Source organism: Ruegeria sp. CDSA246 (genome assembly GCF_059611225.1).
This window is the reverse complement of the sequence record NZ_JBXWPD010000006.1, coordinates 1-57,671: the sequence shown is the minus strand read 5'-3', so window position 1 is coordinate 57,671 and position 57,671 is coordinate 1. Positions and strand designations below refer to the sequence as shown.

The following is a 57,671-nucleotide window of genomic DNA, read 5'->3' as shown; positions in this document are numbered from 1 at the left end:
ATCTGAGGGAGACAGAGCCATGCTTGATGCAAGCCCAACCAAGACCGTCACCTTCAACCTGAACGGCGATGACGTCACCGTGCCCGAGGGCTGGACCATCTGGGAGGCGGCCAAGGGGCAGGGATTTACCATTCCGCACCTCTGCCACAAGCCGCAACCGGGCTATAAACCCGACGGCAATTGCCGCGCCTGTATGGTCGAGGTGGAAGGCGAGCGCACTCTGGTCGCCTCGTGCATCCGTCCGGCTGCGGACGGAATGGTGGTAAAAACCGATAGCGACAGGGCCGAGAAATCGCGCGCAATGGTCATGGAATTGCTGGTCGCCGACCAACCCGAAGAGGCGCACGATAAATCCAGCCACTTCTGGGATATGGCCAAGCTGAACGATGTCAGCGACAGTCGCTTCCCGGCGAAAGAAGCCGAGAAAATCCCTCTGCTGGATGACAGCCACGTTGCAATGCGCGTCAATCTGGACGCCTGCATCAACTGCAACCTCTGTGTCCGTGCTTGTCGCGACGTGCAGGTCAACGACGTGATTGGCATGGCTGGACGCGGGCATACCGCGCAGGTGGTGTTTGACCAGAACGACCCGATGGGGGATTCGACCTGTGTCGCCTGTGGTGAATGTGTTCAGGCCTGCCCGACAGGTGCGTTGATGCCAGCCACTGTGCTGGACGATCAGCAGCAGGGGGACAGCAAGGATTACGATAGCGAAACCGAAAGCGTCTGTCCGTTCTGCGGCGTCGGCTGTAAGGTTTCGCTGAAGGTCAAGGACGGCAAGGTCAAGTATGTCGAAGGCATTAACGGCCCAGCAAACGAAGGCCGCTTGTGTGTCAAAGGTCGCTTTGGCTTTGACTATATCCACCACCCACACCGCCTGACCAAACCTCTGATCCGGCGTGAGGATGCGCCTGCAAAGGGGTTGAATGTCGATCCGGGCAATCTGGGCACTCATTTCCGCGAGGCGACCTGGGAAGAAGCAATGGATCTGGCGGCCACCAAGCTGAAAGCGCTGCGTGATGAAGATCCGCGCAACGTCGCTGGCTTTGGTTCGGCCAAATGCACCAACGAAGAAGCCTATCTGTTCCAGAAATTCATTCGTCAGGGCTTCAAGCACAACAACGTCGACCACTGCACCCGTCTGTGCCATGCCTCGTCCGTGGCGGCGCTGATCGAGAACGTGGGCTCGGGCGCGGTGACGGCCACCTTTAACGAGGTCGAGAACTCGGATGTGGTTATCATCATCGGGGCCAACCCAATCGAAAACCACCCCGTGGCGGCAACCTACTTCAAGCAGTTCACCAAGCGCGGTGGCAAGCTGATCGTGATGGACCCGCGCGGCGTCGGTATGCGCAAGTTCGCAGACGAAATGCTGCAGTTCCGTCCGGGGGCGGATGTCTCGATGCTCAACGCGATCATGAACGTGATCGTCGAAGAGGAACTGTACGACAGCCAGTACATCCACCGCTGGACCGAGAACTGGGAAGCCGAAAAAGAGCATCTGCGCGCCTTCACACCCGAGGCGATGGCGCCGATCTGCGGCATTGAACCGGATCAACTGCGCCGTGTCGCGCGTACCTTCGCGCAGGCCAAGGCTGGTCTGATCTTCTGGGGTATGGGCGTCAGCCAGCACATTCACGGCACCGATAATTCCCGCTGCCTGATCTCGCTGGCATTGATGACCGGCAATGTTGGTAAACCCGGCGCGGGTCTGCACCCGCTGCGTGGCCAGAACAACGTGCAAGGCGCGTCTGACGCGGGTCTGATCCCGATGTTCCTGCCGGATTATCAGTCGGTTATGGATGACGGCATTCGGGCCAAGTTCAACAATGTCTGGGACTCGGACGACTTCTCTAACGAGAAGGGCCTGACCGTCACCGAGATCATCGATCAGGCCTATGCGGGCAACATCAAGGGCATGTATATTCAGGGCGAAAACCCGGCCATGTCCGACCCGGATGTTGGTCACGCACGGGAAGCATTGGCCAAGCTGGAGCTGATGATCGTGCAGGATATCTTCCTGACCGAAACGGCCAACTATGCCGACATCATCCTGCCCGCCTCGGCGCTGTATGAAAAGAACGGCACCGTGTCGAACACCAACCGTCAGGTTCAGCGTGTGCGTCCGGCTGTGGCACCTCCGGGCGAGGCGCGTGAGGACTGGAAAATCACCGTCGAGCTTGCGCAGCGCATCGGGCTGAACTGGGACTACACGGATGTGTCTCAGGTCTTTGCCGAGATGAAGCTGACCATGGCGTCACTCGACAACATCACCTGGGAGCGGCTTGAGACCGAGACGATCACCTATCCATCGCTCAGTGAGACCGATCCGGGTCAGGCGATCGTGTTCGGTGACGGCTTCCCGCGGACAGACGGACGGGCCAAGTTCACCCCGGCCAGTGTCATCCCGCCGGATGAAGCGCCGGATGAGGAATACCCGATGATTGCCACAACCGGCCGTCAGCTGGAACACTGGCACACCGGGTCGATGACTCGCCGGTCCAACGTTCTGGATGCTGTGGAACCGGAAGCAAACTGTTCGATGAACCCTCGTCAGCTGAAACTGATGGGGATCGAGCCGGGCGAAATGATCCGTCTCACCACCCGTCGTGGCTCGATCGAGATCATGGTTCGAGCCGACCGGGCGATCGCCGAAGATATGGTGTTCATTCCGTTCGCCTATGTCGAGGCGGCGGCGAACATTCTGACCAACTCGGCCATCGACCCGTACGGCAAGATCCCCGAGTTCAAGTTCTCGGCCATTCGCGTCGAAAAGATCGAAGACGCCATCGCGGCGGAGTAAATCCGTCAAATACAGTATTGGAAGGGCGGCCCATTGGGTCGCCTTTTACTTTCCTTGACAGCAGCTTACCTGCGGCCAACCCTGTCACCGTTCTTGGTGGAGGAGTTTTACATGGCACGCCGTTTCGTCGATTTATCCGTTCCGTTGGAAACCGGGATTGTGTCCGATCCGCCGATCATGCTGCCGGAAATCGAATATCTGGCCCATGACCAGACCGCCGAACAAGTCATGTCCTTCTTTCCGGGCCTGCAGAAAGATGATCTGCCCGGCGGCGAGGGCTGGGCCATCGAACGCCTTCAGATCGCCACGCACAATGGCACCCATCTGGACGCGCCTTACCATCACCATTCGACCATGAACAATGGTGAGAGGGCGATCACCATCGACGAGGTGCCGCTGGAATGGTGCATGAACCCCGGCGTGAAACTGGATTTTCGCCATTTCGACGATGGTTATGTGGCGACCGCCGCCGACGTCGAAGCCGAGTTGAAACGGATTGGTCACGAATTGCAGCCGTTGGATATCGTGGTCGTGAATACCTCTGCTGGCACGCGGTATGGGCATCCGGACTATCTGGCCAAAGGGTGCGGCATGGGGCGCGAGGCAACGCTGTATCTGACCAAACGCGGGGTGCGCGTAACAGGAACTGACGCCTGGAGCTGGGACGCACCGTTTCCATTGACCGCGCAGGAATATGCTGAAACGCAAGATGCATCGATTATTTGGGAAGGGCACCGGGCCTCGATGGAGGTTGGCTATTGTCACATGGAAAAACTGACGAACCTTGAAACCTTGCCGCCAACTGGGTTCGAGATTTCCTGTTTCCCCTTCAAGATAAAAGGGGCCTCAGCCGGATTTATCCGCGCGGTCGCAATCTTTGAGACCCAAGAAGGAGCACTTGATGCAACTGACGCCTGAAACGCTGGCCGGGCATGACGGACCTTATGATGCCCCGCTTGAATTCCGTGGGTTCAAGGCGCGCCCCGAGTGGATTGACTATAACGGTCACATGAACGTGGGCTATTACGGCGTCGCCTTCGACAATGCGCTGGAGCTGTTGATGGTGGATCATCTTGGGCTGGGTGAGTCGCAGGTAAATGCGATGGGGCAGGGACCTTACATTTTGCAATCCCACATGAATTTCCTACGCGAAATACTGGAAGGTGAGGCCTTCAGCATCCGATTTCGACTATTGGACGCAGATCACAAACGCGGCCACTTTTTTGCGCAGATGGTGTCGGAAAAGGACGGCGTTGTTTGTGCCACGCAGGAAGCGCTCTTCATGAATGTCAGCCATACGACCGGCAGGTCGGTTGCCTATCCGGATTGGGCAGTCACACGCTTACAGCGCATGGTAAAGGATCATGCGGCGATCGACCTGGCCCCAGAGGTCGGACACCCGATCGGCATCCGCAGAAAGTGAACTGTGACCTGCTTAGTAGTCGCGCGAAAAGAAGACCCCAACACCAGTCTCACCCCGTCCATCTACAGTGCCTTTCACAGTGAAACTGTCGGTAACGTCCAGGTTCAGGTTCACCTCGGTGTCGCCTTCTGTGTTGACGGTGAAATCGGTGTAGAGGTTGTCGCTCAGATACGCTCCGGCGCCGAGCCGGCCCGCGCCACCGTCGGACACGCCGATGTCCACGGTGTCGACGCCCGTAGACTCGCGCAGGCCTTTGGTCGCGTCTCCGCCAGCGCCGCTGAGTTGTGCCAGCGAGGCCGCCATCTGAGCGATTACGAACGGTGACAACTCTGAGAAGCGATTACCGAACAGCAGCATGGCCAAAGCTTCCTCGGCTGGGCGCTCCGGGTCGGAAAAGACGTTGACCTCGGGCGAGTCCAGTGGTCCGGCGATCTCGATCGTTGCCGTGCCATCAGAGGTGCTGGTCGAGGATTCGAACTCGATATAGGGCGTCAGGTCCCCCTGCAGCGTAACAATGCCTTTGGTCAGTGCCAGTCTGCGGCCAAGAATGTCAAAATTACCACGGATCAGCTCGATCTGACCGGATGGAATGACCGAGGTAGTGGTGCCGCCGATGTGGATTTTTCCTCCCAGCTCTGCGTTGACACCACGCCCGCGGACAAACACGGCCTTGGGCGCCAAAAGACTGACGTCCAGCGCGATACGTGAAGCGCTTTTGCCTGCGCCTTCTTTTTCGACCAGACCAGCGCGCTCACGGGTGACATAGCCCGCCTGACTTTCGTTTACGTGCACGATGTCCGGAATGGGTGCCGCCCCCACGGCACCTGATGCAGCCGCGAGGTTGATATTGGTTTCGCCAAACGTGATCTGTCCAGCGATCGAGCTGTTACCCGCCAGCGCCCCGGTCATAGCAATTTGTCCGTTCAGCGTGGTTTCATACAGCAACTGATCGGTCAGTACGAGGCTGTTAAGGGCGGTCGTGATATTGGCATTGAATGGTGGTGAAAGGTCTACAGGCCCGCTGACGGTAAAATTGCCGCCTGCCCGTGGTCCGCCACTTAGGGAAATCGTGGCGCGGCTATTCGCAAGTTGGACCGATCCGCTGATGCCAGTGATCGTCTGTCCTGCGCCGGGAATTGCCAGCGACGTACCGGAAGTGGTGATCGAACCGGACAGGGATTCCAGTGCCGGTTTGCCAGACAGGGTAAGGTCATAGCGAGCGCTGCCGTCGATCTTGTTGGGCGTGATAAAGATATTGGCAATGCCAAGATTGACGCCGCCAACGGCTTTCATGTCCGCTTCTCCGGTGCTTTCGTCGAAGGTACCAGAGACTTTGCCGCTAATCTCCGCAGGCCCGTCGGCTTGGGCGTCGATTGTCCAGACACCCTTGTTGCGCTTAGCGCTGCCATTGGCGGCCACTGTACCCGGAAACTCAGGTACAAAACGCTCGATCCGGTTGAACTTGGCGTCAAAGTCCAGATCCGCCGACCCATCGCTGTCCACCGTCCCGGCAAGCTTGGCGTATGAACTGTCGGGGCCATTCAGGTTGACCGTGCCTTCCACGCCCTTGGATGTCGGGGCAACGTTTCCATCCAACGTCAGTGGACCGGACATCGTGTTCAACACCCGCGCCAGATCGTCCAATTTGACCGAGAAATCCAGCCCGCCCGCTTGACGGTCCAGCTTGCCCGAAGCCGTCGCGGTTATGGCCGTTCCGTTCAGGCGGAACGTTTGAATGCTAAGGCCATCTTCCCCATTCTGTGCATCTACGGACAGGGTCGTCTGGCCCTGAATCAGCTTGTCCACGGCCTCGATGCCGGTCTGAATGTCGTTGGCATCGAGATTACCTTGAACATCGAAGGCTCGGGTAGACAGGGTACCGTTGCCTTGCACGTTTGCCGCGATCGAACCCGCCAGATCACGCCCGGCCAAACCGGAAAACAGGGACAGGTTCGGCACGCTCAATTGCGCTTGCCCATCTGCCGACAGATCTCCGGTAGGGTCGTCGACGGTTGCCTGAACCTGTGCGCTAAGGGCGCGGCCATTCACCGAAGCGCTGCGGATGTCGATACTGTCTGCGGTTCTGGCACCGTCCCATTCGATCTCGGTTCTGCCGGTCAGTAGCGGGTCAATATCGGCCATGCCGGTCTTGACGTTCTGACCTGTCACGCTGGCCGTGCCGTCAAATTCCAGCGATTGTACCGTGCCTGTACCGTTCACGGTCGCCTGTAGGGAACCGCCAAGGTCGCGTTTTGCCAAGCCAGAGAAGACCGACAAGTCCGATGCGTTGACCCGGGCCTGCCCATCAATGGTCAGGTTGCCGTCGGGCGTCGTCACAACACCGCTGGCCACGGCTTTGGCGGCCTCACTGTCCAGATCGAATTCACGGATAGTTATGCCGTTTGTGCCGCGGCTTGCGTCCAGAGTGATCGTGGTCTCTCCGGTGATAACCGGGTCGATATCGTCACGGCCAGTAGACAAGTCGCGGCCCTGAACCATGACTTTGCCGTCAAAGCTGCGTTCCAGCGGTGAACCTTTTCCGGTCACGCTGGCCGAGACCTGCCCACCAAGGTCCAGCTTGGCAAGGTCCGAAAAGCGCGACAGGTCAGTTGCGTCCAGCTTGGCTGTTCCGTCGACGCTCAAGCCGCTGGTCAGCCCGGAAATCAGCGCGTCCAGCGCCAGCGTGTAGTCAGAGCCCACAAGCTCGAACCCAGAAAGGTTCAGTGACTGGTCGCTGCTATAGTCGAACTGGCCATCAAGCGTGATGCGATCGCCCAAAGCCGTGGTCAGCGCGTCATCGGCCATGTCTATTCCGCCGACCGCTATTTGAACGTCGCCGTCGACAGTCAGAACCTCGCCCTGATCCAGGGTGCCTTGTGCGGTGATCCGGGCATCACCCAGCCTGGCCTGCGGGGACGCGAATTCGTTGGCCGTCAGGCTCAGATCCCAAAGGTTTCCGTTCTGGCGGTCAAACAGTGCCGACACCTGCGCCGCCTTGATAGAGGTATCGCCCCCCGCGACCGGAAGAACGACGGCTTCGCCATCCGGCGGAGTGATGCGCCCTTGCAGGGCCGCCAGTTGCAATTCACCACCTTCGGCCAATTGAAGCTCACCCTTCAGATCCAGTGCCTGCGTGGTGAGTTCCAAATCCGAGATGTCCAGCGCGCCCTCGGGCTTGGTCTGGCCATCGACATAAAGCCGTGATTTTGGGCCGAAGAACGGATCAATGTCCTCCCCCAGAAAGGGTGTCAGATCGCCGTTCAGATCAGCGGTGAACGCAATACTGTCCGCTGCGCCACCCTCGGCCGCCTGCAGCTGAACCTGCCCGGTAACGCGCATCTGGTTGTCGCTGCTCAGCCCGATATCGGCAGTGAAATCCGACAGCGGGCCCGCGCCCTTGGCTGTCAGGCCGATCGGTGGGCTGTCAGGGATCTTCAGCGCGGTTGAAATCAGACCGCCGGAGGCTTCGTTCACTTGCAAATCCAGATTGATCTCACTTGTTGAGTTCTGGAAACCAGCCGCCAGCTTGATCTCATCCCCTGCGCGGTCCAGTCGGATCACGTCCAGATTGGTGTCCAGCGCCCCATCTGCCAGCGACAGGTTGCCTGTCACGCTCAGATCAGCAGCGACACCGATCAGCGGCTCACCAAGAGACAGCTCATCCACCCGGATTTCACCGATTTCGACGGAAACTGGCAGTTCGGGCAGTTGAAACGGTTGCGTTTCCGCCGAAGCAGGTGGTTCTTCCTTGGTCGTTGTGCCCGGTGCACGGGCAATATCGATTTCCTGCGCGGTCAGAGAGTTGACCGAAAACCGGCCGCGGATCAGTGCCAAACGGTTCCAGTCAAGTTCGGCGTCCTTGATGGTCAGCCAAACACCTTCATCATCGGCAACTGTGATCTCTTCAATCGTCGCGCGCGCGCTCAACGCGCCTTGCAGGCCCTTAACGGTCACGTTTTGGTCGTCGCCGGAGAGCGTATCCTGCAGGAAGTTTTCCAGCATGCTGCCGCCTTCTTCCTGCGCGGCAAGTGGCAGAGGGGCAGACAGCATCAGCCCCGAAAACAATAACGGATATGCGCGACGTCCAATCAAAATGCCTGTCCGATCCCGATATAAAACTGCAAACCGTCGCCGGTGTCGCCCTGCACTGGAACGGCCAGATCCAGCCGCAAAGGACCAAAACCGCCCAGATCATACCGAACCCCAAGTCCGGCACCCGCGTGATATTCTGCGCCGCTGCCGATGAATGAGGATGTGTCAACGGTACCGTAGTCATAAAACCCGACCAGAGATATGGCTTCGGTGACTTTGCCGCGCACCTCCGCGGAAAGACCAAGGAAAGATTTGCCGCCTGCGATCCCAGTGCCGACAGGGATGCCAAGACTCTCGTAGGGTTGGCCCCGAACCGTTCCGGCACCGCCCGAGAAAAACAGGAAGTCTGGTGTTACACCGTCCGGCGACGGCCCGAGCACCGATCCCAGCTGTACGCGACCGGCCAGAACCAGCCGTCCGCCGGTGCCGAGGCTGGTATAGCCGCGTCCATCAAAAAACATGCGTATGCCGCTTTCGGTTTCGGACAGACCAGCAAAGGGCGTGATCTGCGCGTCCAGATAAAAGCCGCGCGTTGCGCTGACCTTACTGTCGCGCTCGTCCCATTCCGAACGCAAGGGAAGGATGAAATATCGGAACCTGCGGTCATCGCCATAGGCGTCGTCCGCGCTGGACCACTGAAACCCGGCTGAGGCTTCGGCATATAGGCGATCAGAGAACGTGCGCCGGGCACCGTAGGCCAGCGACGCAACGGTGACGTTGTAGTTTTCTGTGTTGCGCCGTTCCAGAAGCGCGTTCCAGAAAGTGTTGTCATCGGGACCAAGCCGGTCGGGCTGATCCAGACGCAAGCCGATCCGGCCGTCGATATCCTCGGCACCGCCGATATTACGGACTGCCGCCTCGAACCGCAGACGTTCGGCACGCCGGAATACGTTGCGGTGCGTCCAGGTCGCGGTCACGTCTACCCCGTCGCGCGAAGCGATCTCGGCGCCAAAGGTCAGTCGGCGCTTGGGTAAATCTTCAAACGTTGCGTCGAAATCCAATGTGCCGTCCGGGTTCGGAGTGTCCCTCTCTTCAATCGAAACAACGTTGAAGGTCCCGGTCCGCCGCAACCGTGTGCCGACCTTCTGGATTTTCTCGGGCGAATAGACTTCGCCTGCCGGAAACCCGGCGATCTTTTCTATTGACCGGTGGCGCACATCGGTGTCGCCCTTGATGATCATTTTGCCAAATCTCAGGCGCGGGCCGGGGGTAAGGTCGATCTCGGCATCCAGCTTGGCCTCGGCATGGCGGGCAATGACTTTCTGGCCTTCGACTTCGGCCTTGGCATGACCCGCGTTGCGCCAACCCTGCACGCCAGCTGACGCGGCTTGTTGGATCGCGCCGGTGGTCGCGAGTTTGCCGACCGCAAACTCCTCGGGCAGAACTGTTTCGGGCGTTATCGGTTGTACGATGGCTTCGCCAAAGGTGAACTTGGGGCCGGTGTTGACCGTGATTACCGCGCTATTGATCTGCGCTGGTACGCTGAGCGAGCTGATCTCAGCTGCTTCTTTTCCGTCCAGTTTGATGCTTACGACTGGGCTGAAATACCCTTCGTCATAAAGAATTTGGACTAGAGTGCGATAATCCGAAAGCGCCGCCGACAAGATCTCAAGCGGCGTGTCCAGCCCGCGAGATTCGGCCGTCGTAACCGAGGAGGTTTCCTCCATCCGCTCGACAAGCTCTTTTGAAGCACCCGGAGCTGTTAAGGTGGTTTCCAGCGCGGCCAATGCGGTCGGCAGGGTCATTGCAATCGCGCCGAGAAGGCATCTCTTCAAAAAGGCGCGCGGCCTGCTCCCCGGCATCTGATAGCTCCAACTGCCCCAACTCGAAATCACATTTGCCGTTTTTTGCAAAGCAACGGCTGATTACATTCATGTTAGAGCATCAGAGTCCTTGCAGGAAAAGACTAAATCCAGCGTCGCCTGAATTTTGCGACCTGTGTGATTGATCGGTCTCGGGATCAGGAACCTGCGTTGCGAAACCAGCGGATGATTGCCTCTCGGTCCTCGGGCTCCATGTAGGTGACGTTTGCGGGGGGCATCGCGTGGCTGACCCCCGCCTGCAGATAGATTTGCTGGGCGTTGCGGGCAATGTCGCCTTCAGTTTCCAGCAATACGCCCTTTGGCGCCCACAAAATGCCCTCCCACACCGGTTCGCGCGCGTGGCACATCGAACAGCGTCCAAGAACAACGTCATGGGCCTCTTCAAAGCCATCGGCGGCAGCATATTTCTGTTCAAACGGTGTCAGTGGCTGTGCTTCGGCCTCTTCCAGAGGTTTGTACATAGGGGCAGTAGACAACCACATGATTGCGATGAACAACAGTGCCGTGACCAACCACGTCCAGGTCGGATCGCCTGCCCGTGCGTGGCGCGTGTTGAAGTAGTGTCGGATGGTCACGCCCATCAGGAAGACCAGAGCCGCGATGATCCAGTTGTATTCTGTCGCAAAGGCCAGCGGGTAGTGGTTCGACAACATAAGGAACACCACCGGCAATGTCAGGTAGTTGTTATGCGTCGAGCGCAGCTTGGCGATTTTGCCGTACTTTGGGTCAGGTGTACGGCCGTTCTTCAGATCGTCTACCACGATGCGTTGGTTCGGCATGATGATGAAAAACACGTTGGCTGTCATGATCGTGGCCGTGAATGCCCCCAGATGCAGCATCATCGCACGACCGGTAAATACCTGATTATAGCCCCATCCCATAACAACCAGCAGCACAAACAACAGCACCATCAGCAGGGTAGGACGTTCACCCAAACCCGATTTGCATAGGAAATCATAGATCAGCCAACCGACAGTCAGCGAGGCGGCCGAAATCAGAATGCCTTGCCACAGCGCCAGATCGGCTTTTTGTGCGTCGATCAGATAAAGCTCTCCGCCCACCCAGTACACGATCATCAGCAACCCGGCCCCGCTGAGCCAGGTCGCGTAGCTTTCCCATTTGAACCAAACCAGGTGTTCCGGCATCCGTTCGGGCGCAACTAGGTATTTCTGAATGTGGTAAAAGCCGCCGCCATGTACTTGCCATTCCTCGCCATCCGCCGGGCCGGGGATGTCGCGGTTCAGACCAAGGTCCAGTGCGATGAAATAAAATGAGGATCCGATCCAGGCAATGGCGGTAATAACGTGCAGCCAGCGCACGGCAAAAGCCATCCAGTCCCAGAACACGGCGAAGTCGTACATGAGAAAGCTCTCCGATTGGTTGCCGTCACACTAGGCAAAGGGCACTTTCTTCGGTATTCCCTGATATTGTCAAACTGTATCAAAAAAAACGAAAAGATGTCCTATCTAGACAACATCCGTACCTTTGTCAGGGTTTATGACCTTGGCAGCATGTCCGCTGCTGGGCGAGACCTGCGAATCTCGCCTGCGGTGACGTCGGCGCGGATATCTCAGCTTGAAGATCATCTGGGCGTGCGCCTGTTTCAAAGAACGACGCGCAACCTCAGCCCGACAGAGCAGGGGCGGGCATTCTATCCCGGTGCTGTGGCCGTTCTGGATGCGGTGGACGATGCCGAAGCGCAGGTCGTCCATCTGACCGAGGCCCCGCGGGGATCGTTGTTTGTGGCTGCTCCACTAGGGGTGGGGCGCAGGGTTTTGGCACCGCATGTGCCCGATTTTCTTGCGGAATATCCCGAGATCGACGTGCGCCTGCGGTTGACCGACAGATCCGTTGATCTGACGACCGAAGGTTTGGATCTAGCCTTTTTCATCGGCCAACCTGAAGACAGTACCCTGCGTATTCGAAAGATCGCTGACTGCCAGCGCGTGCTTTGTGCCGCTCCGGCCTATGTTGAACGCAGGGGCATGCCAGCAACGGGCGCGGACCTGGTGTCGCAGCGCCATGAATGCCTGAACCTGAGGTTTCCCGGCGCGACCGAGTTTCAGTGGCAATTGGAAACGCCTGACGGTCCCCAGCGGTTCGCAGTCTCTGGCCGGTTCGAATGTGACGACGGTGACGTGCTGACTGACTGGGCGCTGTCGGGGCAGGGGATCGCGATGAAACCGGTTTTTGAAGTGGCCGAACACCTCAGTTCGGGGCGTCTGGTCCCCGTAGCGGTCGAAACGCCGCCGGTATCTGTTCAAATGGCCTGCCTGTACACACATCGCCGCCATCAGGACCCCAAGGCGCGTTTGTTCATGGATTTCATGATTGCGCGGATCGGCAAGGTCGTGCGTGGGTCGGAAACTGCTGACGCCTAAAGCTGCCGCTTAGCGGCAGCCCTGTCCCGCGGTTCAACTGCCCCGGTAGGTCGAATAGCCGTAAGGGGAAAGCAGCAGAGGCACGTGATAATGTGCGTCGGCATCAGACATGCCAAACCGGATCGGCACCTGATCCAGAAACAGTGGGTCATCGTCAGCTTGACCTGAGGCGCGCAGATAGTCTCCTGCGAAAAAAATCAGCTCGTAAGTGCCAGTTTTGAACGAGCCTTGTGGCAAGATCGGGCTGTCTGTGCGCCCATCCGAATTGGTCTCCATCTCGGCGATTTTGCGATGGGAGTTCCCTGACACCCGATAGAGTGCGATTTTCAACCCTTCAGCCGGGCAGCCGCGTGCAGTGTCCAGAACATGGGTCGTCAGATAGCCAGCCACAGGTCTCTCCTTTGATTTGTCTTTTGCTTTGTCACAGTGTGGCGCAAAGTTCGAAACAGTGGAAATGCCGAAAGAACCGGAAACAGCGTTCGGATTGATTTGATAATCATCGGCGTGTTTCTGAGGTAAGGCTATTCAAAAGTTCAAGAATGGAAGATGCCATGCAGCCCCCTCGCTATCCTCGTGACATGATTGGCTACGGTGCCAACCCGCCAGACGCCCAATGGCCAGGCGGTGCAAAGCTGGCCGTTCAGATCGTGCTGAACTACGAAGAAGGCGGGGAGAACTGTGTTCTGCACGGCGATGCAGCGTCCGAGGCGTTTCTGTCCGAAATCGTGGGGGCCGCGCAATGGCCTGGCCAGCGCCATTGGAACATGGAATCGATCTATGAATACGGCTCGCGCGCCGGGTTCTGGAGGTTGCACCGCTTGATGCAGGATCTGCCGATCACGGTCTACGGTGTTGCGACTGCTCTGGCCCGCTCGCCCGATCAGGTGGCCGCTATGAAGGCTGCGGGCTGGGAGATTGCCAGCCATGGCCTGAAATGGGTCGAACACAAAGACATGCCTGAAGATGAAGAGCGCGCACAGATCGCCGAGGCGATCCGCCTACATACCGAAGTCGTCGGCGAACGTCCGCGCGGTTGGTACACGGGGCGCTGTTCGGATAACACCGCTCGTCTGGTGGCAGAAGAGGGTGGCTTTGCCTATGTGGCCGACACATATGCGGACGACTTGCCGTACTGGATGCAGACCGGTGGGCGGGATCAGTTGATCGTGCCCTATACGCTGGACTGCAACGACATGCGCTTTGCCACGCCGCAAGGCTTCAACGCGGGTGACCAGTTCTATTCCTACCTCAAAGACAGCTTTGATGCGCTTTACGCCGAGGGCGAGGCCGGAGCGCCCAAGATGCTGTCGATTGGCTTGCACTGCCGCCTGATCGGACGACCTGGCCGGGTGATGGCTTTGAAACGGTTTCTGGAATACGCGCGCGGCTTTTCCGATGTCTGGTTTGCAACACGGTTGCAGATCGCCGAACACTGGGTGGAACACCATCCGGCGGTGCCGAATCCGAAACCTGCTCAGATGGATCGGGACGCGTTTGTCGCCACATATGGCGGCATCTTCGAGCATTCCGCCTGGATCGCTGAACGGGCGTATGAGCTGGAATTGGGACCGGCGCATGACACAGCCGGAGGGCTGCACAGTGCATTGACCCGCATGTTCCGATCCGCCTCTGCGGACGAAAGGATGGGTGTCCTGACCGCGCACCCGGATCTGGCCGGAAAGCTGGCGCAGGCAAAGCGGCTGACGCAGGAAAGCACGTCAGAGCAGGCTTCGGCCGGGTTGGATGCTCTGACAGATGATGAGCGTGCGATGTTCACGGGCTTGAACCAGAAATACACCGAGAAATTCGGTTTTCCGTTTATCATCGCCGTGCGTGATCACGACAAAGCGTCTATCCTTCAGGCGTTTCAACGGCGGATTGATCAGGATAAGGACACCGAATTCGCAGAGGCTTGCCGTCAGGTCGAGCGGATCGCCGAATTCCGGTTGCGGGACATTTTACCCTCATGAGCGCGCAAGTCGGGACTTCGCCTTTGACGGCCAAGGCATTTGCCCCATTCGGTGATGTCATCGAAGTGACCGGTGATCCGGACAAGATCATCAATCAGGGGCAATGTGGTCGCTACCATGATCTGGCGCGACTGGATTTCACAGACGGGCGCGCCGGTATCAGCCTGTTCAACGCCAATCCGCGATCCTTGCCCTATCAACTGGATATGGTTGAGCGTCACCCCGAGGGCAGTCAGGCGTTCATCCCAATGACACATCAGCCTTTTCTGGTTGTCGTGGCCCCGGATGAGGGCGGGCGGCCCGGACATCCGCAGGCATTTGTGACCAAGCCCGGACAGGGTGTGAACTATTTTCGCGGCACATGGCATGGGGTGCTGACCCCATTGCACGGGCCCGGCTTATTCGCTGTGATCGATCGGATTGGTGGGGGGGCTAATCTGGAGGAGTTTTGGTTTGACACCTCGTTTGAGATCATAGGCGGATAGGTTTCTCCCGCCCGGTCAATGCGCATCAAAGATGCTTGTGACCCGTTTGGCCAAGCAGCGCGCGGGCAAGCCCGCCCGCTGCGCCCGCGCAAATTCAGCCATCTGTCATAAGGCGGGCAACATCCAACATGCGTGCCGAAAATCCCCATTCATTGTCATACCAGCCGAAAACACGGACCTGATGTTCGCCGACCATGCGTGTTTCGGGTCCCGCTATAACCAGCGACTCTGGGCGTGTACGCAGGTCTGACGAGACCAGAGGGGAATCGGTCCAGCCCAGCACAGGCGATGTCTGGACGGCCGCGCGCAGTTCGGCTTCGAACAACCCAGGCGACATTCCGCGATCCAGCGTCACCACCAGATCAATGGCGGATACACTGGCCGTCGGGACCCGAACAGCAGCGCCCGAGATGCGGCCGGCCAAATGCGGCATGACTTCGTCTATCAGATGAGTGGCGCTTGACGTGGTCGGCACCATAGACAGCGCGCCCGCGCGCGAACGGGCCAAATCGCCGCGTGGCGCGTCCACCATAGGCTGGCTGTTCGTATAACAGTGAATTGTTGTCATATGGGCTGACGCAATCCCGCCAATCTGGTCCAGCACTTTGACCAAGGGCGCAAGCCCGTTGGTTGTGCAAGACGCGTTGGACACGATGCGAGCATTGCCCAACTGATCTTCGTTGGCGCCCAGAACAATAGTGATTTCGGTCGCGGGCGAGGGGCCAGAGATCAGCACCTTGCGAGCCCCGGCGGTCAGGCCCTGACTGGCCACATCCGAGGTGCGGGCAACGCCGGTGCAATCCATCAGAACGTCGACACCGGCCAGATCGACATGTGCCAGATTGGGGCTGTGCGTCATGGGGATTGTGCGCCCATCGACGACGATCGCCGCGTCGCCCTGTTCTACTGTGCCGGGGTAGGGGCCAAAGGTGCTGTCATATTTGAACAGGTATGCGCAAGTCTCAAGCGGGGCGATGTCGTTGATCAGAACCAGCTCAATATCCGTGTCCTGCGGCAAAGCCAGCAGCTGCCGCAGGATTGTGCGGCCAATACGGCCGAATCCGTTGATTGCAAGTTTCATGCGCAAGCTATGGCAGCGCGCTGCCAATAGCTCAATGCCCGTTGTGACCTATGGTCAGTTGCAACTAACCTGCGAAAAGAACTGGCCCGAGATGTTCTGGTACATGCTGGCCACGATCGGTCTGCACCCGGTCGCTTGCTGAAAGGCGGCTATGGCCTGAATGGTGCGCAGGCGCGGCGGTGGGCCAAAGGGGTTCAGGTTGTTGTTGTCGCGCGTCGCGCGGTACACGACCGGAGCGTCCGAGACCTGTGTCACCGCCCAGGTGCGGCTCATGACAAAAACCTGCTTGGTTTCTTCCTTTGCGGCGACAGGCGTTGCATCAAATGCCGTCAAACCAATCGCAACAGCCAGTGCCAGCATCGTTACACGCAGTACCATTGAACAATCTCCAGTGCTAAAATCCGCTATCATTTCACCAGATTCACGCGCTTCTGTGAACCCCTGACCGAAAAAAGCGTTTAAAAGCCTAGCGTTTGGACAACATCAGCGGCATGTGCCGGTTCACATCCTTGTAAAGCAGATAGCGAAAGCGCCCAGGTCCGCCTGCATAGCAGGCCTGCGGGCAAAAGGCGCGCAACCACATGTAATCGCCGGCCTCTACCTCGACCCAATCCTGGTTCAGCCGATAGACCGCCTTGCCTTCCAGCACGTACAACCCGTGTTCCATGACATGGGTTTCGGCAAAGGGAATCACGCCGCCGGGTTCGAAATTGACGATGTTGACGTGCATGTCATGACGCAGATCCTGCGGATCGGTGAAGCGGGTCGTGGACCAGCGCCCCTCAGTTCCGGGCATTTCGACGGGCGATACATCACGTTCATTGGTGATGATCGGATCTGGCGCAGGCAGGCCGGGAACGGCTTCATAGGCTTTGCGAACCCAGTGGAATCGGGCGGTTTTTTCGGCGCCGTTTTGCAGCGTCCAATCCGATCCGGGCGGGATATAGGCGTATCCGCCGGTTTCGAGGACATGGACAGCACCTCCTAATGTCAGGGTCACCTCACCTTCGACAACAAAGAGAACGCCCTGCGCCTGAGGGTCAGTTTCAGGGTGGTCGCTGCCGCCGCCGGGCTGAACTTCCATGATGTATTGCGAAAACGTCTCGGCAAATCCGCTGAGGGGGCGGGACAGAACCCAAAGCCGGGTGCCTTCCCAGAACGGTAGATTGCTGGTGACGATGTCGCGCATGGTGCCTTTGGGGATAACCGCATAAGCGTCGGTAAACATGGCGCGGTCGGTCAACAGCTGGTCTTGTCCGGGGTGTCCGCCTGTGGGCGCGTAATAGGTGGGCTGTGCCATTTCATGCCTCTGGTTCGTGTTTGAGGCACTATGAGGCGATTGGCGCGGCGGTCCTAGCACCCGAGTCGCGATAGGTTTGTTCGGTATTATTTGAAGGTCGGCCAGCGGGGCTTGGCCCCCGTTCCTCGGCGGTATAGTCTTGTGACCAAACTTATTTTAGCAAGGCGAGAAGATCATGAAAGCCTGGATTTCACACTTTTTTGCAGCAGCCGTTGTGATCGGCGCGGTTTCACTGGCACAGGCCAAGCCACTTTCGAGAATCATCGCTGAAATGGGGTTGAGCCCCGAAGACTACAGTGTCGTCAACGCCACGACCAATGCGATGTTGGCAGATGGAACGCCTCAGGTCGGAACCGAACGTAACTGGTCGAACGACGACACCGGATCAAAAGGTACTGTCCGGGTGCGCGAGGTTCGGGACAATTGCGTGCATCTTCAGCATTTCATTGTGCCTGCCGGGGCCGAACAATCACGCGAAGTCAGAACCCGCAACTGCCGGGACGCCGGCGGAAACTGGGTTCTGACGCCCTGATTTCGACTCAGTAGCCGCGTGTGCGGTCGACTTCGTGCAGTAAGGGCTTCCCTGCGGACAACCGTTGGAAATTCTCTGCAACGTCCGCCAATGCTTCGCCTAAGTGCCAGCCAGAAACATGCGGAGTGATTGTGACGCCAAGGTGTGCCCAGAGCGGACTGTCTGAGGGCAAGGGTTCTGTACTGGTTACGTCCAGAACGGCGTGGCCGGGCGTTCCACGGTCCAAGGCTTCGATCAGCGCAATTTCGTCAATCAGATCACCACGCCCTGCATTCAACAGCTGACTGCCGGGCTTCATGGCGGCCAACATCTGCGCATCGAACAAGCCGACAGTTTGCGGCGTGGACGGCAGAATGGCGCAAACGTGGTCGCATTGGCCAAGCAACGTCGGCAGCGCATCCTCGCCATGCAGGCAGGTCACGCCTTCGATTTCTTTCGGGGATCGGCTCCATCCCATGACCTGAAATCCGATGGCGCGCAGCATCCTGGCGCTGCGGGTGCCGATATGGCCCAGGCCCAGAACGCCCACTACGGTGTCCGGCGTGAATATCGGGGCTTTGGGCACCCATTCTGCCTTGCGCTGGGCAGCTTCGTGAAATGCCATGTTCCGTTGATGGTGAAGGACATAAGCGACGAACCACTCGGCAATACCTTGCGCGGGCGCATCGGGCTTGAGCCGTGCGATACGGACGTGATCGGGCAAGCTCGGGTTGCCAACAATCGTTTCTACGCCCGCGCCCAGTTTCTGGACCAGTTGCAGGTTCGGCAGCCGTTTGGGGTGGTCGTTGTTCAGGCCGACAACAGCGACCATGGTGATTTCGCTTGCATCTCCAATCGTTTCCCGGGTTCGCACATCCGCGCCGGGGTTTATGTTTCGGATCGTTTTGGCGATGTCATCATCGCTTATCCAGTCGGTCAGACCGGTTTCGATCAGTAGCGCCATGAATCACCCTCGCAATTTCATTTTGATTGAGTTGACGTTCCGTCACACAGCTAGACATTCTATCGGCAGCTAAGTCATTCTCTGTTCAAAGGTAAAGCCCGCTCTTTGGGCCTGAGGAGGAAAGCTCATGAACATGTCATTCGGTCTGCGCGAAGAAAATCGCGCACTGCTACAACGTGTGGCAGATATGATCCGGGATGAGATCATGCCGCTGGAAGAAGAATACCAGGCCGAAATCGATAAGGGCGACCGCTGGCAATACACCGAACGTCAGGCGGAAATCCTGGAAGGGCTGAAAGCCAAGGCCAAGGCTGCCGGACTTTGGAACTTCTGGCTGACCGACAGCGACAAGGGCTTTGGCCTGACGACGGTCGAGTATGCTTATTTCGCCGAAGAGATGGGCAAAACGCCCCTTGGGGCCGAGGTGTTCAACTGTTCGGCCCCCGATACCGGTAATATGGAAGTGTTCGAGCGCTACGGCACGGACCAGATGAAGGAGCAGTGGCTGAAACCCCTGCTGAACGGCGATATCCGGTCCGCATATTTGATGACAGAGCCGGATGTGGCGTCGTCGGATGCCACGAACGTGTCGATGTCCTGTGTGCGGGATGGGGATGATTTTGTTCTGAACGGAGAAAAATGGTGGTCATCGGGGGCGGGTGATCCACGGTGCATGGTCTATATCGTCATGGTCAAGACGGCAGGTGACGAGCAACCCAAACACAAGCGGCAGTCGATGATTGTTGTGCCTGCCGATGCGCCAGGGATCGAGGTTCTGCGCCCAATGCAGGTTTACGGCCACGATGATGCCCCGCACGGCCACATGCATATTCGCTTTACCAACGTCCGGGTGCCAGCAGAGAGCATTCTGTTGGGCGAAGGCCGCGGGTTCGAGATCGCGCAAGGCCGCCTTGGGCCCGGCCGTATCCACCACTGCATGCGCGCAATTGGTCAGGCTGAAACGGCGCTGGAGCAGATGTGCAAACGGTCGCTGCAGCGCGAAGCCTTCGGCAAGAAACTGGCGCAGCTGGGGGCGAATTTCGATATCATCGCCGAATGCCGGATGGAGATTGAAATGGCGCGCTTGCTGTGCCTGAAGGCTGCCTGGTACATGGATCAGGGCGATGCCCGTGCGGCGGCTCCCTGGATCAGCCAGATCAAGGTCGTCGCCCCGCGTGTCGCACTCAAAGTCATCGATGAGGCCGTTCAGATGTTCGGCGGGCAGGGGGTCAGTCAGGACACGCCGCTGGCGACGGCCTGGACCCATGTGCGTACTTTGCGGCTGGCCGATGGGCCGGATGCGGTACACCGCCGTCAGGTGGCGCGGGCCGAGTTGAAAAAGCACACGCAGGAAAAAGTCTGAGGTTTTAGGTGGTGTTGAAACCGGATCTGAAGGAACAAGTCTATTTCCACGTTCGGGCTGATGGCGCTTTTGTCGGCAATGATCCCGCGCGCGGGCCGTGGTCTGCGGATCATTGCCATGCGGGCCCGGTCGCGGGGCTGATCGTTCGGTCAGCTGAAACAGAGGTTGGGCCGGAAAAGATGCTGACACGGCTGACCGTGGACTTGCTGCGCCCTCTGCCGCTGACAGGTCTGCGGGTGGCTGCGGAGACGACGCGACACACCAAGACGCTGGCCACAACCCGCGTCACTGTGCACGATCTGGACGATACACTATGCGCTACGGCCACCACGATGCATATGGTGCGTCGCGATTTGGGGGCGGTTCCCAACGTCTCGCTTGCGACACCCGGCTTTGAGGACGCGGTGACGGGCCCGTTTCCGATTGGCGAAACGCGTCACGACTTGCCGGGGTTCGCAAACCATTCGGACATTCTCTACCCCAAGGGTGGCAACCAGAAAGCCGGTCCAAAGACAATCTGGATGCGCACCCCGAAGCTGTTGGAGGGCGAGGCGCAATCGCCGATTCAGGCGCTATGCCCGCTGGCGGATTGTGGCAACGGGATCTCGTGGAATGCACCGACGTCTGAGATGGGGTTCATGAACACCGACCTGACGGTGCAGATTCATCGTGAACCCAAATCGGACTGGTTGGCCTCGCAGTCCGTATCTCATTGGCAATCGTCAGGAATAGGGATGTCGCAATCGGTTCTGTTCGACACCGAAGGCCCGGTTGGAACAGCGTTGCAGACACTGGTTTTGTTCCCGCCGAAGTGATTGGTTTGGCCACTTCCTGCATAGGCCCGCCGAAACACGTTGCCGGGCACGGGCCAAGCCCCTATCTTTCGCCTATGCGATGGCTCATAACCCTTGTCTCCTGTTGCCTGCCGGTTCCGGCATTGGCCCACCCGCATGTCTTTATCGACACCGGGCTGGAATTTATTGTGGATGATAGCGGCCAGTTGACCCATGTCAGGGTAACTTGGGCGTATGATGAGCTTTTCTCTTTGTTTCAGTTGGAAGACATGAAGCTGGATCAGGATTCCGATGGCGTTTTGACCGAAAGTGAAGAACAGTTTCTGTCGGGCTTTGATGCCCAATGGGTCGAAGGATATAACGGCGATCTCGTGGTGTTCGCTGATGGCGCGCCGGTCACCTTGTCGGGACCGATGGAGGCTAAAGCCACCACCGAGGATGGTCGTATCGTGACATCGCACCTGCGCGCAGTGGAAGGCGGCGGAGTACCCGCAACCGCAGTCGTCGCCAAAGCATATGATGAATCCTATTACACGGCTTATGAAGTGACCCGCCCAGTGAAGGTATCTGGACCCACCTCTTGTCAGATCAGCCGGATTGACGCGGATATTGACGGGCAACTGGCGCAGATGCAGGCGTTCCTACAGACCTTGGACGCCGACTATGACCTTGAAGAAAACGATATCCCCCTGGTTGGGGAAAGCTTTGCGACCGAGGTCCGTCTTTCATGTCCAAGTACCTGATTGTTCCTGTAGCCATCGCCGTTGGTCTGTTGCTGTGGTTTTGGGGCAGCGGTGGTTTTGACCATTTGGCCGCTTGGGCCGCTGGTGAGCAGCGGGAGTTTCAGAACCAGATCGCCCGCGCTTTGCGCGCCGCGCGTGCGGAACAACCCGAGGCCGTGGCAACACTGCTGACAGTCTGTTTTGCTTACGGCTTTTTTCACGCCGTCGGTCCTGGCCACGGCAAAGTACTGATCGGCGGTTATGGGTTGGGTCGCAACGTGGCCTTTCTGCGCCTGTCCGCGATCAGCTTGTTGTCCAGCTTGGGGCAGGCGGTGACGGCAGTGGTTCTGGTCTATGCCGGGGTACTGGTGTTCCAGATGTCTCGGGCAAGCCTTGTCGACACGACTGAAAAGGTTATGGCCCCGATCAGCTATGGTGCCATTGCAGCGATCGGTTTGTGGTTGATTTTTCGGTCCATTCGCAGTTTTGCGCGACGCCATCGCAGCCAAAACGTGCATCATCATGGCCACGACCACTCGCACGAGGATGGTCACGAACATCACGACCATGACCATGGTGTCTGTTCTGATTGTGGGCATCGCCATGGTCCTACTGCCGACGAAGTGGCCCAAGTCGGTAGCCTGCGCGAAGCGGTGGTGTTGATCGCAGGAATTGCCGCGCGCCCCTGTACCGGAGCTCTCTTTGTTCTAATCCTGACGTGGCAGATGGGTATCGCGATGGTCGGCATTGCTGGCGCTTTCGCAATGGCGCTGGGCACGGCGACCGTCACAACTCTGGTCGGTTGGACGTCGTTCGGACTGCGCGGAGGGCTTCTGGCCTCGGCTTCGGCGACGCGATTTGCCTCGGTTCTGGCTCCGACGATTGAACTGGTGGCAGGGCTGCTGATCGCCGTGATTGCAAGCGGTCTGCTGTTGCGCGCGATTTAACCGAACACGGACTCCGGGTACCTGACCCGCGCCAGATACAGCCCTTGCGGCGGACATACCGGCCCGCAAGCGGCGCGGTCGGTGGCCTCCAACGCATCCCGTACATCTTCGGGCGACCATGTTCCGGCACCAACACGTTCAAGCGTTCCAACAAAGCTGCGCACTTGATTGTGCAGGAAAGACCGGGCGCGAACGTGAAAATGAACCTCTGGTCCGGAAAAGCCTTCAACCTGTTCGACCCGCAGCTCATCCAAGGTTTTGACCGGGCTTGCAGCCTGACAAATCGAAGACCGGAACGTGGTAAAATCATGCCGCCCGATCAGCATGTCCGCGCCCGCCTGCATCGCGTCTACGTCCAGTTGATGGTTGATCCGCCAGACCTGCCCAGCGTCATGCGTAGCAGGTGCGCGGCGCATCAGGATGCGGAACAGGTATTGCCGTTCGAGCGCTGAAAACCGCGCATGCCAGTCATCGTCTACCCGTGCTGCTTTAACGATGGCAACAGGCTGCGGTTTAAGGTGATAGTTCAGCGCCTCAGACAGGCGGAACGGATCCCAGTCCTTGATCAGATCACTATGCGCAACCTGTCCCAGTGCGTGCACACCCGCGTCTGTACGCCCGGCCGCGGCAATTGTGTGATCGCCGGGTTGAATACATGACAAGGCCTGTTCGATTGCCCCTTGAACAGACGGCAATTCCTTTTGCCGCTGCCATCCGGCAAACGGCTCCCCCTGGTATTCGACTTTCAGCGCGTATCTAGGCATGGCCTGCTGGTAACGCGCCGTGCCGCTACGGGCAAGAGTGGGAAAGCGCTGGTATGTCCGACAGCCGCTACCTATCTTGGGAAAAACGAAAAAAGCGGGGCGACGGTTTGGTCATCTCATCTCTGGCAGACAGTCTGACGCGCGGCGTCGAATCCGTGGGTGACCGCGTGTCTGAGGCATTGTTTGAGCCGGTGATCCGACTGGGTGTCACCGGGCTGGCGCGTTCAGGAAAGACAGTATTCATCACGTCTCTGGTCGCGAACTTGCTGGACCGGGGGCGGATGCCGGGCCTCGTGGCGCAGCAAGAAGGGCGGATCAACGCGGCTTACCTGCAGCCGCAACCAGACGACACCGTGCCCCGGTTCGACTACGAAAATCACCTGGCGGCGCTGACCGGGCCTCAGCCGCACTGGCCCGAAAGTACGCGCGCAGTGTCAGAACTGCGTTTATCGTTCAAAGCCCGTCCCGCCGGGCTTTTGTCAGGGTTGCAGGGACCACGCACTATCCATCTGGATATCGTGGATTACCCCGGCGAATGGCTGCTGGATCTTGCGTTGCTGGACAAAACCTATGAGGTCTGGTCGCAGGAAACACTGGAGCGCATCGCCAATCGCAATGAGGCGACGACCTTTCTGGCGCAGGCAAAGGCGGTTGACCCTTCTGTCAGCCACGACGAACCAAAGGCCCAATCACTGGCCAAAGAATTCGCCTCTTATCTGAACGCAGCCCGCGATGCCGGGTTCTACGACTGTACGCCGGGGCGGTTCTTGCTGCCGGGCGATCTGGCAGGCTCGCCGGTGCTGACATTTGCACCCTTGCCGGTCGAGGGTCACGGCCCGCGACGCAGTCTGCACCGCGAGATGGCCCGGCGATACGAGGCCTATAAATCTCAGGTCGTGAAACCGTTTTTCCGCGATCATTTTTCCCGGATCGACCGTCAGGTGGTTTTGGTGGACGCGCTGGGCGCGATCCATAACGGGCCACAGGCAGTCGAGGATATGCGTCGCGCGATGGCCGATATCCTGTCGGCGTTTCGGCCCGGACGAAATGCGTGGCTTAGCCAGTTGTTGCTCGGCAAACGGGTCGAGCGTATCCTGTTTGCGGCCACCAAGGCGGACCATTTGCACCATCTTCAACACCACCGCCTGACCAATATCATGGAGGCCCTGACCCGCGAGGCGCGCGATCGCGCGAGCTTCGCCGGGGCCGAGACGGCGGCGCTGTCGCTGGCCTCGTTAAGGGCAACGACCGAGGAAATCCGCACCCATAACGGAGCCGAGCTGCCCTGCGTGCGTGGAACCTTGCTGGGCAGCGGCAAGCAGGCCGCTTTCTATCCCGGTGATCTGCCGGAAGACCCGACGCATTTGCTTGGCCCGGCGCGCAACGGGTCAGAAGGCTGGCTGGGCGAGGATTATGAGTTCATGGCATTCGCGCCGGCACACCTGACACTGCGGCCCGGGGATGGCCCGCCACACATACGGCTGGACCGCGCAGCCCAGTTCCTGATCGGAGACCGGCTGTGAATTTCATTCTTCGCCCCGCCCGCAGCACGGATGCCGGTGCCGCCGGAGAGATTTTGCATGGCTTCGCCCGTGAAAACGATTGGATGCCGGAACTGCACTCGCAGGCGGAAACCATCGCGTTTTGTGGCCGTATGATTGAATTGGATTGGGTGACCGTGGCCGAAACCGGTGACGGTGTGATCGGGTTTTTGGCGCTCAACGGTGCCGAAATCCACTCACTGTACCTGGCACCTGGGGTGCGGAGGCAGGGGATCGGTCAGCAATTGCTTGAACATGCCAAATCGTGCCGGTCCGAATTGTCATTGTTTGCGTTTCAGGCCAACCATCCAGCGCGCCAGTTCTATGAGCGCAACGGCTTTACCGAGGTTGCACGCAGCAGCGGCGCTGACAATGACGAGAACCTTCCGGACATAAAGTATGTCTGGAACAGTGAAGGAGCATCCAATGGCTAAGGGGCCGGTTCTGATTGATCTGGAGGGTGATGAACCCGCGGCTGATGTGTCGCAAGCACCTCCGGTCCCGGATATCGCACAACCTCAGGGTCAGGCGATGCAAGGTGCGGCGCGTTTGGCGGCGCACAAACCTTCGACCCTGTCGCGGTGGTTCTGGGGTTTGGCGCTTGCCGCGCTTGGGGCTGTTGTTTCAGTGGCGGCTTGGGACTTTGTGAATTCCCTGATTCTCCGCGCGCCGATCATAGGATGGGTGATTACGGGTTTGTTTGCAGCGCTGGTGTTGGTCGCATTGATCATCGCTGTGCGCGAGCTGGCCGCAATCGGACGGTTGTCCCGCGTGGACGGGATGCGTCACGCGGCCGATACTGCGTTGGCTGAGGATGATCTTGCGCAGGCGCGCGCAGTCACGAACCGATTGATCTCGTTTTACAAAGGCCGAGACGAAACCCGTTGGGGGCGCGATCGGCTGTCCGAACGGATCGACGAACAATTTGACGCGTCTGGTCTGCTGACCCTGGCCGAGGACGAGCTGCTGGCCCCGCTGGATGTCGCTGCCAGTCGCGAAGTCGAGGCTGCCGCGCGTCAGGTTGCAACGGTGACGGCGTTGGTGCCTTTGGCGCTTGCGGATGTTGCGACCGCGCTGGCCGCTTCTTTGCGGATGATCCGGCGTATCGCGGAAATCTATGGCGGGCGCGCAGGGTTTTTGGGCAGTTGGCGACTGACGCGGGCCGTGTTCGTGCACCTTGTGGCCACCGGGGCGGTGGCCGTGGGAGACGACCTGCTGGAACCTGTGCTTGGGGGATCAATCCTTAGCAAACTGTCGCGCCGGTTCGGCGAGGGGCTGGTCAACGGCGCGTTGAGTGCGCGAGTCGGGGTCGCCGCGATGGAGGTCTGCCGTCCGCTGCCCTTCTCGGATCGGCACAAGCCATCGACCCGCGGCATCATCAAACGTGCTCTGGCTGGCTTGTTTTCCAAAACTTGACCTGACGCAAGGTACAGTGGTTGGCTGTCGTGCATAACAGTGTCAGAGCCAGCCATGACCGATCACGGACACAGCCAGCAAGAGATTGCAGAACGCATCAACGCGCCACCGGGGCGCGGTGTTTTGCGGGATGTGGTCTATGGTGGGATCGATGGGTCCGTAACCACCTTTGCCATTGTGGCGGGTGTAGCCGGGGCGGGCCTGTCACCCTTTATTATCGTTGCGCTGGGACTGGCCAATGTATTGGCGGACGGGTTTTCCATGGCGGCGGGTAATTACTCGGGCACCAAGGCCGAGCTGGACAATATCCGCCGCATCCGGTCCATCGAAGAACGTCACATCAGACTATACCCGGAAGGCGAGCGGGATGAAGTGCATGCGATCTTGTCGCAAAAGGGCCTGTCGGGGCGCGTGCTGGATGAGGCCACGGACGCCATCACAGCCAACCGCGACAATTGGATCAATCTGATGATCGAGGGTGAATACGGATTGGGCAGCGTCGATCCGAACCCGTTCAAAGCCGCGATGGCAACGTTTTTGGCGTTTCTTGTGGCCGGCATGGTCCCGCTGCTGCCGTTTCTGCTGTCGTTCGATCGGGCTTTTCAGCTCTCGATTACCATGACCATGGCGGTCTTCTTTATCATCGGAGCTCTGAAAAGCAGGTGGTCACTGGCTCCATGGTGGCGGTCAGGTCTAGAGACTTTTGCGATCGGCGGCGCGGCCGCACTGATGGCGTATTTTGTTGGCTCGTTGTTCCATCCCTAGTTATAAGAAGTACCGCTGGGCACGCGGTGTAGATTGTCAATATTTCAAAGTCGATGATGGACCCTGATCTGATCCGGCGACGGTAAAACTTGTCGACGCCTGTTTCTCATCTGGTTCGATTGCCGCTGTGTTGGTCATCATCTGGTTGATGGTTGCCGGACTGTCCCTTGGCTGGGGATAAGGCGTTCTGAACTGCGTAGCCCGCAAAAAACACGGTTTTTCGGACTGTTGCGCAGATCGACACCCGGCTAGGTTGACGGCACATTTGCCCGGAGGCCTCTGTTGGAATCGCTGCTCGTACTCGTTGGATTGATCGTTCTGGCCGTCCCGGTGGCCATCCTTGTTCTGTTGGTATCCCAGGTTCGACTGCGCCGCCGGGTGGAGCAACTTGAACAGCAGATTCGCACACTTGGTGGCGACCTGCCAGCGCCAGAAACAGTACCTGAATCGACGCAAGCGAGGGATAAAAAGAGCTCTCCGTGGCCGGCAATCTAAACAGAACCACCCGAGGTCGAAACGAAAGAAGGCACCTCAGCACCTGAGCCACAAAAGATACCCCTCCCCGAAACGGCGAAGGACGATCGAATCGCCGCACTGAGCGCTTGGCTGCGCGAGAACTGGTTCTATGCGGTATCCGCCCTGTCTTTGGCGCTGGCTGGCGTTTTTCTGGTCCAATACGGGGTCGAAAGCGGGTTGTTGTCGCCAACGATGCGCGTCATTGCGGCCCTGATGTTCGGCGCGACGCTGATCGGCGCGGGTGAGGTGATCCGCCGGAAGTATGGCGATGACGAGTCTTCAGCCACAGCTTACCTGCCATCGGTCTTTTCTGGGGCCGGGCTGGTGACGCTGTTCGGTGGCTTGCTGGCTGCAAGGCAGTTGTACGATCTGCTTGGTCCCGAAGCGGCCTTGATTGCCATGATTGCTGTTGCGCTTGTGGGGCTTGTTTTGGGCTGGTTCCACGGCCCCTTGCTGGCGGCCGTCGGTTTGATTGGTGCGTTTGCGTCACCCTTCGTGGTGGGCGGGACCTCGACCGATCCCGGCTGGTTGTACGGCTATTTCTTTGTGATCGCCGTCCTTGGGTTGGGTATCGACACCGTGCGGCGCTGGGCGTGGATATCCGTTCTGACGCTAGTCGGGGCTTATTCCGCGTGCCTGCTGCTGGTGCTTTCGGCACCCGCGACCGAGTCGGGGTATCTTGTCGGCGTAACTGCATTGGCGATCATCGCGATCGCGATCCCCGTGCGGCGGATCTGGCCGGAACACGAGGGGCGCATGATCAGCGAAATCGTTACGATCCAAAAGGGCCTCCAGTGGCCAGAGTTTCCGACACGCCTTGCCTTTGGCGCGGTGAGCGTCAGCGCAGTAATCCTGGCGATACACTGGCCAGACTCAGCGGCCGAATTTTGGCTGGGAATCATGCTGTTGGCAGGCCTGACGCTGGGTTTGCTGACCTGGGCAAGCCAGGCGCGGGCCCTGCAAGACCTGACCATACTGCCAGCCGCTGGTCTAACTTGGTTCGTACTGATCCAAGGGTGGGACAACGGCTCTGTCGCGCGCCGCTTCGCTGAAACCTATGCCGAAACCGCCGAGGCGGATTTCCCGTGGGCGGTTACCCTGTTGGTGGCACTGGGTGCATTGATCTCAGGCCTTTCAGCTTGGCGATCGTTTCGCGCAACCGAGTACCGGGCTGTATGGGCGGGCGGTGCCGCAGTATTTGCACCGTTGTTGGCAATCGCGCTGGAGCTTGGATGGCATCCCGATGAAGTTATCGGAGCCTATCCGTGGGCGCTGCATGCGGTTGCATTGGCGGTGATGATGGTTGTTCTGGCCGGGCGTTTCGCGCGCGTCGACGGCGAAAACCGGCTGCGGGCGGCTTTGGTGACCTTGTCGGCTTTGTCTTGCCTGACCTTTGCCTGCGTGATTGTCCTAAGTTCGGCTGCCCTGACAATTGCTTTTGTGGCCGTGATCGTGGCCGCGGCGGTGCTGGATCGGCGCTTTGATCTTCCACCTATGGGTTGGTTCATCTGGGCTGGCGTCTTCACTGTCACGCTCCGGCTTGTACTGAATCCCGGTCTGGATTGGGCAAACTCGGCACCGGTCGCAGAAATGGCGCTTGTCTATGCCACAGCTGCTGTTGGATTTCTGGCGGCCTGGGCCATCCTGCGCCCATTGAACCGTCCGGTCATCGCGCTGCTTCTGGAAAGCGCCGCCTGGGCGACGGCGGGCATCTTGCTGTCCTTGCTGTTGCTGCGCTGGCTCGAAGGGTTTGGCAACGGCGGTGCCCATGACAGCCACTGGGGGCTGGGGCTTTTGTCCTTGATCTGGCTGCTGCTGGCCTGCGCGCAGGTGCGGCGGTTCGAACTGGGCGGAAAACTGAATTATGCGCGCTACGGGCTGGCGTTGTTCTTTGCGGCACATGGTGTTGTTCGCCTGGCGCAGGCGCTGACCGAGGCGAACCCATTGCTGAATGCGCAAGCTGATCCGGTTCTTGGGGTGCCAATACTGAATACCCTCGCCGTGGCTTACCTGTTGCCCGCCATTGTTTTGGCTCTGTCGGCTGCTTGGCTGCCTGCACTGCACCCGCGATGGAAACAAGGGTGCTTCGGTCTGGCAACAGCCTTGGGTGCCGTCTGGCTGGGCCTGACCATTCGCCATGTTTGGCAGGGGGCCAGCGGTATGTACGAAGGCAACGGTGTCACCCAGCCCGAGCTATACACCTACACCATGGCCCTACTGCTGATCGGTGCGGGGCTGTTTTATCAGTCACTCGCCCGTCGATCGGACATGATGCGCAAGGCGGGGTTGGTCGTCATTGGGCTTGCCGTGGCCAAGGTGTTCCTGGTCGATATCGCTGGTTTGGGGGGGCTGATCCGGGTGTTCTCACTGCTGGCGCTGGGCCTTGCGCTGGCCGGTTTGGCGTGGTTGAACCGGTGGGCCACGCTGCGCCATTCGCCGCATGGGGCGGAACCTCTGGACCATTAGGCGCGGGCGTCCTATAAGCCCGGCATGTATGACCGGATGGCCATCATTATTCGAATTATATCCCCGGCGCTCTGATTTCGCGAGACGCCGGGCAAAGGTGCTTGAGAATTCGCACTGACCGCTTCGATCCAAACACGACAAGATCATCCTGAGGACGCCCCAAATGTGCGCCGACACGACCCAAACACCTGATTACAAAGACACGCTGAACCTGCCCAAAACCGACTTCCCCATGCGCGCTGGCCTGCCCAAGCGCGAGCCCGCGTGGTTGGAACGGTGGGGGAAAATCGGTGTCTATGACCGCCTGCGTGAAAAAGAGAACCGCACGGCCTTTACCCTGCATGATGGCCCTCCGTACGCCAACGGCCACCTGCATATCGGCCACGCGCTGAACAAAACCATCAAGGACATGATCGTGCGGTCCCATCAGATGATGGGTCATGATGCGCGCTATGTGCCCGGCTGGGACTGTCACGGCCTGCCAATCGAATGGAAGATCGAGGAACAGTACCGCAAGAAGGGCAAGAACAAGGACGAGGTGAACATCGTCGACTTCCGTCAGGAATGCCGCAAGTTTGCCGAAGGCTGGATCGACGTCCAGCGCGAAGAATTCAAGCGCCTTGGTATCACCGGCAACTGGCCCGATCCCTACATCACAATGGACTATCACGCCGAGGCTGTGATCGCCGACGAGTTCATGAAGTTCCTGATGAACGGCACGCTCTATCAGGGCTCGAAGCCCGTGATGTGGTCGCCCATTGAGAAAACCGCGCTGGCCGAAGCCGAGGTCGAGTATCATGACAAGGAAAGCTTCACTATCTGGGTGAAATTCAAAGTCGTAAATGCTGGCGATCTGGATGACGCGTTTGTTGTAATCTGGACAACGACGCCATGGACGATGCCGTCGAACAAGGCTGTCGTCTACGGTAAGGACATCTCTTACGGCCTCTACGAAGTCACCGGAGCACCAGAAGAATGCTGGGCTAGTGCCGGAGACAAGTTCCTGCTGGCCGACAATCTGGCCGCCGACGTGCTGGGCCGTGCACGCCTGAACGACGACCAGTGGACTCGCGTGCGTGACGTAACCACCGATGAATTGGCCGGTGTCCAGTTGACCCACCCGCTGGCCGGGGCCGAAGGTGGCAATGGCGAATGGGACGACATCCGCGACTTCCGCGCCGCTGAGTTTGTAACTGACACCGAAGGAACCGGTTTTGTCCACTGTGCGCCGTCGCATGGTATGGAGGAATTCGAACTGTACCGTGATCTAGGCATGCTCGAGCAAGTCATCACCTACAACGTGATGGACGATGGCTCGTTCCGCGCTGACCTGCCGTTCTTTGGCGGTAAGTTCATCCTGTCCCGCAAGGGCGGTGAGGGTGATGCGAACAAAGCCGTCATCGACAAGCTGGTCGAGGTTGGCGGGCTGCTGGCGCGTGGCAAGATCAAGCACAGCTATCCGCATTCGTGGCGCTCGAAGGCTCCGATCATCTACCGTAACACGCCGCAGTGGTTTGCGTCTGTTGATCGCAAACTGGACGACGGCATGGGTGAGATGGGTGACACCATCCGCGAACGCGCGCTGCGGTCTATCGACGAGCTGGTGAAATGGACGCCGCAGACAGGCCGTAACCGCCTGTACTCGATGATCGAAGCGCGCCCGGACTGGGTCTTGTCCCGCCAACGCGCCTGGGGTGTGCCGCTGACATGCTTTACCAAGAAGGGCGCTCTGCCCACCGACGCGGATTACCTGCTGCGCAACGAGGAACTCAACGCCCGCATCAAGGCGGCGTTCGAGAAAGACGGCGCGGATATCTGGTACACTGACGGCTTCAAAGAACAGATCCTCGACGGCATCGCCAACCCGGATGACTACGATCAGGTGTTTGACGTTCTGGACGTGTGGTTCGACTCTGGTTCGACCCATGCCTTCGTACTACGCGACCGTGAGGATGGCACTGAAGACGGCATCGCGGACGTCTACATGGAAGGCACCGACCAGCACCGCGGATGGTTCCATTCGTCCATGCTGCAGGCTTGCGGCACCAAGGGGCGTGCGCCGTATCGCAACGTGGTAACCCATGGCTTCACGCTGGATGCCAAGGGCAACAAGATGTCCAAATCTCTGGGCAACACTATCGTGCCGGAAGAGGTTATCAAGCAATATGGTGCCGATATCCTGCGCCTTTGGGTGGCTCAGACCGACTACACCGCGGATCAGCGGATCGGGCCGGAGATTCTGAAAGGTACCGCCGACAGCTATCGTCGCCTGCGTAATACCATGCGGTTCATGCTGGGTTCGCTGGCGGACTTCACCGAAGCGGATCGTGTCGCGCCTGAGGATATGCCGCGTCTGGAACGCTGGGTTCTCAGCCGTCTGGCCGATCTGGATGAACAGGTGCGCAAAGGTTATGCATCCTTCGACTTCCAGGGCGTGTTCAGCGCCGTGTTCACCTTTGCCACGGTCGATCTGTCTTCCTTCTATTTCGACGTCCGCAAGGATGCGCTGTACTGCGACGGCGACAACCTGCGTCGCCGTTCTGCGCGCACCGTGCTGGATATCCTGTTCCACCGACTGACCACATGGCTGGCCCCGGTTCTGGTCTTCACCATGGAAGAGGTCTGGTTGGAGCGGTTCCCCGGCGATGACAGCTCGGTCCATCTGGTGGATTTCCCCGAAACCCCTGCCGACTGGCGCAATTCAGAACTTGAGGCTGCTATGGTCAAGATTCGCCGTGTTCGCCGCGCGGTGACTGCAGCGTTAGAAATCCAGCGTCAGGACAAGGTCATCGGATCCAGCCTTGAGGCCGCACCAATCGTGCATGTCGAAGACAATGACACCCGCGATCTGCTGGCCACTTTCGACGTGGACGACATGTGCATCACGTCTGGCCTGACCGTTTCGGGCGACCCGGCCCCTGCCGAGGCGTTCCGTGTGCCGGAAATCGAAGGCGTTGGCGTCGTGTTCGAAAAAGCAGATGGCGAGAAATGTCAGCGTTGCTGGAAGATCCTGCCGGATGTTGGTCGGCATTCCCACGCGGGTGTGTGTGGGCGCTGCGACGAAGCGCTGGGCTAAACATTCGAACCCCCGGCGTCACCCGCCGGGGGTTTTTCTTTCCCCGCTTGCGCTGGCCCCGGCGATCTGAAACGCTGTGTCCATGCCGATGATTTCCGTTGATACGCAGTTTGGCCGCCTTGGCATTGAAGAAACAGATGGCGCCATCACACGCCTTGTGTGGGATGGGCAGGACGACGGGCCGGACACACCCCTGTTGCAGGAAGCCGCCGCACAGTTAACCGCATATAACGAGGGGCGTCTCGAGCGGTTCGATCTGCCGTATCGTGTTGCCGGGTCAGACTTTCAGCGCAATGTCTGCGACCTGATGTATGCCATTCCGCTGGGCGAGACCCGAACGTACGGGGACATCGCGAAAGAGCTTGGGCAGCCACCCCAACCGGTGGGGCAGGCCTGCGGTGCGAACCCCATACCGGTGATTATACCTTGCCATCGGGTGCTGTCTGCCAACGGTCTGGGCGGGTTCTCGGGCGATGGTGGTGTCGAAACCAAAGTGGCCTTGCTGCGTCATGAACGAGCGGCGGGCCTTCTGATCTGAGGCGCGAAAATCAGTTGCAATCCCAGAGTTCGCGGCCCAACCTATATCAGTTACTGAATTTGAAGGACCGTATTGCATGACCGCCCATACAGACCCGGCCGCTCGCAAAAAGGCCATCATAGACCGCCTGATGTCGCTGGAAGAACAGGAACTGGCAACTGCGCAGGCGCATTACGACGCATTTCTAAAAGACTCGCAGCTGGACGACCGCGAAGGGCATGACAAGGATGACATTGCCGCCTCGCGCGAGAATGCGGATCTGGCGGCGGCGTTCGATGCACCCGTTCATGCGCACCACGCCAAGATTGATGTGATCGAGAACACGGATTTCAGCCTGACGGACCGGGTTCAGCCAGGCGCTGTTGTCAAGTTCAACAACCGCCGTTTCGTGGTCTGTGTTTCGACTACACGGTTCGAGGTGGACGGCAAAACCTATATGGGTATTTCAACCCAGAGCCCGATCTACCTGACCATGACCGGTCTGCAAGAGGGTGATGTGTTCACCCATAACGGCACCGAGTTCGAGGTTGAGGAAATCCTGTAGCGTTCAGTTGTTGCGCAGCGGGATAATTTGCTGCGCAATACCAGCTGAAACCAGGTAGAGGCTTGTAATCACCAACCCCCAATGCGCCCAGCTTTCGGGATGGAAATCGACCCAGGCAGCCCAACCGGCGAAGAACGTCCAGGCGAACGCGATGGGCAGTGACACGTTGCGCCAGCGTTCCGTCCGCACAGGGTGAATGAACTTCAACGGCAGGAACATCGCCAGCGACAACAGTGAAACCAGCAGCAGGATCACCCAGAAGTTGGGCTCTAGCGCGAAGATCACGATGACGAACATGTTCCAGCAACCCGGAAACCCCGAGAACGAGTTGTCCTTGGTCTTCATCCGCGTGTCCGCGAAATACATGGCGCTGGCAAAGGTGATCACAATGATCGCAAACCAGCCTGTCCAACCGTCCATCAGCCCCGATTTGAACAGCGCAAAGGCCGGAATGAACACGTAGGTCAGATAGTCGATGATCAGGTCCAGAAGAACACCGTCAAATTCCGGTGCGTTCTTTTTGACATGGTAGTGGCGCGCAAGCGGGCCGTCGATTCCGTCCACGATGAACGAGATCACAAGCCACAGATACATAAGGCTCCACTTTTCCTCGACCGCGGCCAGCATGGCCAACATTGCAAAGACGGCACCGGTCGCGGTGAACAGATGTACGGAAAGGGCTTTGAGTTTTATTGTCATTTGTGTCTCTTGGACGATGCGCGCTGCAGATGCAAACTAAAAGCCGGGTAAGGGTACAGCCCAGACGTTATCGTGGGACCTGCGATCAGGCCTTGGGGTGCGCGCGGTTGTAGACTTCCATCAATCGGGCCGTATCTACGGCCGTATAGGCCTGCGTGGTGGAAAGCGAGGCATGGCCCAACAATTCCTGAATGGCGCGCAGATCGCCCCCTGCGGACAGCAGGTGGGTGGCAAAACTGTGCCTTAAAGCGTGCGGAGTGGCGGTTGCGGGCAGGCCAAGCTGCATGCGCGCCTTGGCCATCACGCCCTGAATTGCACGGGGATTGAGCGCACCGCCCCGCACCCCACGGAACAAAGCCTTTTCTTGGGATTGTGGATGCGGGCAAAGCTGCAGGTAACGGTCAACGGCGGTGCGGGCGGCCGGAATCACCGGAACGATGCGTTCTTTTCCGCCCTTTCCCACAATACGCAAGCTACCCGGCAAAGGTGCGTCGCTTCCTGTCAAAGACAGCGCCTCAGAGATGCGTAAACCGCAGCCATATAGCAATGTGACGACAGCAACGTCGCGGGCCGAGATCCAGTCGTTTGACGCCTGAAGTTCGACCGTGTCGATCATCGCGCGGGCTGCGTCTTCGGCCAGCGGGCGGGGGAGTTTTTGGGTAAACTTTGGCGCGCGTGTGGACAGAACCGCGGTGGGTTCGAACCCTTCGCGTTCAGCCAGCCATCGGTAGAAGCTTTTGACCGCAGACAGCTTGCGCGCCAAGGATCGCGCGCCAACACCTGCGCTGCGCTGATCGGCCATCCAGGCGCGCATGTCGGACACGGTGATGCGGGCCAGCGCTGCCAATCCCTGCCGTTCACTGTGGTGTAGTGTCATGAAAGACAGGAAGTCGGTGACGTCACCACGATAGGCGGCTTGGGTGTTTTCCGATCGCCCCGCCAGCGCGCTCAGGCTGTCCAGCCAGTACTGTAACGCGTCGCGGCAGGCGGGTGAGATCAGGCTCACGACAACCAGTGGCGCATCGAACGTTCGAAGACGCCAGCGAAGAACGACAGAAGATCAGTGCCCAGCTGCGGCGAGAAGTGGTTGCGGTCCCTTGCGCTCATCACGATCATGCCGGGCAACCGACCCTCGCCCAGATCCAACCGCAGGCAAGCCTCGGACCGCAGGTGATCTGCGTTGGGTCCAAAAATCCTGTGCGTCGGGTGGAGGATCTCGCGCAGAACCACGTCGCGAGCGGGGCCGCCGCGGTCGAAGGTCAGGTAATTGTCCACGAAACCGGGTTCGACTACGGACAAAACACCGCCCAGAGTGTCGATGGCGGGGTCTTCCTGTGTGGCTGTGGATTCCAGAATCAGCTTGATACGATCAACGCGCAAGATTTCGACCACATCCGAGCCGAGCGTGCGCAGGAAATCTTCGAATTCGGCCGGTTCCAGCATGCGGATAACGGCACGATGCACCTGATTTGTGCCTGCAAGGTTTTCATATGCTGCGGCGATAACGGACCGGTGGGTGTCTTCCAGCCTGTCCAGCCGTTCCTCGAGCCGTTGCATGGCGATGCCGCGCAGGTCGATGACGTTGTCCCCGCGCGCCTGTTCGTTGGCTGTCACAAGTGCCTGCATCAGGTCCTTGTCGTCCAGCACGGCGTCTGGTTTAGCCAGAATCGCGGCGCGCAAGTTGTCCTGGAGTTTGGTGTTGCTGCTCATGTCCCGCTCGGTCTTTTTTTGTTGAGGGGCTTATAACATGAGTTATGGCGGTTTCCTTGGAAAAAATGCATTGGCGGTGCATTTCATTCCCACTGTGACCTACGGCTCCCGCCTGCGAAACCTTGATCAAAGATCAAGGCTTGGCAGTTGTGCCGGGCGCGGCACCTGACGGTGCCGCGCGGTCGCGCAAAGAGTCAGAGGATTTTCTGACCTGTCTTGGCCCAGTCGGCCAGGAAGGTTTCCAGACCTTTGTCCGTCAACGGGTGATCGGCCAGTTTCTTGATCACGGCAGGCGGTGCGGTGATCACGTCAGCACCGATGCGGGCGCTGTCGGTCACGTGGTTCACGGTGCGGATTGAAGCGGCCAGAATTTCGGTTTCAAAACCGAAATTGTCATAGACCTGACGGATATCCGCGATCAGATCCATGCCATCAAGGTTGATGTCATCCAGGCGACCGATGAAGGGCGAGATGAAGGTTGCGCCCGCCTTTGCGGCCAAAAGCGCCTGGTTGGTCGAGAAGCAGAGTGTGACGTTGACCATCTGGCCTTCGTCGCTGAGCGTCTTGCAGGTTTTCAGACCGGCCCATGTCAGCGGAACTTTCACGGCGATATTCGGCGCGATCTTGGCCAGCTTGCGGCCCTCGGCGATCATGTCGTCTGCTTCGGTGGCCACAACTTCGGCTGAAACCGGGCCGTCGACCAGATCACAGATTTCCTTGGTCACTTCCAGAATGTCACGACCTGATTTCAGGATCAGCGAGGGGTTGGTGGTCACGCCGTCCACCATGCCCAGATCGTTCAGTTCGGCAATGGCGTCGATCTCGGCTGTGTCTACGAAGAATTTCATGCGGGCAGTCCTTTGATGGGTTGGCCTTGGTCGCGGATGGCTTTACCTCAAAGAGACCCATGCTGGAACCCCCGAGCCCAAGGATATGCGTTGAGCACTCAGGAGTATTTCGACCACGGAGAGCTGGTTGCGGTTCTGACCGCACAACCGCTGGACCGGACGCTGGATTACAAGGCGCCCGAGGGGGGCTGTTTTCTGGGGGCGTTCGTAGAGGTTCCGCTGGGGCCGCGCAAAGTACTGGGTGTCGTCTGGGGGCCGGGACAGGGCGGGTTCGACCTGAACAAGGCGCGATCCGTGATCCGGGTGCTTGAGGTCGCGCCGATGCGCGAAGAAATGCGGCTGTTTCTGGGGAAGGTTGCCGATTACACCCTGACACCGATGTCCGCGATGTTGCGGCTGGCAACCCGAGCGCCGGGTTTGGGTGATCCGCCGTCGATGCGTAAGGTTTATCGGTTGGGTAATGGCGAGCCGGACCGGATGACCGACGCACGCACCCGTGTGCTGGAGGTACTCCGCAACTATGGCGGGCTGGCGTTCACCCTGAAAGAACTCGCCGAACAGGCCGGAGTGACGTCTTCGGTCGTCAAAGGGTTGGTCAAGCAGGGCGCTGTACGGGAAGAAGATAGCCCGCGCGATTTGCCCTATCCGCATCTGGATCCGGATTTGCCGGGCAAAGCGTTGACCGACGATCAGGCGGCGGCGGTTGAGAAGTTGCAGAAGGGCCAGCGGTCTGGGGAATATGGAACCACGCTGCTTAAGGGCGTGACGGGTTCGGGCAAGACCGAGGTGTATCTGGAGGCGGTCGCAGAGGCGCTGCGGATGGGCCGACAAGCCTTGGTTCTGCTGCCCGAGATCGCTCTGACAGCGGAATTCCTGACGCGGGTTGAGGCGCGGTTCGGTGCACGCCCAGCCGAGTGGCATTCCGGCGCGACCATGACCGAACGCCGCCGGGTCTGGCGGATGGTCGGGCAGGGGGATGCGCAAATGGTAATTGGCGCGCGCTCAGCGTTGTTCCTGCCATTCCGTAACCTTGGCCTGGTGGTGGTCGATGAGGAACACGACACCTCGTACAAACAAGAGGACGGCGTGCATTACAGCGCGCGGGACATGGCTGTTCTGCGGTCCGCCATTTGTGGCGGGCGGGTGATTCTGGCCAGCGCAACACCTTCGCTGGAAAGCTGGGCCAACGCCGAGGCGGGAAAGTACGAACGGGTTGATCTGACCTCGCGGTTTGGGGCGGCGGTGTTGCCGGAGATGAAGCCCATCGACATGCGGGCCGAACAGATGCAACCGGGGACATGGATTTCTCCGTTTTTGCGGCAGGCGGTGATGCAGCGGATCGAGAAGGGCGAGCAATCGCTGCTGTTCATCAACCGCCGTGGGTATGCGCCGGTGACCCTGTGCCGCGCTTGCGGGGAACAGATTGCCTGTGATCACTGTGACGCCCGAATGGTCGAGCACCGGTTTCTGAAACGGCTGATGTGTCACCAATGCGGTGAGACCAAGCCGATGCCCGAGGAATGTCCCTCATGCGGCGTCGAGGGCAAGTTGGCCCCGGTCGGCCCGGGGATCGAGCGGCTGGCCGAGGAGGCTGAGGCGACGTTTCCCGATGCCAAGATCGCGATGCTGAGTTCCGATTTGTTTGGCTCGGCCCGCGCCCTGAAAGCCAAGATCGAAGAGATTGCCGAGGGCGATGCCGATATCGTCATCGGTACGCAGCTGGTCGCGAAGGGGCACAACTTTCCCAATCTGACTTTGGTCGGGGTAATCGATGCCGACCTTAGTCTGCACGGGGCGGACCTGCGCGCCGCTGAGCGGACATTCCAGTTGATGCGGCAAGTCGCAGGTCGGGCAGGCCGGGCGGACAAGCCAGGGCAGGCCCTGTTGCAGACATTCCAGCCCGAGCATCCTGTAATCCGCGCTATTCTTTCAGGTGACGAAGAAGGATTTTGGAAGGCCGAGGCCGCCGGACGGCAGGCAGCAGGTGTGCCGCCATACGGCCGTATGGCCGGGATCGTCCTGTCCGGACCTGAGGTTGGACCAGTTTTTGATATTGGAAATGCAATGGCCCGAAACGATGCGCCACTGCGTGATATCGGGGCACAGGTATTTGGCCCGGCACCGGCGCCTATTGCGAGGATTCGCGGCAGACACCGCGTGCGATTGCTGGTCAAGGCACCCAAGGGCGCACCGATTCAGGACGCGATAGCACGCTGGATCGCACCTTTGCGCCTGAAGGGTGACCTGCGTTTGACCGTGGATATCGATCCGCAGAGTTTCTACTGACCTCTGCATCAGCGCAGATCGATTGTGCGCGCACTGCTTCGGCCTCGCCAAAATCTGAAAATGGGCGTAGAGGAGTCCCATGTTGAAACCGATGCCCCTGTCCGAGGCGCAGAGCCTTCCGTTCTGGCGCCGCCCTGTGACGCTCTTGTTCGTCATGGCGCTGACGATGCCGATTGCCTTCAACGCGTGGAGCGCGCTGTTGAACAATTTCGTCATTGAGGTGGCGAATTTTGACGGGGCCGACATTGGGTTACTGCACACTGTGCGGGAGATCCCTGGTTTTCTTGCTGTTGGCGTGATTGCGGTGATCATTTTCGTGCGTGAGCAGGTGCTGGCGATGATCTCGCTAATGATGTTGGGTGTGGCGACTGCGGTGACTGCATGGTTTCCCAGCCTCGGCGGGTTGTTGTTTGTTACGCTCTTCAGCTCGATCGGCTTTCACTACTACGAAACGGTGAACCAATCGCTGCAGCTGCAATGGCTGCCCATAGATCGCGCGCCGCAGGTTCTGGGGTGGCTGGTGGCCATGGGGTCTGCCGCGACTGCAGTGGTCTATGGCTTGATCGTTTTGACCTGGGACCGGTTTGATCTGTCCTACAACATTGTATTCATGGCCGCTGGTGGTGTGACTGCCCTGCTGGCGCTGTTCTGCCTGTTCGCATTTCCGCAATTCGATGCCCCAACTCCGCAGACCAAAAAACTGATCCTGCGTCGTCGGTACTGGCTGTATTACGCGCTACAGTTCATGGCCGGCGCGCGGCGGCAGATCTTTGTTGTCTTCGCGGGCTTCATGATGGTCGAGAAGTTCGGGTTTGAAGTTCACGAATTGACCAGCCTCTATCTGATCAATCTGGTGATCAACATGGCGGCGGCCCCGATGTTGGGCAAGGCCGTATCGATGTTTGGCGAACGCCGCACGCTGGTCTTCGAATACACCGGCTTGGCGATCGTTTTTGCGGCCTATGGTGGTATCTACTGGTTTGGTTGGGGCGTGGTACTGGCTGCAACCCTATATGTGATCGACCATGTTCTGTTCGCTTTGGCGCTTGCTCTGAAGACCTACTTTCAGAAAATCGCCGATCCTGCAGATATCGCACCGACGGCGGCTGTGGCGTTCACGATCAATCATATCGCCGCTGTGTTCCTTCCTGCGCTTCTGGGCCTGCTGTGGGTCATCTCACCTGGTGCAGTCTTTACACTGGCCGCTGCGATGGCGATGATCTCGTTGGGATTGTCCTTACTGATCCCGCGCCACCCGGAACCGGGCAATGAAACGATCTTGTCGAAATACGCGCCGGCACCTGCCGAATAAGCGCCAATGCTTGACCTTGGCGGGCCATCGCCATAGGCGCTGTGTCAATTGATACAGGAGGCCCTCATGCCCACATTCACTGCGCTGACTACACTGACCGGTAAAAAAGCTGCCGAAGGGCTGGGCGAAGCGATGGAGCGTCTGGATCCGGAACCAACCGGCGTTGGTGTATTCGAGGTCGAGGATGGTTCGGGACTTTGGGAAGTTGGTGGGTATTTCACCGAAACTCCGGACGAAACCGCTTTGGCCGTCTTGGCCGCCGCGTTTGAGGCCAAGCCGTTTGTTGTGTCAGAATTGCCCGATACCGATTGGGTGGCCCATGTGCGCCGGGAACTGGCACCGGTCGATGCTGGACGGTTCTTTGTTTATGGCAGCCACGACGCTGACAAACTGCCTGAGGGACGCATCCCGCTACTGATCGAGGCCGCAATGGCCTTTGGCACTGGCCATCACGGCACCACTTTGGGATGCCTAAAGGCGCTGGACCATCTTCTGAGCCAAGGGTTCACGGCGACCAAAGTGGCCGATATCGGCTGTGGCACTGCCGTGCTGGCCATGGCGGCAGCGCGGGTCTGGGAAGGTGAGATCATCGCCAGCGATATCGACGAAGTGGCTGTTGATGTCGCCGAGGCCAACCTGAAGGCCAATGGAATGGCAGGCAAGGTCCGTTGCGTGGAAGCGGCGGGCTTTGACCATCCCGATCTGGGCGCGATCGCACCTTACGATCTGATTTTCGCAAATATCCTCAAGGGGCCACTGGTTGCTCTGGCCCCCGAAATCGCAGCGAATCTGCGCGTCGGTGGATACGCAATTTTATCTGGAATCCTTAACGAACAAGCCGATGATGTGGTTTCTGTTTATGTACAAAACGGTTTCAATTTAGAGAAAAATGACCAAATTGGTGAGTGGACGACGCTAATATTAAGCAAACAGGGCTAAATTTGGGCCATTTACTGGAGCTTTCTGGAGTTTTGCCTCGATTTTGTCGCATTCTGTTTCTACCGTCTTAACGTGGAATCGGGGGGCGGTTTTGGAGGCTGCCATGACGGGAAAACAACTAGAATTTGATCAGCGCGTAAATCGCCTGAGCAAGAAACACGCAAAACTAAGCCGTGGCTATCGCGCGACGATGCGCAAGGACGGGTTGGTTGTGATGAAACCGCAGAGGGTGAAGTCAGCTTTACCCCTTAAGGTTCTACTGATGTGTCTGCTTGGGTTGTTTGCATTCAAGACCTTCTTGCTCACCAGCCTTGGGCCTTCGGGCTATCAATACAGGGTTGACGCATTGAACGAGGGCACCTCGGTTGAACAAGCCGGTGCCTGGGTGATGCAAATCGACCCGGTATCGCTGATGCTTTCGGAACAGCTGGCACGGCTGCTGCCCTGACGTCCGGCCAAAGAATCGGAAACGCCGCGCATTCTGCATGCGCGGCGTTCTGCTTTGCCCCCGAGGGAGGGAAGGGACATATGAGTGGGTGTGTTAAATCTTAACGACGACCATCGGCCACGACGTCAATATCGCCACGGCACAGTCCGATATCTTCCAGCTCGCGATCTGTCAGACCGCTCAGCGTGTTACGAGTAACGCGGGCGTCATTCCATTCGACAGCGGCGTTCACGACCGATGCGAAATATGCGCCGATACGGCCGACGAGGCCGAATGAGCCGATGGTGGTGCGGGTGGTGTCCAGTGCAGCCATATCCTGTTTCCTTCTGGTTTAAGTTTACGTTTTGATCGTTCGATCTGAGCGGCATCTAGTGCCGCCAAATCGGCTGTGCAAGTGCGGAAATTGCAACTGTCCTATGCGTTTTTTGCAGAGCTCAAGATTCATTAGAACCCCTTAATTTATTGGCCATTTTTGCTTCATGAAACGTGTCGATTTCAGACTTTTGACTGTCGCAAACTGGCCGTTTTGTCGCCTGTGAAACAGGTCTGTCGTTTTTGCGCTCTCTGTCAATTCGCTTGGAAAATGTTCACGCTTCGTGCTAATCCGTAAAAAAGATCACAAAAACTCGAGCAGGCCGAGGCGAAATATGCGGATTTTGGGCATTGATCCGGGGCTTAGGACCCTGGGATGGGGCGTCATCGAATCGCATGGCAGCCGCCTGAGCCACGTCGCCAACGGACTGTGCAAGTCTGACGGGGACGATTTGGGCGAGCGTTTGCTGTCTCTCTACAATCAAATCGTCGAAGTCATTGCAGAACATCAGCCCGATCAGGCGGCCATCGAACAGACCTTCGTCAATAAGGATGGGGCTGGTACGCTGAAGCTGGGCCAGGCGCGTGGTGTGGCGTTGTTGACGCTGGCGCAAGCAGGGCTGCCCGTGGGGGAATACGCGCCCAACCGGGTTAAGAAAACGGTTGTGGGCGTTGGGCATGCCGAGAAAGAGCAGGTTCTTCATATGGTCAAATTGCAACTGCCGGGCTGTAAGCCCAAAGGGGCGGATGCCGCGGATGCGCTGGCGATTGCCATCTGTCATTCATATTACGGCGCAGCGCCGCAGGCGCGCGTGAAAGAGGTGCGGGCATGATCGGGAAACTGACCGGACGACTGGACTATCGCGCAGCGGATCACGTGTTGATCGACGTGCGTGGGGTTGGATACCTGGTTTACTGCTCGGACCGGACCATGGCCGCGCTGCCGGGCGTTGGCGAGGCTGTCTCGATCTATACCGATATGGTGGTGCGCGAGGACCTGATGCAGCTTTTCGGGTTTTTGTCTCTGGTCGAAAAGGAATGGCATCGCCTGCTGTGTTCGGTTCAGGGCGTTGGGGCCAAGGTCTCGCTCGCTATACTGTCCGCGCTGGGTCCGGATGGGGTCAGCCGTGCCATTGCGCTTGGGGATTGGGGTGCCGTCAAGGCGGCGAAAGGCGTGGGCCCAAAGACGGCGCAGCGGATCGTGCTGGATCTAAAAGACAAAGCGCCGGGTGTTATGGCGATGGGCGGGACCGTGACCGAAGCGATGGACGGTCCCGGATTGGAAGTTGTTGAGCTGTCTGAACCGGCACCAGCGCCCAAACAGGCGGCCAAGCCTGCCTCGGGGTCTGCCGCAGCTTCGGCGGGGGCACTGTCAGCCCTTGGCAATTTAGGGTACGGACCATCCGAGGCGGCCTCGGCCGTGGCCGAAGCGGCCGCCAGCCTACCGGATGCAGGCGAGGCTGAATTGATCCGGGCGGCGCTCAAGTTGCTGGCTCCGAAAGGGTAACTGAATGGTAGACGCCGATCCCACATTGCGCCCCGATCCCTTGCCCGAGGATAACGACCGCGCCCTGCGTCCGCAGGGGTTAGACGAATTCATCGGTCAGGCCGAGGCGAGGGCAAATTTGCGCATCTTTATCCAATCCGCGCGTATGCGGAGCGAGGCGATGGATCACACGCTGTTTCATGGCCCTCCGGGCCTGGGTAAAACGACGCTGGCACAAATCATGGCGCGCGAGTTGGGGGTGAATTTCCGCATGACCTCGGGGCCGGTTCTGGCCAAGGCGGGTGATCTGGCCGCGATCCTGACCAATCTGGAATCCCGCGATGTGCTGTTCATCGACGAAATCCACCGTCTGAACCCGGCCGTCGAAGAGGTTCTGTATCCGGCGATGGAGGATTTCGAGCTGGATCTGGTGATCGGCGAAGGCCCGGCAGCGCGGACTGTGCGGATTGAGTTGCAGCCGTTTACTTTGGTCGGAGCAACGACGCGGATGGGCTTGCTGACCACCCCATTGCGCGACCGATTTGGCATTCCGACGCGGTTGCAGTTCTACACAGTGGACGAGTTGCACGAGATCGTTACGCGCAATGCCCGCAAACTGGGCGCGCCTGCTGATGATGCGGGCGCCAGAGAAATTGCGCGCCGATCGCGCGGGACCCCGCGGATCGCAGGGCGATTGCTGCGACGGGTGGTGGATTTCGCCATCGTCGAAGGCGATGGACGTATCACCCTGGATCTGGCGGATGGCGCGCTGACGCGGTTGGGAGTGGATAATCTGGGCTTGGATGGTGCCGACCGGCGATACCTTAAGCTGATTGCTGAGAACTATGCCGGTGGTCCGGTCGGGATTGAGACCCTGTCGGCTGCGTTGTCGGAAAGTCGCGATTCGCTGGAGGACGTGATCGAGCCCTATTTGTTGCAGCAAGGGCTGATCCAGCGCACGCCACGCGGTCGGATGTTGGCGCAGAAGGCTTGGACGCATCTGGGAATGGCGGCACCAAAGGGCCAGAGCGATCTGTTTGGTTGAAGCTGAGGCCTTTAGATTTTATGCCTTCGGCAAGAGTACTTTCGAAAAGATGAAGGATTGGGCGTGACCCCCGAAGACATTCAGTCGTTGTTCACCCGTGAAAGCGGAGAGTTCCTGTTTGCGCGTTGGGGTCGGCCCATCGTGCCTATCGTCTTTGGGGTCGAGGATGAAACCCTGAACACCGTCAAGGGCGCGTTTGAGGCCGTGGTTAGCCTGGCCGATCATAAGATGGCCGAAACGGATCCGGAACTTGGTGCGAACTGCATGGTGTTCTTTTTCCGCGACTGGAAGGAGCTGCTAGAAGTTCCAGATCTGGATCGGTTGGTTCCCGATCTTGCCCCGCTGGTGGACCGGCTGATCGCGGCGGATGCAAATCAGTATCGGGTGTTCCGCTTTGAAGAGGACGGTGCGATTCGAGCCGCGTTTGTTTTCCTGCGCATGGACAAAGAGCTGTCCAAGATTCCGGCCGAGACACTGGCGCTCAGCCAGGTGGTGCAGACCATTTTGCTGTGGTCGGACACTGCGTTTAGAACGCAATCGCCGCTGGCGGTCGCCGAGGGGGTGACAGTCCTGCGCCCCGATATCGCCGGGCTGATCCGGGCAGCCTATGATCCGGTTTTGCCGAGGGCAGCGCAGGACCCGGCGCACGGCCTGCGATTGTTTGCACGGATGCAGCAGTCGCAGTGATTTAAGCTGAGATCATCTACGATTTGGATGTGTTGCGGTGTTGAAAAGCGCTTAACAAGTCGCTTCCCGTGTCAAAAAATGCGTCGTCGCCCACCAAATCGGTCACGCCGTACCTGTCCAACTCTGACCGGACATGCGGTTCGATCAGGAGGAATACCAGCCGGATGTTCTTTGCCTGCAGGAGCTTGAGGACATTGCGCAGCGTGTAGCCCGCGGTGAAGTCGATGTCATCGATGGCCGAGGCTTCGATGCAGAACCAACGTACTTTGTTATCTGATTCATGGGTGATTGTCGCGATCTCATCCGAAAGCCGCTGTGCATTCGCGTAGTAAAGGCTGTGCGAGAAGCGATAGATGACGAGCCCGGGTTCGAATTGGTTTGGCACGGAAATGGGTTTTGAATGCCAACCACCGTCTTTGGTTTTGACGATCACTGAATTTTTGGGGCGGTAGCCGCGGCGGGTATGGTCGATCAATGACAGCACCATCGCAAAGATGATGCCTTGTTCGACCCCAACGATGACGACAACCGCAGCCGTGGCGACTGCAATCCAGAATTCTGATCGGGCTTGCCTGTAAATTGCAATCAGGCCTTTCAGGTCGATCATTTTCAGGCCGATCAGGAACACGACTGCAGACAGTGCCGCATTCGGCAGGTAGGCCAGTGGGCCGGTCAGGAACAGTATGACCACCAAGACGATCAAGGCGGTCGTCAGTTGTGCCACCTGACTGCGGCCACCGGCGCTGGCCACCATCTCGGTTTTTGTCGGGCTGCCATTTACAACGAATGTGCCCGTGAAGGCTGCCCCAAGATTGGCCAGGCCCAGCCCGACAAGGTCAGTGTTCTCGCTGAACTTCTCTTCGTAACGCGCCGCATAGGCCCGCGAAGTTGCGGCGCTTTGGGCCAAGATCACAACGAAGATGGACAGCGCGGTTGGCAGCAATTGTTTGAACAGGGTCCAGCTCCAATCCACGTTCGGGACAGAGAGCGCAGGCAAGCCGCTGGGGACCGAGCCCAGTACCGCGATGCCGGATGCGGCGAATTGGAACGCCCAACTGCATAGGATTACCCCAAGTATGGCGAATAACGGGCCGGGTAGTTTCGGTGACAGCTGCCGGCATCCGACGACGATCAGCAGAACTGCCGCCGCTACCGCCAATGTGGGCCAGCTTGTCTGGTCGATGTTCTGAATGGTTGCCTGAAGCTTGGCGATGGTCCCGTGACCGTCGCTTTCGATCCCTAACAGTCCGGGGATTTCACCGGTTGCGACCTGAATGCCCACGCCTGTCAAGAACCCGACAAGAACTGTTCGGGATAGGAAATCAGCCAGAAACCCCAAGCCGATGAGGCGTGCGGCAATCAGAAGAACAGCAGCCATCAGCGCCAACAGGGACGCCAACGCCAGATACTCGGACGAACCCGACACTGCCATGCCAGCCAGAGCCGAAGCCGTAATCGCCGCCGTGGCAGAATCCGCCCCCACCACAAGATGACGGGACGAACCGAACAGCGCGAACAGCGCCATTGGGATAAGGATAGTGTACAATCCCGTCACAACCGGCGTGCCTGCGATTTTGGTGTAGCCCATGACCTCGGGGATCGCGAGGCAGGCAAAGGTCAGGCCTGCCAAAATTTCCGCAGGCAAGGTCGCGCGTTTGAACGGCAAGATGCCCTGAAGGACTGGAAGAAAGAACATCCTCTCTTCTTTTGGTCCTTTAGTCATTGAAACTCCTGTCGGATTCACTTGGTATGTATGAAAGCCTAGAGGGCAAATCTTCGAATTTCGATAGCGGACTTGGGAAGGTGGGAACTTTGTCCCCGCAAGGGATTGCAGGAACCGCGGCAACCATGCATCTGTTTCAGAGCAGGATTTGCCCCGCGCGTTACATATTTGAGAGACCGGACCTGATATCATGGCCAATGAAGCTGATGCGCCCCACAAGCATATCTTTCCGATCCGGGTCTACTATGAAGACACCGATATGGGCGGGGTCGTATACCACGCGAACTACCTCAAATTTATCGAACGCGCGCGATCTGACTATGTGCGCCGTCTGGGCAACGATCAGAACGCGATGCGCGATGGTGGGATCGTCTGGGTCGTGCGCCGGATCGAGGCCGATTACGTCGCGCCCGCGAAGTTCGATGATGAGTTGATCGTTGAAACTTGGTTGTCGTCAATCTCTGGTGTGCGGCTGACCATGGGTCAGTTGGTCAAGAGGGGGGAGACCGAGATCTTCCGCGCCTCGGTGACTGCTGTTTGCATGAACGCGCAGGGCAAGCCGGTCCGCCTTCCGGCAGAGATTCGCGCATTAATGTAACAATTTGTCGGTCAGGGGTGGTTATGTTGGCTTTTCATAACCAACTGCGATAGCGTTTGGCAAAACAAGGCCAAACGAACGGCCGTCAGGCAAAAAAACAAAGAGCAGGTTCATGGAAGCTGAAACGCTGGCGCTGGCGCAGGAGATCGATTTCTCCATGTGGGGGCTGTATGCCCGCGCGACCTTTGTCGTCAAACTGGTGATGTTGATGCTGATCGCTGCATCCATCTGGTCTTGGGCGATTATCATTCAGAAATTGATCAACTACCGCGCCGCCCGTCGCGAAGCGCAGGTGTTTGACGAGGCCTTTTGGTCCGGCAACCCGCTGGATGAGTTGTTCGAACATACCGGATCGCAGCCCGACGGCAGTTCCGAGAAGATTTTCGCCGCTGGAATGATCGAATGGCGCAGGTCGCACCGAACGGATGGCGGGCTGATTGCGGGGGCCACTGCGCGGATTGACCGTTCGATGGATGTCGCGATCGCCAAAGAGTCCGAGACACTGCAAAAAGGATTGCCGATTTTGGCGACGGTGGGCTCGACCGCGCCGTTTATTGGCCTGTTCGGGACCGTTTGGGGCATCATGAACGCGTTTATCGAAATTGCCGAGCAGCAAAACACCAACCTGGCCGTTGTGGCACCCGGCATTGCCGAGGCGCTTTTGGCCACGGGCCTGGGTCTGTTGGCTGCCATCCCGGCGGTGATTTTCTACAACAAGCTCAGTTCTGATAGTGACCGGATCGTGGGTGGCTACGAGGCTTTTGCCGACGAGTTCGCCACCATCCTGTCGCGTCAGTTGGACAGCTAAAATGGGTGCGGCGGTTCAGCAGAACGGAGGCGGGAACGGGCGCAGACGCGGCCGTCGACGCGGTCGAGCGCAGCCGATGGCCGAGATCAACGTGACTCCATTTGTAGACGTTATGCTGGTGTTGCTGATTATCTTTATGGTGGCGGCACCGCTGTTGACTGTCGGCGTGCCGGTGGACCTGCCCAAAACCGCGGCAAGCGCCTTGCCGGGCGATAACGAAGAGCCGCTGACAGTCACGATGACTGCAGAAGGGCGCGTTCAGATTCAAACCACGGATGTGGCGCGCGAAGAGTTGATCGGCAAGCTGCGCGCCATTGCGGCAGAACGCAGCAGCGACCGGGTGTTCCTGCGGGCGGATGGTGCAATTCCATACGCGCAGGTGATGCAGGTTATGGGTGCGCTGAATGCAGGTGGGTTTTCCAATGTGGGGCTGGTGACCGACACCGGCGGCCCCGCGCTGGACGATGGTGGAGAGTGAGGCCGCGCGGTGGATACCGGCACCAAGATCTCGGCAATTGCCCATGTCAGTTTGATTTCGTGGGCTCTGTTTGGCGGCACCTTTCGGTCCGAACCATTGCCTATGCCCGTGCAGGATATCTCGGTGATCTCGGCTGAACAGTTCGCAGCAATGACGGCTCAAAGTGAGGCGCCTGAGCTGCCTACGCCAACTGCCCTGCAACAGCCCGATGCGCCCGAACAGGAAATCCCCACCCCTGAACCGGTGGAGCAGGAACCTCCGACACCTGAAGTGTCTGAGCCAAATGAACCAGAGCCAGAGCTGGAACCGGAACCGCTGGCCCCCCCACCCGAACCGGTCGTGATCGAACAGCCCCCCGAATTGGCCCCCCCAGAACCCGAGGCCGTCGTTTTGCCCGCCCCGCCAGGGCCCGAGGCACAGCCGCGGCCTGCGGATAAAGTAGCGCCTGAACCTGTTGCACCGCCGCCGCCTGAAGCCGCGCCAGATGATATTGAATCCCCGGCTGTATCGCTGGACGAGGGAGCTGAAACTCAGCAAGAACAGCAGGATCAAACGGCACCCGAAGAGGCCACGGATGAAATCGTGACCGAGGCGGAAGAAGCCAAGGAATATGCGCCGCGCAGCTCTCCGCGCCCGCTGGTGCGACCGAACCGGCCGACGCCGCCGGCGCAGCCCGAAGTGGCCGAGACCGAAGAACCGACCGAACCAGAGCCCGCGCCAAGTGATGAAACCGCGATCAACGACGCACTGGCCGAGGCGCTGGGGCAGAGCAGCGAACCGTCTGGTCCACCCCTGACTGCGGGTGAGAAGGATGCTATGCGACTGGCTGTGTCGAAGTGCTGGAACGTTGGTTCCCTGTCCACGGACGCACTGCAAACGGTCGTTGTGGTCGGGTTCTCGCTGACACCGGATGGCAAGGTGCTCGGCGGTAGCCTGAGCATGTTGGATAGTTCCGGCGGTACCGATGCGTCTGCAAGACAAGCTTATGAGGCCGCCCGGCGAGCGATTTTGCGCTGCGGGGCCAAAGGATACACCCTGCCTGCTGACAAATACGAACAATGGCGGGATATTGAGATTACATTCAATCCCGAGAGGATGCGGATCAAATGATGAGATTTCTGACCAGCCTGTTGCTTGGCCTGACAATTTTGGCGGCGCCTGTGTATGCACAAAGCGGACCGCTGCGTCTTGAGCTGGATCAGGGGATTATCGAACCCTTGCCTTTTGCGGTGCCGAATTTCGTGCCCGACGGGCCAGCGGCCACACAATACGCAAACGACATATCGCGCGTCGTGGCGGCGGACCTGACGGGAACCGGACTGTTCCGAGAGATTTCTTCTGACGCATTCATCAGCCGGGTCAGCAGTTTCGAAGCCCCTGTGCAATTTGCCGATTGGAAGGCCATCAATGCTGAGGCCTTGGTGACAGGGGCGGTCAATGTCTCGGGCAAACGCCTGACCGTGCGATTTCGCGTTTGGGACGTATTTTCGGGCCAGGAATTGGGCAATGGTCTGCAGTTTTCCGGCACTACAGATGGCTGGCGGCGCATGGCACACAAAGTGGCCGATCAGGTTTATACCCGAGTGACCGGCGAAAGCGGTTACTTTGACAGCCGCGTCGCGTTTGTGTCCGAAAGCGGTCCCAAGAACCAGCGTCTGAAGCGTCTGGCAATCATGGATTACGATGGCGCGAACGTTCAGTACCTGACCGACAGCGCCGCGATTGTTCTGGCCCCACGCTTTTCGCCTTCGGGAGATCGGCTGTTGTACACCAGCTATGAAACCGGTCAGCCGCGCATTTATGTTTTGGACGTTGATCGGGTCAAACGGACTGAATTGAAGACACAAGACGGCACCATGAGCTTTTCGCCGCGCTTTTCGCCGGATGGCCGCTCCATCGTCTATTCGCTGATTCAGGGCGGCAACACGGACCTTTGGAAAATGGATCTGGCCTCGGGCCAGAGCGTGCGCTTGACGAACACACCTGCCATTGAGACCGCGCCCAGCTATTCGCCGGACGGGTCGCAGATCGTGTTCGAAAGCGACCGCTCTGGCACACCTCAACTGTACATCATGCCCGCAAATGGCGGAGAGGCGACCCGCATCAGCTTTAAACAGGGGCGGTATGGTACACCGGTCTGGTCGCCGCGTGGTGACCTGATCGCCTTTACCAAACAGAACAAGGGTCGGTTCCATATCGGCGTCATGCGGACAGACGGCAGCGAGGAACGCCTGCTGACGTCGTCCTTCCTGGATGAGGGGCCAACATGGTCGCCGAATGGCCGCGTCATCATGTTCACCCGTGAATCGCAGGGCGCAAGCGGTCGGGCGACACTGTATTCGGTGGATATCTCGGGTCGGAACCTGCGCCCGGTACGTACACCGGATGGTGGCAGCGATCCATCCTGGGGCCCACTGCAGAAGTGATCGGGGCAGGGGGTTGGAAAAGTTCACAAATTTCCTGCACTGTGATAACAGAGACAGCAATAAAGCAATAAAACGACGAGGCACCTGAAATGAATGTATTGAGCAAAGTCATAGCATTGGGCGTGCTAAGTGTAATGGCCGCCTGTACCAACAACGATCCTTCGGCACTGGGCGGTGGCGCGGGCGGTAGTGGCTCGATCCTGCCGGGTTCGCCCAGCGACCCCCAGTCACCGGCCTATTTCCAGCAAACTGTTGGCGACCGCGTGTTGTTTGAGGTCGATCAGTCGACCCTGACCGGGCAGGCGCAGACGATATTGCAGGGACAGGCAGACTGGCTGCTGGCCAATACGGATTTCGTCGCCACGATCGAGGGTCACGCGGACGAACAGGGTACTCGCGAGTATAACCTCGCTCTGGGCGCGCGTCGCGCCAATGCGGCGCGTGAATACCTCATTTCACGTGGGGTCGCGGGCAACCGGTTGACCACCGTCAGTTTCGGAAAGGAACGCCCGATCGAGATTTGCAGCACCGAGGAATGCTATTCCAAAAACCGTCGTTCGGTGACGGTCCTGACCGGTTCAACTTTGGGGTAAGATGATGCGAATTGCAGGATGGGTTCTGGCTGCGGTCGTGGCGACTGCGGGCGTGGCAAGTGCACAGGATCAGCAAACCCTGGCGGATATCCGTCAGGAGCTTACTGTGCTGCACGTCGAGGTTCAGCGCCTCAAGCGCGAGTTTTCAACCACCGGATCTCCGGCACCCAATCTTGCTGGCAGTTCCGTTCTGGAACGTGTTGACGCCATTGAGGCTGAATTGCAGCGCCTGACCCGTCAGACCGAGCAGTTGAACCAACGTGTGCAGAACATTGTTACTGACGGAACCAACCGGATCGGCGATCTGGAATTCCGCTTGGTTGAGTTGGAAGGTGGCGATCTCAGCACGCTTGGCGAGACCTCGACCCTGGGTGGCGAAACCGAAATCACCGCTGCGGCACCGACAACACCTACTACCCCGACGGCACCGGCCCCGACGGATCAAGGTGAACTTGCCGTGGGTGAGCGCGCGGACTTTGATGCCGCATCACAGGCGCTGGCGGATGGCAACTATCAGACCGCAGCGGAGCAATTCGCCACATTCGAAACCTCGTATCCCGGCAGTCCGCTGGCCCCCGAAGCCAACTTGAAACGAGGGCGGGCGCTTGTTGGGATCGGTGACACGCGTGAGGCCGCGCGGGCCTTTCTGGCCAGCTTTACCGGCGATTCCGAAGGTGCATTCGCACCCGAGGCGCTGTTTGAGTTGGGCTCGGCGCTGGGGCGTCTAGGGCAGACCGATCAGGCTTGCATCACTCTGGGCGAGGTGGGCGTGCGGTTCCCGTCGTCGACCTCGGCCACGAATGCCACACAGGAAATGGCAAGCCTGGGCTGTTCTTGACAGAAAACGCTGAAGAACTGCGCGCCGGGATTCGGGCGCGTTTGCCGCGAACCCTTCCACCGCGCATGGGTGTGGCTGTCTCTGGCGGGGGCGATTCAATCGCCCTGCTTTTGCTGTTGAATGATATTGCCCAAAACGAGCAGGTTAAGTTGTTCGCGGCGACCGTTGACCACGGTTTGCGCCCCGAATCCCAAGCCGAAGCGCAGAAAGTAAGCGAGCTTGCCGCGCGTTTGGGTATCACGCATCAAACGTTGAAATGGACAGGGTGGGCCGGTCAGGGGAACCTTCAGGATCAGGCCAGACAGGCGCGTTATCGGCTGTTGACCGAATGGGCCACACGCAATGCGATCAGCGCGATTGCGTTAGGCCACACCGCGGATGATCAGGCCGAAACCTTCCTGATGCGGCTAGGCCGCGCAGCTGGTGTTACGGGTCTGTCGGGCATGCCGGTTGACCGGGTTTTGGATGGCGTGACGATGTTGCGGCCGATGCTTGGTATAACAAGGCAAGCATTGCGTGGCTATCTGTCTGGTGAGGGAGTTGGCTGGATCGAAGATCCCTCGAATCAGGACCTCCGGTTTGAACGGATCAAGGCACGGCAGGCCTTGTCTGACCTCAAGGATTTGGGGATCACGGCCAGTTCTTTGACCCGAGTCGCAGAAAACCTTGCGCAGGCGCGTGAGGCGTTGGAGCGTTTTACGCAGGAATCCGCCCGAAAAATCGCCGTGGTGGAAACCGGTGATGTATGCTTGGATCGCACCGCCTTTCAGTCTTTGCCTCAGGAAATCCAGCGCCGGCTTGTGATCGGCTGCATCGCATGGATTGCCGGAGCGGGGTATCCACCACGCCAAACGTCGGTGGATCAGGCTGTGAAGGCTGTTAAAGAGGGTATCGCTACGTCGGTCAATGGCTGTTTGTTTGTCCCAAAGGTCAATAAAACGTGGATTTGCAGAGAGCTAAACGCCGTTCAGGGCGAAATCGCGCGCCCCGGCGAGCCGTGGGACAAACGCTGGATTCTGTCAGGACCTTCGACCGCTGGTGTACAAATCCGACCATTAGGCGAGCAAGGCCTGCCTAGGGTTCCAGATTGGCGGGACTTGGGTAAACCACGTCAGGTCTTGTTGGCTTCACCCGCTGTTTGGCTGGGGGATGAACTGGTGTCAGCTCCAACCGCCAGATTGTTGAATGGATGGACGGCTGAATTGGCCCCCGGAACGCCCGAGTTTCATTCTTCTTTTTTATCGCATTGAACCTCCTTGAATCATCTCTATTTTATAGAGCAACCCGGCAGACCCCCATCTGCCGAAATCTTTTGGGAGACTTTCCTTGGGCAACGCTCGTAACATCGCCTTCTGGGTCGTTCTGTTTTTGCTGATCCTTGCACTGTTCAATTTGTTCAGCGGACCAGGCGGGACACTTCAGAGCAATGAAAGAACTTATTCTGATTTCGTAACCGCCGTTCAAGCCGACGAAGTCAAGAATGTGACCTTGGATGGCGAACAGATTCGCTATACCACGCAAAGCGGTGCCAACTATGTCACCATCAAACCCGGCGATGCCGAGGTCACCAAACTGCTGATCGACGAGAACATTCCGGTTCGCGCCGAGAAACAGCAGCAATCCGGTTTCCAGTCGTTCCTGATCACGCTGCTGCCGTTCCTGCTGCTTATTGGTGTCTGGGTCTATTTCATGAACCGGATGCAAGGCGGTGGAAAAGGCGGCGCGATGGGCTTTGGCAAGTCCAAGGCCAAGATGCTGACCGAAAAGCATGGCCGCGTGACATTTGACGATGTCGCAGGCATCGATGAAGCCAAGGAAGAGCTGGAAGAGATCGTGGAATTCCTGCGTAACCCGCAGAAGTTCAGCCGCCTTGGCGGTAAGATCCCGAAAGGCGCGCTGCTGGTTGGCCCTCCGGGCACCGGTAAGACGCTGCTGGCGCGTGCGATTGCGGGTGAGGCGGGTGTTCCGTTCTTCACCATCTCAGGTTCTGACTTTGTTGAGATGTTTGTTGGTGTCGGTGCATCCCGTGTGCGTGACATGTTCGAACAGGCTAAAAAGAATGCGCCCTGTATTGTCTTCATCGACGAAATCGACGCCGTCGGTCGCCATCGTGGTGCCGGTTACGGCGGCGGGAATGATGAACGCGAACAAACCCTCAACCAGTTGCTGGTTGAGATGGACGGGTTCGAAGCCAATGAGGGTGTGATCATTCTGGCGGCCACCAACCGTAAGGACGTTCTGGACCCTGCGCTGCTGCGCCCCGGTCGTTTTGACCGCAACGTGACCGTCGGCAACCCCGACATCAAAGGCCGTGAGAAGATCCTGGGCGTGCACGCGCGCAAGACACCTCTGGGTCCCGATGTCGACCTGCGCATCATCGCGCGTGGTACTCCGGGCTTCTCGGGCGCTGATCTGGCGAACCTCGTGAACGAGGCCGCATTGATGGCGGCGCGCGTTGGCCGTCGCTTTGTCACAATGGAAGACTTCGAGAACGCCAAGGACAAGGTGATGATGGGTGCCGAGCGCCGTTCGATGGTGCTGACGCAAGACCAGAAGGAAAAGACCGCCTATCACGAATCTGGTCACGCGGTCGTCGGACTGTCGCTGCCGCTGTGCGATCCGGTCTACAAGGCGACCATCATTCCGCGCGGTGGCGCGTTGGGTATGGTGGTGTCGTTGCCGGAAATGGACCGTCTGAACTATCACCGCGACGAATGTGAGCAAAAGCTGGCCATGACCATGGCAGGCAAAGCCGCCGAGGTGATCAAATACGGTGAAGATCACGTCTCGAATGGCCCCGCCGGAGACATCATGCAGGCCAGCCAGTTGGCGCGTGCCATGGTGATGCGCTGGGGTATGTCTGACAAGGTCGGCAACATTGATTATGCCGAGGCGCATGACGGCTATTCGGGCAACACTGCTGGCTTCTCGGTTTCAGCGCATACCAAAGAGCTGATCGAGGAAGAGGTGAAACGCCTGATCCAGCAGGGTTATGAGCGCGCGCACAAGATCCTGTCCGACAAGAACGAGGAATGGGAACGTCTGGCGCAAGGCTTGCTGGAATACGAAACCCTGACCGGGGATGAGATCAAGCGCGTCATGAATGGCGAATCGCCGACCGATGGTGATGACGAGGGTGACAAACCGGATGAAGGCAGCGCGCCCAGCGTTACCGCCATTCCCAAGACCAAGGTCAAAAAGACCCCGCCCGACGGTGGGATGGAGCCAGAACCATCGGCATAAAGAAATCAGACCCGGGCCAAGTCCCGGGTCTTTTCTTTTCAGCTTTTCAAATGGACTGGTTTGACTTTTAGTACGATTTTGACGGCCCGCAGCCGAAGGGGATTTCAAATGCCGGTATTGCGAGAAACAGAGTTCACGGGTGAAGTTGTTTGGCTGGGTCACGTGCCCGCGGGTGGCTCGATCCGGGCCAAAGCGGTCGATGCTTTGAAGCTGGAATTCTCAGGGGACAAAGGCGAACGGCACGAGGGTCTCAACCGGGCCTCTTGTGTCAGGGTCAAGAATCTGTATCCGCAAGGCACCGAAATCCGGAACGTGCGCCAATTGTCTGTTCTATCCGCCGAGGAAATGGACGCCACAGCCAAAGAGATGGGGCTGGATCGGCTGGATCCTTCGTTTCTGGGCGTCAGCATCTTGTTGCGCGGCATTCCGGACTTTACACATCTTCCGCCATCCTCGCGTTTGCAAGGCCGCGACGGTGTCACGATAACCGTGGATATGGAAAACCGCCCCTGCGTCATTTCCGGGCGTGAGATCGAAGCCGATCAACCCGGGTACGGGGCGTCCTTCAAGCCTGCGGCAAAGGGCCGAAGGGGTGTGACTGCGTGGGTGGAACGACCCGGACAGCTGCTGTTGGGGGACCAGATGAGCCTGTTCGTGCCAGATCAGCGGGCTTGGGCGCCCTAAGCGTCAAGCGTTTTTGATTTGAAACCGGTGAAATGACGCTACGCCGTTTCATGGCTTGAATATGTCGGAATCTCTATCCATCGGGATTGTACACAACGGTATGGATTGACCAGCACCGGCCCAGCTGCGCCGGTTAGCAGGGAATTCAACCGGGGGTTTTGCCCAATGAGCTATAAATCGGACATTGAAATCGCGCGCGAGGCGCAGAAGAAGCCTATTCAGG

Annotated in this window: 54 protein-coding genes (1 of these 54 running past the window's edge); 39 read left to right on the top strand and 15 right to left on the bottom strand. The window is 58.8% G+C overall.

Annotation, left to right across the window (positions count from 1 at the left end; translation table 11 throughout):
• From AC2FI9_RS08950 to AC2FI9_RS08935, 4 genes are all read left to right on the top strand, one after another.
• A protein-coding gene (locus AC2FI9_RS08950; protein WP_496767090.1) for an NAD(P)H-dependent oxidoreductase subunit E crosses the window boundary here: on the top strand, positions 1-6 show its final stretch. Its footprint begins 1,698 nt before the window's first position; the window shows 6 of its 1,704 coding nt (coding positions 1,699-1,704); its start codon lies beyond the left edge, outside the window; the stop codon is at positions 4-6.
• A gap of 13 nt (positions 7-19) precedes the next feature.
• Entirely contained in the window at positions 20-2,803 is a 2,784-nt protein-coding gene (gene fdhF, locus AC2FI9_RS08945) for a formate dehydrogenase subunit alpha (protein WP_496767089.1), read from the top strand.
• Between the two features lie 111 nt (positions 2,804-2,914).
• On the top strand, positions 2,915-3,721 hold the full coding sequence (locus AC2FI9_RS08940; protein ID WP_496767088.1) for a cyclase family protein: 807 nt from the start codon (positions 2,915-2,917) through the stop codon (positions 3,719-3,721).
• A complete protein-coding gene (locus tag AC2FI9_RS08935) occupies positions 3,705-4,226 on the top strand; it encodes a thioesterase family protein (RefSeq protein ID WP_496767087.1) in 522 nt (173 codons plus the stop codon). Before AC2FI9_RS08940 ends, AC2FI9_RS08935 begins: the two co-directional genes overlap by 17 nt.
• 12 nt (positions 4,227-4,238) lie before the next feature.
• Here the strand turns inward: AC2FI9_RS08935 and AC2FI9_RS08930 are convergent, their stop codons facing one another.
• From AC2FI9_RS08930 to AC2FI9_RS08920, 3 genes are all read right to left on the bottom strand, one after another.
• Positions 4,239-8,318: a translocation/assembly module TamB domain-containing protein gene (locus tag AC2FI9_RS08930; RefSeq protein ID WP_496767086.1), complete on the bottom strand. Its 4,080-nt coding sequence runs from the start codon at positions 8,316-8,318 to the stop codon at positions 4,239-4,241.
• A complete protein-coding gene (locus AC2FI9_RS08925; RefSeq protein ID WP_282120693.1) occupies positions 8,315-10,063 on the bottom strand; it encodes an autotransporter assembly complex protein TamA in 1,749 nt (582 codons plus the stop codon). The genes AC2FI9_RS08930 and AC2FI9_RS08925 overlap by 4 nt, the downstream gene beginning before the upstream one ends.
• Before the next feature lie 215 nt (positions 10,064-10,278).
• The gene (locus AC2FI9_RS08920) at positions 10,279-11,502 is read right to left on the bottom strand and encodes a urate hydroxylase PuuD (RefSeq protein WP_113791601.1); all 1,224 of its coding nucleotides are present in this window, start codon (positions 11,500-11,502) and stop codon (positions 10,279-10,281) included.
• A gap of 96 nt (positions 11,503-11,598) precedes the next feature.
• Between AC2FI9_RS08920 and AC2FI9_RS08915 the strand changes: the two genes are divergently transcribed.
• Positions 11,599-12,522 (top strand): LysR family transcriptional regulator, encoded by a 924-nt coding sequence (locus tag AC2FI9_RS08915; protein WP_496767085.1) that lies wholly within the window; start codon positions 11,599-11,601, stop codon positions 12,520-12,522.
• A 33-nt stretch (positions 12,523-12,555) separates the two neighbouring features.
• Here the strand turns inward: AC2FI9_RS08915 and uraH are convergent, their stop codons facing one another.
• Complete coding sequence (gene uraH / locus AC2FI9_RS08910) at positions 12,556-12,912, bottom strand: hydroxyisourate hydrolase (protein WP_496767084.1); 357 nt, start codon at positions 12,910-12,912, stop codon at positions 12,556-12,558.
• A 161-nt stretch (positions 12,913-13,073) separates the two neighbouring features.
• Between uraH and puuE the strand changes: the two genes are divergently transcribed.
• Positions 13,074-14,492, top strand: coding sequence for an allantoinase PuuE (gene puuE, locus AC2FI9_RS08905; RefSeq protein WP_496767083.1), 1,419 nt, complete (start codon positions 13,074-13,076; stop codon positions 14,490-14,492).
• Complete coding sequence (locus AC2FI9_RS08900; protein WP_496767082.1) at positions 14,489-14,977, top strand: ureidoglycolate lyase; 489 nt, start codon at positions 14,489-14,491, stop codon at positions 14,975-14,977. The genes puuE and AC2FI9_RS08900 overlap by 4 nt, the downstream gene beginning before the upstream one ends.
• 94 nt (positions 14,978-15,071) lie before the next feature.
• Here AC2FI9_RS08900 and AC2FI9_RS08895 read toward each other — a convergent pair whose 3' ends face one another.
• The 3 genes from AC2FI9_RS08895 to AC2FI9_RS08885 form a co-directional block, all read right to left on the bottom strand.
• Positions 15,072-16,058 (bottom strand): type I glyceraldehyde-3-phosphate dehydrogenase, encoded by a 987-nt coding sequence (locus tag AC2FI9_RS08895; RefSeq protein ID WP_496767081.1) that lies wholly within the window; start codon positions 16,056-16,058, stop codon positions 15,072-15,074.
• Between the two features lie 54 nt (positions 16,059-16,112).
• Positions 16,113-16,436 carry a hypothetical protein gene (locus tag AC2FI9_RS08890; RefSeq protein ID WP_496767080.1) on the bottom strand — a complete coding sequence of 108 codons (324 nt, stop codon included), beginning with the start codon at positions 16,434-16,436 and terminating at the stop codon, positions 16,113-16,115.
• Between the two features lie 88 nt (positions 16,437-16,524).
• On the bottom strand, positions 16,525-17,358 hold the full coding sequence (locus AC2FI9_RS08885; RefSeq protein WP_496767079.1) for a bifunctional allantoicase/(S)-ureidoglycine aminohydrolase: 834 nt from the start codon (positions 17,356-17,358) through the stop codon (positions 16,525-16,527).
• A gap of 175 nt (positions 17,359-17,533) precedes the next feature.
• Between AC2FI9_RS08885 and AC2FI9_RS08880 the strand changes: the two genes are divergently transcribed.
• Complete coding sequence (locus AC2FI9_RS08880) at positions 17,534-17,890, top strand: hypothetical protein (protein ID WP_496767078.1); 357 nt, start codon at positions 17,534-17,536, stop codon at positions 17,888-17,890.
• 7 nt (positions 17,891-17,897) lie between these two features.
• Here AC2FI9_RS08880 and AC2FI9_RS08875 read toward each other — a convergent pair whose 3' ends face one another.
• Entirely contained in the window at positions 17,898-18,833 is a 936-nt protein-coding gene (locus AC2FI9_RS08875) for a 2-hydroxyacid dehydrogenase (RefSeq protein ID WP_496767077.1), read from the bottom strand.
• 127 nt (positions 18,834-18,960) lie between these two features.
• Here AC2FI9_RS08875 and AC2FI9_RS08870 point away from each other — a divergent pair, with 127 nt between their 5' ends.
• The 4 genes from AC2FI9_RS08870 to AC2FI9_RS08855 all read left to right on the top strand — a co-directional run bounded on the left by AC2FI9_RS08870 (position 18,961) and on the right by AC2FI9_RS08855 (position 22,659).
• Positions 18,961-20,196 (top strand): acyl-CoA dehydrogenase family protein, encoded by a 1,236-nt coding sequence (locus AC2FI9_RS08870; protein WP_496767076.1) that lies wholly within the window; start codon positions 18,961-18,963, stop codon positions 20,194-20,196.
• A gap of 14 nt (positions 20,197-20,210) precedes the next feature.
• The gene (locus AC2FI9_RS08865) at positions 20,211-21,011 is read left to right on the top strand and encodes a thioesterase family protein (RefSeq protein ID WP_496767075.1); all 801 of its coding nucleotides are present in this window, start codon (positions 20,211-20,213) and stop codon (positions 21,009-21,011) included.
• Positions 21,012-21,085: 74 nt separating this feature from the next.
• Complete coding sequence (locus tag AC2FI9_RS08860; protein ID WP_496767074.1) at positions 21,086-21,733, top strand: DUF1007 family protein; 648 nt, start codon at positions 21,086-21,088, stop codon at positions 21,731-21,733.
• A complete protein-coding gene (locus AC2FI9_RS08855) occupies positions 21,718-22,659 on the top strand; it encodes a nickel/cobalt transporter (RefSeq protein WP_496767073.1) in 942 nt (313 codons plus the stop codon). Before AC2FI9_RS08860 ends, AC2FI9_RS08855 begins: the two co-directional genes overlap by 16 nt.
• Here the strand turns inward: AC2FI9_RS08855 and truA are convergent.
• Positions 22,656-23,423, bottom strand: a complete 768-nt coding sequence (gene truA / locus AC2FI9_RS08850; RefSeq protein WP_496767072.1) for a tRNA pseudouridine(38-40) synthase TruA — start codon at positions 23,421-23,423, stop codon at positions 22,656-22,658. The genes AC2FI9_RS08855 and truA overlap by 4 nt on opposite strands.
• A gap of 107 nt (positions 23,424-23,530) precedes the next feature.
• Here truA and AC2FI9_RS08845 point away from each other — a divergent pair, with 107 nt between their 5' ends.
• The 9 genes from AC2FI9_RS08845 (at position 23,531) to AC2FI9_RS08805 (ending at position 34,285) form a co-directional block, all read left to right on the top strand.
• Positions 23,531-24,946 carry a YcjX family GTP-binding protein gene (locus tag AC2FI9_RS08845; protein ID WP_496767306.1) on the top strand — a complete coding sequence of 472 codons (1,416 nt, stop codon included), beginning with the start codon at positions 23,531-23,533 and terminating at the stop codon, positions 24,944-24,946.
• Positions 24,943-25,398, top strand: a complete 456-nt coding sequence (locus AC2FI9_RS08840) for a GNAT family N-acetyltransferase (protein ID WP_496767071.1) — start codon at positions 24,943-24,945, stop codon at positions 25,396-25,398. The genes AC2FI9_RS08845 and AC2FI9_RS08840 overlap by 4 nt, the downstream gene beginning before the upstream one ends.
• Positions 25,391-26,380, top strand: a complete 990-nt coding sequence (locus AC2FI9_RS08835; RefSeq protein WP_496726854.1) for a YcjF family protein — start codon at positions 25,391-25,393, stop codon at positions 26,378-26,380. Before AC2FI9_RS08840 ends, AC2FI9_RS08835 begins: the two co-directional genes overlap by 8 nt.
• Positions 26,381-26,434: 54 nt before the next feature.
• Positions 26,435-27,145, top strand: a complete 711-nt coding sequence (locus tag AC2FI9_RS08830) for a VIT1/CCC1 transporter family protein (RefSeq protein WP_496767070.1) — start codon at positions 26,435-26,437, stop codon at positions 27,143-27,145.
• Between the two features lie 282 nt (positions 27,146-27,427).
• Positions 27,428-27,640 carry a hypothetical protein gene (locus AC2FI9_RS08825; protein ID WP_496767069.1) on the top strand — a complete coding sequence of 71 codons (213 nt, stop codon included), beginning with the start codon at positions 27,428-27,430 and terminating at the stop codon, positions 27,638-27,640.
• A 57-nt stretch (positions 27,641-27,697) separates the two neighbouring features.
• Entirely contained in the window at positions 27,698-30,127 is a 2,430-nt protein-coding gene (locus tag AC2FI9_RS08820; RefSeq protein WP_496767304.1) for a DUF2339 domain-containing protein, read from the top strand.
• A gap of 163 nt (positions 30,128-30,290) precedes the next feature.
• Positions 30,291-33,203: an isoleucine--tRNA ligase gene (gene ileS, locus AC2FI9_RS08815; RefSeq protein WP_496767068.1), complete on the top strand. Its 2,913-nt coding sequence runs from the start codon at positions 30,291-30,293 to the stop codon at positions 33,201-33,203.
• An 82-nt stretch (positions 33,204-33,285) separates the two neighbouring features.
• Positions 33,286-33,741 carry a methylated-DNA--[protein]-cysteine S-methyltransferase gene (locus AC2FI9_RS08810; protein ID WP_282120675.1) on the top strand — a complete coding sequence of 152 codons (456 nt, stop codon included), beginning with the start codon at positions 33,286-33,288 and terminating at the stop codon, positions 33,739-33,741.
• 76 nt (positions 33,742-33,817) lie between these two features.
• On the top strand, positions 33,818-34,285 hold the full coding sequence (locus AC2FI9_RS08805) for a hypothetical protein (protein WP_058273207.1): 468 nt from the start codon (positions 33,818-33,820) through the stop codon (positions 34,283-34,285).
• 3 nt (positions 34,286-34,288) lie between these two features.
• Here the strand turns inward: AC2FI9_RS08805 and AC2FI9_RS08800 are convergent, their stop codons facing one another.
• The 4 genes from AC2FI9_RS08800 to fsa form a co-directional block, all read right to left on the bottom strand.
• Entirely contained in the window at positions 34,289-34,984 is a 696-nt protein-coding gene (locus AC2FI9_RS08800; protein WP_496740199.1) for a CDP-alcohol phosphatidyltransferase family protein, read from the bottom strand.
• Between the two features lie 85 nt (positions 34,985-35,069).
• The gene (locus tag AC2FI9_RS08795; protein WP_496767067.1) at positions 35,070-35,990 is read right to left on the bottom strand and encodes a tyrosine recombinase XerC; all 921 of its coding nucleotides are present in this window, start codon (positions 35,988-35,990) and stop codon (positions 35,070-35,072) included.
• The gene (locus tag AC2FI9_RS08790; protein ID WP_058273210.1) at positions 35,987-36,694 is read right to left on the bottom strand and encodes a DUF484 family protein; all 708 of its coding nucleotides are present in this window, start codon (positions 36,692-36,694) and stop codon (positions 35,987-35,989) included. The genes AC2FI9_RS08795 and AC2FI9_RS08790 overlap by 4 nt, the downstream gene beginning before the upstream one ends.
• A 194-nt stretch (positions 36,695-36,888) precedes the next feature.
• A complete protein-coding gene (gene fsa, locus AC2FI9_RS08785; protein ID WP_496767066.1) occupies positions 36,889-37,542 on the bottom strand; it encodes a fructose-6-phosphate aldolase in 654 nt (217 codons plus the stop codon).
• Positions 37,543-37,632: 90 nt separating this feature from the next.
• Between fsa and AC2FI9_RS08780 the strand changes: the two genes are divergently transcribed.
• The 4 genes from AC2FI9_RS08780 to AC2FI9_RS08765 all read left to right on the top strand — a co-directional run bounded on the left by AC2FI9_RS08780 (position 37,633) and on the right by AC2FI9_RS08765 (position 42,527).
• Positions 37,633-39,828: a primosomal protein N' gene (locus AC2FI9_RS08780; RefSeq protein WP_496767065.1), complete on the top strand. Its 2,196-nt coding sequence runs from the start codon at positions 37,633-37,635 to the stop codon at positions 39,826-39,828.
• 79 nt (positions 39,829-39,907) lie between these two features.
• A complete protein-coding gene (locus AC2FI9_RS08775; protein WP_496767064.1) occupies positions 39,908-41,140 on the top strand; it encodes an MFS transporter in 1,233 nt (410 codons plus the stop codon).
• Positions 41,141-41,206: 66 nt separating this feature from the next.
• Positions 41,207-42,079 (top strand): 50S ribosomal protein L11 methyltransferase, encoded by an 873-nt coding sequence (locus AC2FI9_RS08770; RefSeq protein WP_496767063.1) that lies wholly within the window; start codon positions 41,207-41,209, stop codon positions 42,077-42,079.
• Between the two features lie 103 nt (positions 42,080-42,182).
• Complete coding sequence (locus AC2FI9_RS08765; protein ID WP_109312601.1) at positions 42,183-42,527, top strand: hypothetical protein; 345 nt, start codon at positions 42,183-42,185, stop codon at positions 42,525-42,527.
• A gap of 100 nt (positions 42,528-42,627) precedes the next feature.
• Here AC2FI9_RS08765 and AC2FI9_RS08760 read toward each other — a convergent pair whose 3' ends face one another.
• Positions 42,628-42,840 (bottom strand): DUF1127 domain-containing protein, encoded by a 213-nt coding sequence (locus AC2FI9_RS08760; protein WP_496767062.1) that lies wholly within the window; start codon positions 42,838-42,840, stop codon positions 42,628-42,630.
• A 334-nt stretch (positions 42,841-43,174) separates the two neighbouring features.
• Here AC2FI9_RS08760 and ruvC point away from each other — a divergent pair, with 334 nt between their 5' ends.
• From ruvC to AC2FI9_RS08740, 4 genes are all read left to right on the top strand, one after another.
• Entirely contained in the window at positions 43,175-43,672 is a 498-nt protein-coding gene (gene ruvC, locus AC2FI9_RS08755) for a crossover junction endodeoxyribonuclease RuvC (protein ID WP_058273216.1), read from the top strand.
• Positions 43,669-44,346, top strand: a complete 678-nt coding sequence (ruvA, locus tag AC2FI9_RS08750; RefSeq protein WP_496767061.1) for a Holliday junction branch migration protein RuvA — start codon at positions 43,669-43,671, stop codon at positions 44,344-44,346. Before ruvC ends, ruvA begins: the two co-directional genes overlap by 4 nt.
• A 4-nt stretch (positions 44,347-44,350) precedes the next feature.
• Positions 44,351-45,370, top strand: a complete 1,020-nt coding sequence (gene ruvB, locus AC2FI9_RS08745) for a Holliday junction branch migration DNA helicase RuvB (RefSeq protein ID WP_109312604.1) — start codon at positions 44,351-44,353, stop codon at positions 45,368-45,370.
• A 63-nt stretch (positions 45,371-45,433) separates the two neighbouring features.
• On the top strand, positions 45,434-46,057 hold the full coding sequence (locus AC2FI9_RS08740) for a hypothetical protein (RefSeq protein WP_496740206.1): 624 nt from the start codon (positions 45,434-45,436) through the stop codon (positions 46,055-46,057).
• Between the two features lie 16 nt (positions 46,058-46,073).
• Here the strand turns inward: AC2FI9_RS08740 and AC2FI9_RS08735 are convergent, their stop codons facing one another.
• Complete coding sequence (locus AC2FI9_RS08735) at positions 46,074-47,780, bottom strand: SulP family inorganic anion transporter (RefSeq protein WP_496767060.1); 1,707 nt, start codon at positions 47,778-47,780, stop codon at positions 46,074-46,076.
• A gap of 190 nt (positions 47,781-47,970) precedes the next feature.
• Between AC2FI9_RS08735 and ybgC the strand changes: the two genes are divergently transcribed.
• The 10 genes from ybgC (at position 47,971) to AC2FI9_RS08685 (ending at position 57,448) form a co-directional block, all read left to right on the top strand.
• On the top strand, positions 47,971-48,378 hold the full coding sequence (gene ybgC / locus AC2FI9_RS08730; protein ID WP_058273220.1) for a tol-pal system-associated acyl-CoA thioesterase: 408 nt from the start codon (positions 47,971-47,973) through the stop codon (positions 48,376-48,378).
• Positions 48,379-48,490: 112 nt separating this feature from the next.
• Positions 48,491-49,186 (top strand): protein TolQ, encoded by a 696-nt coding sequence (gene tolQ, locus AC2FI9_RS08725; RefSeq protein ID WP_108861015.1) that lies wholly within the window; start codon positions 48,491-48,493, stop codon positions 49,184-49,186.
• A 1-nt stretch (position 49,187) separates the two neighbouring features.
• Positions 49,188-49,664 (top strand): protein TolR, encoded by a 477-nt coding sequence (gene tolR, locus AC2FI9_RS08720; RefSeq protein ID WP_109312607.1) that lies wholly within the window; start codon positions 49,188-49,190, stop codon positions 49,662-49,664.
• A gap of 9 nt (positions 49,665-49,673) precedes the next feature.
• Positions 49,674-50,774 (top strand): cell envelope integrity protein TolA, encoded by a 1,101-nt coding sequence (gene tolA / locus AC2FI9_RS08715; protein ID WP_496767059.1) that lies wholly within the window; start codon positions 49,674-49,676, stop codon positions 50,772-50,774.
• On the top strand, positions 50,771-52,090 hold the full coding sequence (gene tolB, locus AC2FI9_RS08710; protein WP_496767058.1) for a Tol-Pal system beta propeller repeat protein TolB: 1,320 nt from the start codon (positions 50,771-50,773) through the stop codon (positions 52,088-52,090). Before tolA ends, tolB begins: the two co-directional genes overlap by 4 nt.
• An 89-nt stretch (positions 52,091-52,179) precedes the next feature.
• Entirely contained in the window at positions 52,180-52,683 is a 504-nt protein-coding gene (pal, locus tag AC2FI9_RS08705) for a peptidoglycan-associated lipoprotein Pal (protein WP_496726873.1), read from the top strand.
• 4 nt (positions 52,684-52,687) lie between these two features.
• Entirely contained in the window at positions 52,688-53,521 is an 834-nt protein-coding gene (ybgF, locus tag AC2FI9_RS08700) for a tol-pal system protein YbgF (RefSeq protein ID WP_496726874.1), read from the top strand.
• Positions 53,518-54,771 (top strand): tRNA lysidine(34) synthetase TilS, encoded by a 1,254-nt coding sequence (gene tilS, locus AC2FI9_RS08695; RefSeq protein WP_496767057.1) that lies wholly within the window; start codon positions 53,518-53,520, stop codon positions 54,769-54,771. The genes ybgF and tilS overlap by 4 nt, the downstream gene beginning before the upstream one ends.
• Before the next feature lie 76 nt (positions 54,772-54,847).
• Positions 54,848-56,764 carry an ATP-dependent zinc metalloprotease FtsH gene (ftsH, locus tag AC2FI9_RS08690; protein ID WP_058279522.1) on the top strand — a complete coding sequence of 639 codons (1,917 nt, stop codon included), beginning with the start codon at positions 54,848-54,850 and terminating at the stop codon, positions 56,762-56,764.
• A gap of 108 nt (positions 56,765-56,872) precedes the next feature.
• Positions 56,873-57,448, top strand: a complete 576-nt coding sequence (locus tag AC2FI9_RS08685) for an MOSC domain-containing protein (RefSeq protein ID WP_496767056.1) — start codon at positions 56,873-56,875, stop codon at positions 57,446-57,448.
• Positions 57,449-57,671 lie beyond the last annotated feature (223 nt).

Coding starts and splice junctions, on each gene's coding strand:
- AC2FI9_RS08685 (WP_496767056.1), top strand. CDS start 56,873: ATGCCGGTATTGCGAGAAACAGAGTTCACGGGTGAAGTTGTTTGGCTG.
- AC2FI9_RS08735 (WP_496767060.1), bottom strand. CDS start 47,780: ATGACTAAAGGACCAAAAGAAGAGAGGATGTTCTTTCTTCCAGTCCTT.
- AC2FI9_RS08805 (WP_058273207.1), top strand. CDS start 33,818: ATGACCGCCCATACAGACCCGGCCGCTCGCAAAAAGGCCATCATAGAC.
- AC2FI9_RS08870 (WP_496767076.1), top strand. CDS start 18,961: ATGAACATGTCATTCGGTCTGCGCGAAGAAAATCGCGCACTGCTACAA.
- AC2FI9_RS08800 (WP_496740199.1), bottom strand. CDS start 34,984: ATGACAATAAAACTCAAAGCCCTTTCCGTACATCTGTTCACCGCGACC.
- AC2FI9_RS08810 (WP_282120675.1), top strand. CDS start 33,286: ATGCCGATGATTTCCGTTGATACGCAGTTTGGCCGCCTTGGCATTGAA.
- ybgC (WP_058273220.1), top strand. CDS start 47,971: ATGGCCAATGAAGCTGATGCGCCCCACAAGCATATCTTTCCGATCCGG.
- AC2FI9_RS08855 (WP_496767073.1), top strand. CDS start 21,718: ATGTCCAAGTACCTGATTGTTCCTGTAGCCATCGCCGTTGGTCTGTTG.
- AC2FI9_RS08890 (WP_496767080.1), bottom strand. CDS start 16,436: ATGGTACTGCGTGTAACGATGCTGGCACTGGCTGTTGCGATTGGTTTG.
- AC2FI9_RS08765 (WP_109312601.1), top strand. CDS start 42,183: ATGACGGGAAAACAACTAGAATTTGATCAGCGCGTAAATCGCCTGAGC.
- tolQ (WP_108861015.1), top strand. CDS start 48,491: ATGGAAGCTGAAACGCTGGCGCTGGCGCAGGAGATCGATTTCTCCATG.
- AC2FI9_RS08775 (WP_496767064.1), top strand. CDS start 39,908: ATGTTGAAACCGATGCCCCTGTCCGAGGCGCAGAGCCTTCCGTTCTGG.
- AC2FI9_RS08790 (WP_058273210.1), bottom strand. CDS start 36,694: ATGAGCAGCAACACCAAACTCCAGGACAACTTGCGCGCCGCGATTCTG.
- fdhF (WP_496767089.1), top strand. CDS start 20: ATGCTTGATGCAAGCCCAACCAAGACCGTCACCTTCAACCTGAACGGC.
- AC2FI9_RS08900 (WP_496767082.1), top strand. CDS start 14,489: ATGAGCGCGCAAGTCGGGACTTCGCCTTTGACGGCCAAGGCATTTGCC.
- puuE (WP_496767083.1), top strand. CDS start 13,074: ATGCAGCCCCCTCGCTATCCTCGTGACATGATTGGCTACGGTGCCAAC.
- ileS (WP_496767068.1), top strand. CDS start 30,291: ATGTGCGCCGACACGACCCAAACACCTGATTACAAAGACACGCTGAAC.
- AC2FI9_RS08760 (WP_496767062.1), bottom strand. CDS start 42,840: ATGGCTGCACTGGACACCACCCGCACCACCATCGGCTCATTCGGCCTC.
- ruvA (WP_496767061.1), top strand. CDS start 43,669: ATGATCGGGAAACTGACCGGACGACTGGACTATCGCGCAGCGGATCAC.
- tolB (WP_496767058.1), top strand. CDS start 50,771: ATGATGAGATTTCTGACCAGCCTGTTGCTTGGCCTGACAATTTTGGCG.
- AC2FI9_RS08835 (WP_496726854.1), top strand. CDS start 25,391: ATGGCTAAGGGGCCGGTTCTGATTGATCTGGAGGGTGATGAACCCGCG.
- tolR (WP_109312607.1), top strand. CDS start 49,188: ATGGGTGCGGCGGTTCAGCAGAACGGAGGCGGGAACGGGCGCAGACGC.
- AC2FI9_RS08915 (WP_496767085.1), top strand. CDS start 11,599: ATGTCCTATCTAGACAACATCCGTACCTTTGTCAGGGTTTATGACCTT.
- AC2FI9_RS08925 (WP_282120693.1), bottom strand. CDS start 10,063: ATGACCCTGCCGACCGCATTGGCCGCGCTGGAAACCACCTTAACAGCT.
- AC2FI9_RS08770 (WP_496767063.1), top strand. CDS start 41,207: ATGCCCACATTCACTGCGCTGACTACACTGACCGGTAAAAAAGCTGCC.
- AC2FI9_RS08940 (WP_496767088.1), top strand. CDS start 2,915: ATGGCACGCCGTTTCGTCGATTTATCCGTTCCGTTGGAAACCGGGATT.
- truA (WP_496767072.1), bottom strand. CDS start 23,423: ATGCCTAGATACGCGCTGAAAGTCGAATACCAGGGGGAGCCGTTTGCC.
- AC2FI9_RS08860 (WP_496767074.1), top strand. CDS start 21,086: ATGCGATGGCTCATAACCCTTGTCTCCTGTTGCCTGCCGGTTCCGGCA.
- ybgF (WP_496726874.1), top strand. CDS start 52,688: ATGCGAATTGCAGGATGGGTTCTGGCTGCGGTCGTGGCGACTGCGGGC.
- AC2FI9_RS08880 (WP_496767078.1), top strand. CDS start 17,534: ATGAAAGCCTGGATTTCACACTTTTTTGCAGCAGCCGTTGTGATCGGC.
- AC2FI9_RS08895 (WP_496767081.1), bottom strand. CDS start 16,058: ATGAAACTTGCAATCAACGGATTCGGCCGTATTGGCCGCACAATCCTG.
- AC2FI9_RS08885 (WP_496767079.1), bottom strand. CDS start 17,358: ATGGCACAGCCCACCTATTACGCGCCCACAGGCGGACACCCCGGACAA.
- pal (WP_496726873.1), top strand. CDS start 52,180: ATGAATGTATTGAGCAAAGTCATAGCATTGGGCGTGCTAAGTGTAATG.
- AC2FI9_RS08935 (WP_496767087.1), top strand. CDS start 3,705: ATGCAACTGACGCCTGAAACGCTGGCCGGGCATGACGGACCTTATGAT.
- AC2FI9_RS08920 (WP_113791601.1), bottom strand. CDS start 11,502: ATGTACGACTTCGCCGTGTTCTGGGACTGGATGGCTTTTGCCGTGCGC.
- ruvC (WP_058273216.1), top strand. CDS start 43,175: ATGCGGATTTTGGGCATTGATCCGGGGCTTAGGACCCTGGGATGGGGC.
- ruvB (WP_109312604.1), top strand. CDS start 44,351: ATGGTAGACGCCGATCCCACATTGCGCCCCGATCCCTTGCCCGAGGAT.
- AC2FI9_RS08830 (WP_496767070.1), top strand. CDS start 26,435: ATGACCGATCACGGACACAGCCAGCAAGAGATTGCAGAACGCATCAAC.
- AC2FI9_RS08875 (WP_496767077.1), bottom strand. CDS start 18,833: ATGGCGCTACTGATCGAAACCGGTCTGACCGACTGGATAAGCGATGAT.
- fsa (WP_496767066.1), bottom strand. CDS start 37,542: ATGAAATTCTTCGTAGACACAGCCGAGATCGACGCCATTGCCGAACTG.